Origin of the sequence: Halomicronema sp. CCY15110, from assembly GCF_016888165.1 — a bacterium.
Lineage (GTDB): Bacteria > Cyanobacteriota > Cyanobacteriia > Phormidesmidales > Phormidesmidaceae > Halomicronema.
In genome coordinates, this window is record NZ_JACSWC010000260.1 from 1 (window position 1) to 57,671 (window position 57,671).

Sequence of the window (57,671 nt, forward strand, 5' to 3'; positions counted from 1 at the left end):
TGCCGATCGCGCTTTGCCGACGACTCATCCGCCTATGTAGTTGTCGCGACACGCCTATGTACTTGACATTTAATAGCTTCCATCCGGTCACTGACCGAATAGAACTCATCCCCTACGGCTCCCATCAGATTTTCATCCAGGTAGACATCCTTTTGCTTTTTGCCCGTCTGGAGCAAGTAGCCCTCCGCATTGGGGGCCGCTTTCAGGGTGATTTGCTCATCGCTGGTTTTGACGATGCCCTGCCGGTCACTCACCTCCATGAATTGCCGGACGTTGCGAGCCGAGGGGAGAGCGACTGGCGACTCGGATACTTGTTGTTGCAGGTCATAGCCACGCGGTAGCAACAGCATGGGCTCGACTCCTCCGGTAGACATGGTGGCATTCACCACGTTGCCCTCTTTGCCGTACTTTTCCGAGGCCCGCAGCAGGTTGCCCCGCAGCACCTGTCGCACCTCTCGTTCCCCGGTCTGACGCTCATCAAACTGGCCCATGACGTCTTTGCCCATCATGGTTTTCTGGACGGGGGTCATATCCACTGCGCCCATGCGATCCGCGTTGATTTTGGAGAGAGGCAGGGGAATCTCACGGCTGGAGTCCGCCAGCGACACATTCACCAGCCATTTCGAGGGCGCGACTGGATTGGAATCCCCCAGCCGATTTTGAGTCTCGGAGTCGCCCGCCGCCGCCAAAATCTTATCCAAGGAGGTGCCCCGTTTACTGACGCCGGAAATCGCGCCGTAGAAGATCCGGCCATTTTCAGTTGAGAGTCGCACCGTTTGCCCTGGCTGGAACCGTCGCAACTGCGTCAGCTGCGTTTGTTGTTTATCCAAACGACGCGAGGCCCGGTTGAGGGCCGTTTGCTGTTTCTCAGGATCGGCAATCCGCTGCTCAATTTTGGCGGTTTGTTGAGCCAGATAGCGTTCTGCGGCTTGACCCGCTTTCCCGAGCAGATCCTCGGTGTAGGCTTGAGCCGCCTGCTCCACGCCCGCCGCATCATTCTCCTCCGGGGACGCCACCGGATCAAGGTCGAGGCCGGTGCGAATCTCGTTGATGACTTCTAGCTGCGTCTTGGGTTTGCTCTGGGCCTTGGCATCAATCACCTCGGCCTGAACACCGGAGCCAAAGGCGCTCTGCACCCCTGGCATGGCGGGAATCACCTCGGCCTGTGCCAGGGGCCGTGCATCCAGGTCAATGGCTTCGGCTTCGAGAATGTTGTTGCCCAGTGCCTTCTGCTGTTTGACGAAGGAGGTGTATTCGTCTTCCAGGATGCTGTAAAAGGCTTCCTGCTCTTCCACACTCAGTAGAGGCAATCGGCCTGTGACCTTCGCGATCGCTCCTTCAGTGGCATCATCCAGGCTGGCAATGCCGTCCGGGTTGACCGTGATGGGATAGTCCAGCTTGGCGTTGATTTCGGGATACTCGCTCAAGACCTGCTCGACTACCGCATCGCCGTACTGGTTAAAGAAATCGGGGATCTGGGAGGTATCAAACCCGGCATTCTTATCGGCAGTAGTATTGGCATTCAGGCTCGACATTTTGCGCTCTAGCAGTGCTGCCGGACGTTTTTCATCGGGAGTATCGCCCATCAGCAGCGAAATCCGGGGTGGCACCACCTGCCCGGTACGGTGGGCGCGGCCTAGCGTTTGCATGAAGTCGTTCACATTCCGCTCCGCCTGACCCACAATCATGTGGCGGCGACGCTGGTCGGCAAACTTCTCGGAAGCATGGAGGGAGATGCCCGTGGCCCCCGAGCGGTTGAGGAGCATCACATCGGTTTTGCCGTCGTTGAAGCGATCAGTGGCCCGGACTTTTCCGGCTTTACTGGTTTCGCGGGAGCTGCGCCGCTGATAGGTGGCGTGGCCGTCGCTGTCATATTCCAGGCGGGCTTTGCGGCCTGTGATTTCACCAAAGCGGTAGCCTGCCTGCTCAATGCGCTGCTTAATGGTATCGATGGGAGAGACCGGAAAATCTAAATCGGTATGGGCAATCAGCTCCTTGGCCTCTTCGTACTGCTGGACGGCTTCAGGCCCTAGTTCTTCATCGCTTAGCCGCCTGCGGGTCTGGGTGCCGTCGTAGTCTTTCTCCAGCACGTCGCGGCTGCGCTCCAGGTAGCGCCGCATGATGTCGCCAAAGCTGGCATCGAAGTCATCACCGGGGGCAATGCCGTTCTCATCGCTGTAGTGCTCAATGAAGCTGCCCATCGTGTTGGAAACCGTCAGGATCGGCTTTTCACCTCGCTCTAGGCTGGCGATCGCTTCATCCGCCATTTGCCCTGCCTTGCGGGAGAGCAACGACTGATCCATCACGTTGTGCATAATGGCCGTGAAGTTGGTGGAGTCCGCTCCGGCTCTGCCGACTGACGTATCGGTGCCGACTTTCTTAGCGTCGGCCTTGAGCTGGGTATCCAGATTTTTGAGGGCATCCTGCTTGGTGCGGTCAAACTCTAGAATCTTGCCCATGATCTGGCTGAGGCCATCGGTAGACTCGCGATCCACAGGGACACTCTGGATGCCGAAATCCACCCCGTCGTAATTGCGTTCACGGCGGTTGTAAAAGCCATCCTGGGCCAGCATGTTGGTAGACACCTGTTGCAGGGGCGTTCCGCCGATTTCCAGGGCTGACTGCAGTTCTTGAATGGAACCGGCTGCCTGCCGCATCCCGGATCGCCGCCCATAGAGATCCATGACATCGGGGCGCTTAATCGCCGTGGCCGAACTGAAGGTAACGCCATCGGCTTTATCCACCAGTTGACGGGCAAAGTCAGCCCGATTGGGGGGACCGGCTTGTTTCCAGGAATTTTCGGGCTCCGGGGAGCCGCCCGCCTCGTGGGCCTCATCAAACAGGATGAGCGACTGGGGAGCCATCATGTCGAGGAACTGACGCCGAGGGGTCTCCTGGCCTTTGACGGTCTGCATCTGACTGTAGGTCGTGAAGACGCCATCGTAGTCATCGGTGGCCGTAAAGCCCCCCTGCTGAATCAGACGATCCAGCTCCGCCGCATGACTGCCCCGCTTGGTCTCCAGCGTCCGACCATCGGGCAGCGGTACCTTTTCTTGACTATTTGTGATGAAGGGCTTGAAGCCCTGGGTGCCAATATCATCCAGGTCACGCACCATGTCCGAGTAGAGTCCGGCGTCACGGGTAACAAAGATCGGCGTCCGGTCGGTTTCCTGGGCGTAGCGAATCATCGCCGCCATCTGGCGTCCTTTACCCACCCCGGTTTGATCCCCGATGAGCGACCCATCACCATGCTCAATATTGTCGATGGAGAGCGCGACCCCATCCACCTGCTCTGCCGCCAGCACCTCATGCATCGCCTCCACGGAAGGATAGTTCAGCTTTTGCGCCACAAACTCATCCACATCACCGACGCGCCCTTCTAGATCATCGAGAGCACTCTGCACGGCTGAGGCCATATTGCGCGGTGTGAGCGTATCCAACCGAGGCCCATTGCTTCTGGGGATGTACGGCACCTGGCTCGCGAGCTGCCTTTGCTCCCGTGCTGCCTTCGTCGCCATTTGATCCTCCCTCAACTGCTCCTCTACCCTTGCTTCCCGAAGAACAGCAGCCACTCTTCCAGCGTCTGTTCCTCCACCGTAGCGATCGCGTCCTGGCGGTTCTCGCCCTGCGCCATTGCCAGCGGATAATCCTCCGGCTCCGGGGCTACCTCCAGCGTCCAGATCGTTGACATCCAGGGACTCTGAGCGAGCGCTTGACCCCAGCTCTCGGGGGTCGCCTGGTGTGGTGGCGGCATCGCGAAATCGGGCACCTGATCCTTCGTTAGCTGATGGCGAATCATCGAATCGACCGCTGCCATTGGCACCTGCTGATCCGCGCTCCACTGCTGCATCATCCAGGCGATCCGCGCTGCCAGGAGGGCTTGATAGTCCCCGTAGCTCGCGATCGCGCTCTGGTTCTGCGGAGCCAACACCGCGAAAAAGCTGTCCATCCGGGTCAAGGTCATCCCGGCGACGACTTCCTGGTTTGGCATCCATGCCTGGGGATTCTCGAAATAGGGCATTGCTCAAGACCTCTTTGAGTTCGTCATAACTGCGATACATCGGCGGCACATCGGCAGCAGGCAAGCGACGTTGAGATTGCCCCCGCCCCCGAATGCGAATGACATCGATGGGAAAGCCTGCCCCCTGACGGCTGTACAGCCCGCCATCAATGGTGAAGTGTTGATCAACGGTGTAGTTCTCATAGAGATTTTTGAAAAACCCACGATTCTGCTGTTCGTTGTATTTGTCCGAGCGACTGGCCTGTGAACCCCGCTCACTGCCAATTAACAGCACTGCTGTGCCGTCGTCCTTCATGGCATCGAGCGATCGCCAAGCAATGACGTGATCCAATTGGGAAGTACGAATCGGGGTCTGCTGCGCCCCGATCGTGAACTGCTCGGCTCGACCGTCCTGCCGTCTGCGACCAAAGGGCGGATTGCTGATCACCACATCCTGGCTGCGGGAATCCGGGCTAAACTCCGTGGCATCGTTCTGGGTGACAGTAAATCCCTGTCGCCTCAAATCTTCGGCTCGCTGATCGTCTAGTTCATTCACCGTGGTCGTTTGCGGATTCGCCCCCATAAGCAGAGCTCCATGCCCAGCAGTCGGTTCATAGACAGTGGTGGTGGCATCAATTTCCGCTAATTGCGAGGCCAGGTAAGCGATAGGGACAGGGGTGCTGTACTGCTGACGCTGGATGGAGGTGGAAGAGCGGGTGCCCAGTCGCGGCTGACGCTGATAGAGATCAACAAGCTGCTCAAAGGTTTCCAGGGACGACTGGTCTGAACGAATCGTCTCCTTTGCCGCCCCAACAATGCCCTGTTCGATGGATTCCTCCAGTTCCTTCGCCTCCCGACTACCGCTGGCAAAGGAACGCCCCACCAACTGCTGAGCAAACTTACGGGCATCGGCGATCGACTGGAAGGCTTGACCCTCCAGGAAAGCCTGCTCGAATCCTTCACGAATAGTGGTGCGCTCTTCAGCGTTCAGCATCACGCTCCATCAATAACCTGGACATAGACGGGATAGGGATCATCATCAAAATGCAAAGTCAACAGCCCGAATCCTGGGCAAACCTGGGCTTCCCACACCACTTGCCCCTGCTCAATCCGCAGAATTGGCTGACCATTCCAATAGGCCGATACGGTATCCGGCTGCCGCTGCTGGGCTTTTTGCAGAAACGAATGCTGCACCATTAATCCATCTCCATCCCTGCTGACTGTTGCGGTTCAGCCGCCTGCTGGGGTTGAGCCGCCTGTAATTGCTCCGGTGACACTTGGGCCAGCGTTTGGAAGCGAGCCTGATCTTGTTCGGTCAGACCGTCTGCGGCCAGTACATCGCCATTGCGGGCAGCTAAGGAACCACCCGTTTCCTGGTTCTCGACCACCGTGACTCCCGCCGTCCGGCTCATGGTGTACTTATTGCCCTGGGCCACGGTGGTGCCGCCCACGTTAGTGGTGACTCCGGCCTCATTCGCAACGTTCATAAACTGCTCGGCATTGGCCGCGATGTCAGTTTCCATCGGCGAGGCCAATCCATCGGCACTGGCGTAGACGGCTTGCAAAAATTCAGCATCCTCCGGCGAGTCAGGATTGCCGCCCGTTTGAGCTTCAATCCGCGCCGCTTTTGCCGCCATGTCGGCATCCACCCCGGCATCTTCGAGCCCCTGGGAAATCCGGCCTTCTTGATAGGCCATACCCACCCGGTCTTCGAGATACCGTTGCGCTTGCGCTCGCTTTAACTGACCTTCCGGGCTGCTCAAGTAGCGGTCCGCCTGCTCTACCCGCTGCTCCTGCGCCTCGGACAAATCTTTCTCAAACACATAGTCTTGAGCCTTGATATCCCCTGCGGCCTTGGCCACTGGGGCGGGAGCCCCCGACGTTTCGTAGTCTTGCCGGAGCTGGCGCGAGACTCCTTGCTGGCGCTGAATGTCAGCAGCCTGCAACAACCGGGCTTGCTTGTCACTCGGCGTGTTCTCATAAACCCGCTCACTGGCGCGAATCTGAGCGGCGGCATCCGTCAGCTTCGGATCACCCAGCCCGCCCAGATCATCCCGGTACTGCTCCTTCAGATCATTAATGGTGCGACCGTATTCTTTTCGCTTAGCCTCCACCAGTCCTTCGGCGGCCTCAATGGCGTCGGCCTCTTCGGTGGAAACCGACTCCCCTAAGAACTGATGGCGCTGCCCCAGCGCCGCTGTCCCAGCCGCCTCGGGTTCAACGCCTGCGTTCTCATAGGCTGTTTGATAGCCCTGCTGCACCTCAGCCGCCGATTGACCGACCAGATCGGCATACCCCTCAGCCGGGTCTTCGCCAAAGACCTTATGCTAAGCTTGGCACTTAAAATCTTTTTGACTTTTACGATACCTAGGTTATCGCTGCTTGAACTTCATCTAACCAAGACGATAATTCATCTTGAAACGCTAAAACCCTTTCAAGTATGGCTGTCTGCAAAAGGGCATACGGCTCTACAGTTTTATGTTCCTCAGAAGCAATTTCCTTCAATAGTTGAATTTCTTCTTGTAAAGCAGGCATTGATAATGTCTGACGTCTAAAGCGTTTACGCAACTCACGCTGAAACCTTTGTTTTTGGGGTGTGCACTCTTTTGACCACAACGTAGATAAACCTAATAAGGTATCCAGATTTTGTGCTCGAACAGCATCCAAAGTGTCTATTGATTCGAGTCTAGCAGAGGACGCAACTACCAAGATTCGCACTTTCCCTACAGCTTGTCGCTCATAGGGATGAAACCAGTTTGTAAATGGCTCAGCAGAATTTATGTCGAGAGGCGGAGTGGTACTTTTCTCAAGTGCATTGCAATCATGGCAAGAAGGAATTAGATTCCGAGGATGACAAGAAAGAGCTGGATATTTAGCTTTTCCTAGCCAATGTTCGACCTCAGCTCTTTTCATTGGGCTATCGCAAAGAGGACACACACGAGGAAAATTAGCTTCACCGTGTATGCGAACATAGTCATCGCGATCAAACTCACTCCCGTAATTTCCATCTTGATCAACAGGCAAACTTATTTCCCGTAAAGCTTTTTCATAAAAAGCTTCTAACAAACCTAAAACTGAGGCTGAAGCGGGGAAATCATTGATTTGTCTGATTGTTGGATGATTTGCTCCGTCCAAAAAAGCCGTTGAGAAGTTGAGGGTCTCGTGAAAGTAAGTAAGGATAGTTTGTTTATCGCTAGCGGACAGACCAGCGATAACTTTCATATGGTTAATAATTTTGTAAGTACGATGTTTGAGATTAACAAATCTTTCAACCCAGTCGGCAACGTCAGGTCTGAGGCTCCGTGCCCAAGAAATTGTCACATCCGTCGAACTCATGGATGAGTCACACAGTCCTTCCAAGATATCTTTCTGTAACTCAACAGCCCATGAAAGAGCGCCTTCACAACTAGGTCGTACTGGATGCAGCATTCTCTAATCTCTTCAGAATCAAACGGAGTTCGGTACGGTAGAAACCTGGCCCAATATTGTTGATGAGGTCTTCTAACTCAGAACGTCGGTCTGGTGTCCAGTAGTCTTCCTGGATACGTTCCTCAAGATATTCCATCGCTCTTTGACCTACACCATCCGGAACACCAAACAGTCGAATCATCACCTCACTTGGATCTGAGCCAAAGGTATTAGTGTTGATGTCTACATATACAGATTGCCCATCTTGCTTGTCGAAGAGAATAATCTCATCGCTAAAAACGTCAGTTAGGGCAATGCTGGAATGGGTAGCGATCAGAACATCGTTAGCCTTCTCCTTGAGCACATCGTCTATGATGTCTACGATTTCGCGCTTCCATTTGTCGTTGAAGTGGACCTCTGGCTCATCGAGGATCAGGAGAGCATCGCTTTCACCTGCCAGCAAGTGGAATAAGGCCATGCGCCCTAAGTAGACTTGCTCACCATCGGATAGTTCGTCAAAAAGTAAGAGATCATCTATGTCGGCCTTGCGGACGGCAATTTGAATATCCGTCAAGAGTCCTTCCTGATGGAGGTTTACCAGGCGATTGAAGCCTTCAAAAGGAGATGTCTCGGCTCTACTGATGAACTCCTGAAGCGCATCGCCCACATAGTCGAACTCATCACCCCCAAAAAACTGGTCGATTATGTCGGCATAGTCAGCTTGCCTGGAGTATTCATCTAGTTGACAAGTAGACTTGAGGTCGAAGAATAACCGTCGTTGAGTGCTGGGTTCAGGTTCGCGAACCACTTCGTTAGCCAGAATGTAAAGCGCCTTTAGTATGCTTCCCTTTTGTTGGCGCGCACTTTCGCTCCATGCCTCTAAATTAAAATCAATATGGAAGACAACACTTACTGGCCACAACCAACCAACTTGTGAAAGCAAACGTCGTAATCCGGTTTGCTCAGTATCGGCAATATCCTGGATGTTTTGTTTGAAGGTTTCAACATCTTCATCAGTAGTATATTGCCGATACTCCTGCATAGCTTGCGGAAGAGACACCGCTAGCAAGGCAAATTTGAGAAGTGTTGGAGTCAGTAACAAACACACATTCTGATCATGCTCACTTACACTGGCTTCTTCAGCTAATTCTTGGAGGTTTTGTACTACCTTAAGACTTTCTTCTGTTCCTTGAGAGGCTTGATAGTCTAGCTCCTGCCGCAAGCTCCAACCAATAGGACGTTCAAGGCTCATGTCATAGTCTTCTAGCTGAGAATCAACATCAGCAGAAGGAGGTTCATCAAACAGACGCTGCCAAGATTCCAGATTGCCAGTAGTGTAGGTAAGTACGGTCATCGGTAGACCAGTACCCTTACCAGGCCAATTACCTTCGTCAATCAACGGTCGCCATGCTTCATTACCAGATCGTAGTTCGGTGATGAGTTCATCCCAGTCTTCTTCGTTTGATATGTCGTCAATTAACAGGTCGCTTTGCCACCATGCTGCTTCTTGACCTTGACCTGGACTGTCAAAGATTAGGGTACGGCGACGTTCACCTTCGCCAAGTTCCCAGGCTAATGTAACGGGGAAGTGAGGCCGTTGCTGACGAGCTAAAGCTAGAAAGGTCTCAGCTATAGCTTGGAGCAGATGGGTTTTACCGCTGCCATTTATACCAACGACAAAGCGAATGGAGCACTCTCTATCTTTGAGAACAGGGGCGCGAAAGCAAAGGGCGATGTCTTCTATGGGGGAGTAGTTACGCAGGTGTAGGTAGCGCAGCCTCATATTAAGCGTTTGCCCCCAACCTTTTGAGGTCGTCGGCTTTGGTTAGTTCACCTTGCCGAATAGTGCGGTAACCAGCAACATATTCACCATTTTGATTAGGAAGGCTGACTTGTTTGATTAGTCCTAACCCTGCTAGTTGGTTAAGCGCCCGCCGTACTTGTTCCTGTGCATCTTCTACTTGATCATCAACCATCCATTCTTCTACAAAGCGATCTAGGTTTTCAGAGGCAATCAAAACTCCTTCCCAATTATCTAATGCACGGTATACCGCAGCTTGTGATTTGCTGAGTTGAGCAATTATCCAAGACCGACTTGAGTGGCCAAGTTTAGTTTCCTTCATCCGCTCAGTTTTCTTGGATAAAATCCGTGTTGACTTCTTAGGAAGATATCCACCGTTTTCTTTAAGCCATGCCTCTATTTCCTCTTGATGCTCCTCTCGCCAACCTTGAGTCAATTGACCAGTAAAAGCCGATGCTGTTAAAACATTGATTAGATCTTCAAGTTTTTGACTTTCTTGTTCTTGAAATACAGTAAGTTTTTTAATTTCATCAACAATTCCTGCAAACTTATCCTGCAACTCGCATGGTGGCGTAGGAACTGGTATTTTCTTAATAGTTGGTGCATTTAAATTGGCTTGCGTCATGCTTTGACTACCACCAGTCAACAGAGCTTGTCCATAAGCCGATAAAAGAAAGCTTGTGAGAAATTGATGATTTATGGCCTCAGACAAACCAAATTCAATTAAATAGGCTCCAGCTACACAGGGTTCCTCTGAGCCAGAGAAAAGTGCAACTGGTCCAATTGTCCCGCTGCGACTTATCAATAAAGTACCTGGTTGTAAGCAATGCTGTTCTAATTCATCTATACTCAACTCCATGGAAGGCGACTCCCACCAACGTAGTGAGCCATCTCCTTCCATATCCGTTGTCCTTAAGATTCTAGCCCCAATCTCTGAATATTCTCTGTCAGGAAACCGTGGTCCATACTTACTATAAGAAACGAAATCACCAAACTTCTTAGTCCCCCATCTTTCTGCATAATCTCGGGGATTACCAAACATCTCCCAAAATAATAAAGAGGGAATTTCTTTAAGTTCTTCAATTATTTTCAATCTTTGCAGACGCAAATCATGAGCTTTCTCAAGTATTTCAACTATATATCTTTGCTCGGGAATTGTAGGCAAGGGAAAAGGTGATCGAGCCAAGAAATCTGCTGGCACTCGCTGTTGTCCCGCTGACCCTACAAAAGATGATTTTGCTCGTGCTCTAAAAGATGCTTGACGAATAAAATAAAAAACGAACTCGGGAATCACTTGATCTGAACAACGGATCACATGAAATTCAGTTGAACCAAATCCGACTCCATCCGCTAAATCTCGTGCTATTGCGGCCTTTCCATTTTCCATAGATGGTGTTATTTTGGCAAATAGAACATCATTTACTTGGAAAGGAGTAAATCCTTTTTTGATTTCGCCATAAGCTCTTTCTTGTTTCTCTAAAATCTCTCCATGAATTTCATCAACAGAAGACATCGGAACAAATGAAACACGAGTTTCGTCTTCGAGAATTGTGGAGCTTGGTAGTCGTGGATTAATGTCACATACTTCGCCAAGACGAACATACTGATAATTAGAAAAAAAAGCCATGTAACTCAATCCACCATTCCCAAGAGGCGATCCAATCCTTCCATTAATTGGGCTTCTCGACTTTTAAGATTACGAAGTATTTCAGACACACTTTTGTCACTAATAATAGACTCAAAATTGAAAGGCTTATATTGACCTGAAGAAAGATTCCATGCACGAGATTCGATACAATCAGGGTCTAGTAAATCATCGTTAAGGTTTCCTTTCTTATCATAAAGATTGATATCGGCAAGATATTCAAGGCGAGGACTTCCTTGATCGTCGTGACTTCCCTTGATCTTGCCATCTTCACTTTCCCAATCTGGATCTTCAGCATATACTCGTACCAGAGCAACCCAATGCTTTGCTTCTTTTAACTTTGCCTGGTACTTAATGTATTGCAGACTTTGCAACATCGCGTCATAGCCATCCAACCGCGCATATTGCCGTGCAATCTCACCGATTTCTTCTACAACTTTAGTTTCATCAAAATCCTCAGCCTCAACCGATTCATTGGAGAGAAGCTGTTCCTTTAGGATCCTGGTAATGCTATCAGAAGCATTTCTATAAGCTTTTTGAAAGAGTTGATAGGCAACTTTCTCTTCCGTATCAAAAAGCTCCTTATGACTTTCACACATCCGGCGAAAACTAGCGGCAGCTTTCTTTAGAGCTTTATCAATAACAGTCTCAAAGTTAGACGATTTAGAAGACTTACTCTTATTAAGTTCTTCACTAACAACTTTACTGACTATAGCCTGGGCAAAAGCCTCAAGCTTCGGCTGCTGTTCATCGTGAATTTGCTCGTATGCCTCTTCAGGATCACGCGGCAATTCAGCAAATAGCTCATGAATAGCCGCCACTCGATCTTTCCAGTTCACTACCTCCTGATTATCTGAAAAGATCTTTAAGGTTTCGTCATCTACCATGCGCCAGCGCTCGGTCCAGTAATCAGGTTGAAAATAATCTAGTTCTTCGTATTCCGGATTATGCCGCTGCTGATATTTCTCAAGCATGTCCCATAGATCATTATCCTGACCCCTTCGTTCATTTCGCTTAGCATCTAGCGAATAAGCCTCCTCCTCTACTTCATAGAACCAAACCTTATCGGTGCGGGGCTGATCTAGAGGTTTCCATTGACGGCGCTCATCCTTTGGCGTCTCCTTTTGGAATACCAGAATAGAGGTTTTAACTCCTGTGTAGGGCTGGAAGACACCTGCCGGTAGAGAGATTACTGCTTCGACCCGATGTTCAGTTAACAACTCCCGACGCAGCCGTACATGTGCATCAGTATTACCAAATAGTACTCCTTCGGGAACAATGACTGCACAGCGGCCACCAACAGTTAATAAGTCCAACATCCGCCAGACAAACAAGAGTTCACTTTTATTCGTAATCGCTTGTTTAGCTTTTATCCCCTTATTCCCAGCTCTTGGAAAAAGGGTGATATCCAGGCTATTAGTATCAACTCTGCCAGTAAAAGGTGGATTGGCTAGGACCACATTATAACTTTCAGATTTCAAGAGTTTTTTGAGTGGATCTTGCTTCTGTTTTGCATTCTTTTCACCAGCATTCTCATTTTGATTGGTTCTTTCATTTTGATTGGTTCTTTCATTTTGAAGCTCATAAGTATCATTGTGAGCTTCACTATCATTGCTGTTTAAAGGTTTTCCCAGGCTATCTCGCTGGTAAATATAAGGACTTTCGACGCCATGTAGAATCATATTCATCCAGCCGATTCGCACCATAGTGCGATCATTATCAAGACCGACGTAGTACTGGCCATCAAAAACCGCTTCATAAGTTTCAGGTGTAGCAACCAACTGATCACCATCGGCTCGGTGAACGGTACCATCCCACTCAACCCTTAGCAACTCCGAGGTTGTGTGTCTGGCAAGAATATGAGTCAGACTAGAAAATAGAAAACCTGCTGTCCCTGCTGCCGGGTCAATAATACGCTCGCCCGGTTCTGGATCAAGCATTTGCACCATGCAGCGGATAATATGACGAGGAGTGCGAAACTGACCGTTTTTGCCTGCTGTAGCAATCTCCGATAGCAAGTACTCAAAGGTATCGCCCATAACATCGGTAGATGAACTCTGGTCATCCACATGGGCAAACAACTGGTTGATCAGGTCAATTGCCTGCTGGAGAATTGCTCCCTTATTAGGATCAAGCTGAAAGTAGGCGTCGCTCATGCGGTTGCCGATTACATTTATCCCGTCCTCAGGCGCTTCGCCAACATCCTGGGATAACTCAGCTTCTTTCTCAGAGGTTTGCCCAGCAGCCAGATGCTTCTCCAGATTCCGCAACCACGGAAACACCACATCAATAAGATGCTGGGGCGTCTTGTCTTGCTCAATGTAGCTCCAGCGACACTGGCTGTAGTCAACCTCGACTTCCTTCCCATCCTGTACCTCCGTACCTTTGTAGATGGAAGGACTACCCTTGCTGACCCGTTCATGATCAATGGCTTCTAGCCGTTTCAGAAACAGCAAGTAGGTGATCTGCTCGACAGCCACTAGAGGGTTGGTAATACCAGCGCTCCAGAACAGATTCCAAAGCTTGTCAACATTTCTCTTGATGTGCGGTGCGAGCATAGGTCACTTCTAAACGGTTAAGCAGCTTCATCCACTAAGCCATTGGCAAAGTTGATGATCTCATCAATGTCTTCAGAGGTAAATAGGTTTTCGACCTTACCCAGCCTCGAAAGCGGGGGACGGGTAAGCTGATTGCGGGTGAGCTTATGACGTTGGAGCACGGCAGTACGAATTGCTCGGAGGAAGTTAATTTGACTAGCGCTCATATAACCATGTTCAGCCACAAATCGATCAAACGCTTCTTGAATCTTTTCCTCTGGGCTCGGCAACTTGACGATATCTAGAATGTGCTGCAGGAAGTCCGGCAAAGTCGCGGAGGGCTGCCGATACAGGTTGCGTAAAATGTCTTCGGTAACAAATAGATCGGCCTGGTTAAGGGCTTTGGCGATTTCCTCACTATCTCTATCGTCTAAGGGCTCACCCCGCTTTAGCTTAATCAAAGCCGGGAGGTTGCCTGCTAGACCGCGTACCCAGGTTTCTACCTGTTCTCGGTAACTGTCAGCAAAAGCCCCTTCCCCTTTGGGGCCGTAGATGATCCAGCGACGGCTAGCAATTTGGTCTGGCAAGTTTATTTCAATAACCTGGCTACGTTCTCGCTGGCGGAAGCGCATCAGCGGAGCAAAGGTTTCTTGCAGCATATCGAGACGGTCGAGGTCGAGGTGCGTCCAAAATCCATCGCTAAGAACCCAGGCCCGTTGCGCAGCGACAGCTTTGACCTCTTCAATGTTGTTGGCCAAGCTGGCAACGGCTTCACATGCCTTTTCAGCTAGATCGTCAATTTCTGAATCATTACCCGCTAACCAGGCGACAGCGATACGCTCTACGGCAACGCGGAACTGAAGTTCAGAGAGTGATGCCGTCCAGGCGTAGCGCATCAGTGGGGCAATGGTTTGGTGTAACCCCTGTTCCACCTCAGGAGCCGGTTCCGGCCACTCTTGAACCAGATGGCTGATCTCTTCTCGATGGGGACGAACGTTGACATTGTCTAAAGGCAATTGGCTTAACATGCCCTGCAAGTGCCGAGTGACCCGTTTATCCTTGGGATCTCTAGCCCGCAATAAAGCCTGCTTCTCTAGCCGTAAGCGAAACAACCGCACAGGTAAAGGCTCAGTAGCGTGAACAGTTTCCCCTTCTGGGTTGAGCTGGAAATACTCAAAGTTGTTCCAACAGTCGATGATCAGAAAGTTTCTCTTCGGTTCATCAGTTTTAGGATCAGTGTAGAGACGAGTTCCCCGACCAATCATTTGCCAGAACTTCACCCGGCTGTAGACAGGCTTAGCAAACATCAAATTTTGAATTGCAGGGACATCAATACCGGTGTCCAACATATCTACAGAAATCGCGATGCGGGGCATATCCTTAAACTTGAAGTCTTCTAGGGTTTCTTCCGCCCGCTCCATGTGGCTATCGATAATTTCAGCTAATCCCCGGCGTTGATAATTAGGAAACAGCTTGTTAAAGCTCTGATAGAGACGCTTAGCGTGGTCATGGCTGATGGCGAAGATAATGCTTTTGACCGGTAGGCCCAACACATCTTTGCGGCACTTATCCATAAACTCGCGGACCAAGGCATCGGTTGTACCGACGTTCGTGACCTTCTTCTCAATATCTGTTCCTTCAAAATCAAGCTCTTCCAGGTCGATACCCTGCTCAACTAGCTTCTGCTGAAGCGCAGGAGGCAGTTGTTCACCATGAATACCACCAACTTGAAAGCTGGTTTGGGAATGAAGCACTCGATAGGGTACTAGATGCCTTTCTTCAACAGCTTGCTCGTAGGAGTAATAGAAGGTTGGAATACCATCCTCACAACCAAACAGCTCAAAAGTGTTGTGGTCAATAAAATCGGTTGGTGTTGCTGTCAACCCTAGATGCAGTGCATCGAAGTACTCAAAAATTTCCTTGTACCGGTTATAAATAGACCGGTGACTCTCATCGGCAATGATCAGGTCGTAGAACCCTGGAGACAAGGCGCGATAACTCCGAACCATGCTGGGGTAGGTCGCGACATGAATACGGGTGCCGATGGGTATCTCTCCCCCCTCGATTCGAGCTTGACTTTCATGGGGTAAGTGTTCCTTAATGGCACTCATTGCCTGGCGAACCAGTTCCCGACGGTCAGCCAAAAACAGAATGCGCTGCGCCCGCTTAGCACGTAGCAAGATATCCATAACCGAAATTACGGTACGAGTCTTACCCGTACCCGTCGCCATGACTAAAAGGAACTTACGGCGTGCATCCTCTATAGCCTCTGTAACTCGCCGGATGCCTTCAGTTTGGTAAAGGCGACCTCCACCTCCTGCAATTTCAGGATTTAGCTTTACTTGGGCAAGAGGGATGCCGTAGCGTTTTTGATGTAGAAGACGCTCTAAGTCCTCACGGGTAAAGAATCCGCTGATGGTACGCAAAGGGTAGCGGTCTCGGTCCCAAAATAGAATCTCTTGCCCATTCGTCAGGAAAATGAAGGGGGGATCAATATTTAAGTCCTGCTTAATTTGGTTAGCGTAGTCCTCTGCCTGTCGCTTCCCTACCAGGGGGTCTCGGTCAACCCGCTTGGCTTCTACAACGGCTATAGGGTTTCCGTCTTTGCCCAGTAAAACGTAGTCGGCAAAACCTATCTGGTTGGCGTAATCTGCCGGTTTTTCCTTGGTACTGCCTGATACTCCAACTCGAAACTCTGAAAGAGCTTTGCGATCATTGTTTCCCCAACCAGCGGCTGCAAGCTGGCTGTCAATATATTGCTTACGGGTTTGTGCTTCAGATAGCGCCATAGCTGGATATTTTCTTGCTCGCAATTGTAATCAATATGGAGCTGAGGTACTGCCTTTGACCCTATACAGGTCGCTATATCCAGGATGCCCTGAATGATGAAAATGAGAGGCAATCTCCAACTACGGTTTATCTAGCCTTTTCAAGCCAGCATTTTTGGAGAAACCGGATTCCTGGAGTGCTACCTTTCCAGGAATCTGGTTTCATTTTCTTAACCCAACTGCCGATCGCGCCTCAACAAGCTAAACACCTCACCCTGCTCTGGCGTAATCAAAATCCCCGACTCCGGAACCGTAATCATCTGGCTCCACGTCGCCTGCTCCGCATACTGGAGCTTGTGCAACGTATGGATGACAGACCGCACCCCCTCCGGTGAACCAATCACCAGATGCAACAACCGCTCCCGCTCCGGCTGAGACTGCGTATTCGCAAGCAACAGCGGACTCGCCGCCGCCCGTTGACGGGCCGACGACGCCAAAAATGGCAAACACAACATAATCGGGTTTCCTCCGAAGAAACGAATGGGCAAGGAAACCCAAAAATCTGGCCGCCCCAGACGTATCGCAGTTCGGGACGGCCTAGAATACCTCTAGCCTCCGAGACAGCTTATCCCTGTCTTAGGGGTTAGCCGCTGGTTGGAGGGCCTAATCTCCTTCCAGTGGCGCATGACCAAATTTTTGGGAAATCAAGCTGCCCGCAGACAGCTCTAAGTTTGAAATCTAACCCATCCTGATCGCTCAAGCAAGTCAAAATCGCTACAGAGTTGATCGCCGTCGTGAACCTTAACACTGCCAGCCAGTCAGCAAAGCAAACAGCCCTCACTCCTGAGTTGTCACCCGGCACAAGGCTGCATTCAACCACCACACCTTTGCTGTGTCGCCGCCCACCCTTCCTGTCAGTCGCCACACCTTTCGTGTCAGCCCGTGGTCCTTTGCTGCGATCGCACAACCCTTTGCGGTCATGGCTCAATGCTTGAGTGCGATCACGCCATCCTTTCCTGCAACTGCTCAACCCAAGCGATCGCGACGTTACACCTTTGCTGCAACTGCTCAATTGCTTCCTGCATCTATGCAACCCTTTCCTGCCATAGAGCAATCTCGACTCTACACCCGCCACACTTTGATCCGCTCAATACACACCGTTACTACCATTGCCATCACTTAATGATGTAACCCTGGCTTCAAACCTGCGAGTCCACCCTCACAGCCAACCCACCTAACATTCATCTCAACTTCATTCAAACCGTGGGTTTCTGGTCACACTCTTTGCAATTAAAGCAGCGATCGCCCTGCAACCCTGGGCAATCTGGCAATAGCCGAGACAAACAGACGCTTCACCCCTAATCGTCGTCTCATCCAGCCTGATCTGAATCCTTTCGTCACTCCCCCAAACTTTGCTATCGCTCCTGAACTTCATTCAGGCAGGCTTTTCGATCCTGTTCATTTATTCAATTACTCGCAGAGGTGTATCACCATGCCTGTTGTCAATATCACGCGCCGTTTGCCCGTTAAAACCATCAGTGCCGACATCGATTCCCTGAACGGCCTCGGCACCGTCAACAATTATCTCCCCGTCCGCAGCGATGCCGCTCCCGAAGCGCTCAGAACTAGCTTTACTACCATGCAAGCCATGCAGCAAAAAGAAACTGAACTACAAGCAATGCTAAAAGCCGCTGCCGATGCCGCCCGTCAAGCCGAATGGGACTTCCATAATGGCGTGTTGGGCATGAAAGAAGCCGTTCGCGCCCAGTTTGGCCCCGATAGCAACGAAGCCCAAGCGATCGGCTACAAGAAAAAGTCCGAATATAGGCGTCCTCGTCGGATGCCCAAAACAGCAGAAGCCATGTAAACCGTTTGGACAATTGAATTCTCAAGGCTCGTGAGCATCGCTGACGGGCCTTTTTTAATGGACACTTGCCCAGGCTCAAGGGTCAGCCCAGCAGTCCTGATGACCGCCACCGTCATGGGCTTGATCGCGATCGCCTTTGGCCTGCTCAACCGCAGTGCTCAATCCGTTGCCGGATTTGGGTTGCCCATCCAGGGCTGGCACCTGGCCAGTGTGGTGATTGCCGTTTCAGCAGTGGCGGGGATGGGAGCCATTGATCCGGTTTCTGCCCAGATGTTTAACAACCTGGAAACCGCCGTGAATGATGCCATCAACAACACGGGCGGCACCACGATCGCGCCGGAGACCATCACCACGATTTTCAATATCTTCCGCATCCTGATCGTCCTGGCCTTCCTGATTGGGGTAGTGATTGTCTTCACCCAGGCGACGCGGGGCGGCGACTGGCAGCCGATTGCCAACCTGCTCGCCATTGGCGTAGCTTTCGTCATCGGCGTTGAGGTGATCTCCACGCTGATTATTGGCGGCGGTGGTGGAGCCGGTGCCGGTGGTTAATGACGCCCTGTTGATTTGCAGTTGAACCTATGACCCTTGACGTAGACAGAGACCCGATCCGCGTCAACAAGCTGCTGGGGGAACGGGCCAGCATTGGCCCGATTCCCGCTGAGCAACTGTTGCCCTGGGTCGCCATCGGTGGGGTGAGCTTCTTTGTGTTCAAGATGCTCCTGGCCGTCTCCTTTATGGCCTGGTTACTGATCTGGTTCTGGCTGAATGGCACCTGGTGGCTTCTCACCGGGCAGAAGACCTATCAGTTCATCAAAAGCTGGGTGCAGCCTCCGGGCTGGGATTGGACCAACGGCGAAACCCTCTTTTTTCGTGCTCACGAAGATGCAGCCATGTGGCAAAAATTTCGTAACTTCCTCAAACGGAACAAATCTATTAAGCGAGAAACCCAGGCGGGCGAGAAACAGTTCGCGCCCTTCCAGGATCTGACTCACCTGCACTCCATTGTTGAGGTGGAATTGGGCGGGCATCGCTTTGCCTGCTTACTGCTCTACAACGCCGCTAAGGATCAGTGGTCAGCCGAAATTCCCTTCAAGCTGCAAGGGCTGCACCCGCAGCTCTATCGCTCGGAAGTGGAAGCGGCGATCGCCTCGATTCAGCAGGGTATGTCAGAAATCTTGGAAGGGGAACGGCTGCGGTTTCACACCGAATGCCGATCATCCATTCAGGCGCGTAAGTCAGAGCTACGCACCCTCTCGCGGATCACCAAAATGCCCTCCGTGGCGGTGATGCTGCTGGATGAAGAAGTGCGGACCCGTGAGCTGACCGAAAAAGGAGCCCGACAGGTCTGGTCACAAACGGTTTGGGCCACCTGGTCTACCGCCCATGCCCACGAGCAGGGCACCGATGCCATCGGCAAAGGGGTGCTACAGGTCAAGAAACTGATCGATCAGCGGATTCGGAAAGTGGCCGGGACAGAAGACATGCACTTTCAACGGTTCTACCTGAAGCTGATTCGCCAAATCCACGACAGCGGCTATGTCAACTGGCGCAACATTCTCGAAACCAAGGCACGACTGAATGTCGAGCCCATGACCGCCCAGGAACTTTGGGAATCGCTCTGGTATCGCTTTAATCGGCGGCAGGCTCCTCAACTGACTCAGTACATTCGGGTGCAGTCTACCGACGATGGCATCCGCCAGCGGATTCCCCCTTCGGGTCAAAAAGACCTGGTGACGCTGCTCTTGCAGGGCGATCGCGGTCGGTCTTCTTGCCCCAAGCACAAGCGACAGCACGGCTACGTGTACGTCAATGGCCTGGTAGGCAAAGTGGCGGTGATTGAAGCGCCCCCCGAGCTGTGGCGCAATACCCGGCAGCAGCTCAAGTGGATCTGGGATCGGCTCGCCCAAGCCTGGATCAGGGACACCGAATGTGTAGTGGAAGTGACCCACAAGGAAGCCTGGTCTACTCAGGATGAACTGGAGAAAATGAACCGTCAGAGCCACTTTGAGGCGCAGCGAGCGGCCCTTTATGGCACCGGGCAAGATGTCTCCGCCAGCCTGCAGCGGCAGCAAGCCGAACAGGCCCTGATGAAAATCTATGAGGGGCAAAGGCCGCTGCTGGTGGCCTGCACGTTCACCGTCTGGCGCGAAAGCGAACGCGCCTGTGACGAGGCGATCGCTCAGCTCTGTAACTCTTTTGGCGCGGCTGAAGCGGTCGTGGAAAACGATGTCTGCTGGCGGGTCTGGCTGGAGTCATTGCCGCTCAATACTTTCCCACTATTGACCCGCTATAACGCCTTTTCCGAACGGCGCATTGTGCTAGATACCGAAACCGTCGCAGGCTTTCTGCCGCTGACCTGTCCCCGTGACATTCATCAGCGGGGGGTAGAGTTTTTGACTGAGGAAGGGGGCAAGCCGCTCTATGTGGATCTCTTCAGCGGTACGGGGCGGGTACTGATCACCGGCACCACGGGATCTGGGAAATCGGTGCTGGGCTGGCGCTTTATTGAAGATGCCCTGGCGCAAAATATTCCGGTAGTGGGCATCGACCTCAGTAGCGGCGGCGATTCCACCTTTCAAACCGCTGTGCAGTCCCTGGGGAAGTATGGGGCCTACGTCGATATTCTGCATGAACGGCTGAATCTGCTGGAACCGCCTAACTTATTGAACCTGGAGCCGGAGGATCAACTGCAACGCTTCAAGCGCTGGAAGGATTTTGTCCGGCAGGCCATCGTCGCGATCGCGATGGGGCAGATTAACGACCAGCAGTTGCTAGAGCGGGTGAACAGCATTGTGCTGCGGACGCTGGATGTCTTCTTTGGTGATGCCGAAATCACCGAGCGCTATAACGAGGCAATCGCCCACGGGTGGCAGTCCGAGGCTTGGCAGAAGATGCCCACTCTCCATGACTTTCTCAAGTTTTGCTCACGGGAGCAGCTGGACCTGAAAAGCTATGAGGACATGGACGCTCGCGCCATTAACCAGATTGTGGCGCAGGTGGGGGCCAAGCTGGTTGATCCAAATATCGGCGATGCCATTGGTCGGCCCAGTTCGGTCAACCCTGAACCGATGATCACCTTCTATGCCCTCTCCGGGCTGACCAATGAAAGCAATTCCTACATCATGGCGCTTTCAGCGCAAATGGCGGCGCTGCGTAATGCCCTGGCCCATGACCGCTCGCTGTTTGTCGGCGATGAGCTATCGGTGCTGCTGGGCAAGCGGGGATTTGCCGACCTGGTGGGGGAGACCTTTGCCACCGGGCGGAAAGAAGGGATTTCAGCGGTGATTCTGGCCCAAGACCTGGACGCGATCGTCGAGTGTTCCGCCAGCGCCAAGATTCTGACCAACATCAGCACCACGATTACCGGGCGCACCACCCATGCGGGCTGCACGGCCTACATGCAGGCCCTGGACTATCCCGCTGAGGTGATTAAGTACAACGCCACTGAGCGATTTAAGGGCAGCAAAGCCGATTTGTTTACCCGCTGGCTGGTAGAAGAACAGGGCCGCTTCTGGCGCACGCGCTACTACGCCAACCCGCTGATGCTCGCAGCCTTGGCCAACGGCGAAGCCGAACAGCTCGCCCGTCGTCGGGTGATGGCGGTCTATCCCGCCACCACTCGCGGCTATCTGGAAGGGCTGAAAGACTTCACTGCCCAATATGTGCAGGCGATGCGCGGCGCTATCCCGTTTGAAGCCATCACCGCATCGCCCCAGGCCCGTCGCCGTCAACTCACGCCAGGCGAAGCGGGCAAGGCCAATCATCTGGTAGAGACGAGGAGCACTTAATGCGACACCGAACCCGAAAACGGACACTGACGCTGATGCTGACGGCAGTTTCCCTGTTCAGTGTCAGCACCGGCAGGGCCGTCTATGCCCAGGCTACACCGCCGATTAATCCCAATGCCGATAGTCCCGTCGATGACCTGGATCTCAGCGATGTTGATCTGGGCGATGGCGGGCTGGAGGACATTGAAGGTGCCGCCGAAGATATCGAAACAATCACCGATGACGTGGATGCCGCCATCCAGGATCAGCTCAGCGATATCGGCGGCACCATCGAAGACGCGACCGGCGACATCTTAGATGGCAATGACACCATCGGGCAAGTGCAGGATGCCTTCGATGCCGTGGAGTCGGTGCAGGATGCCTTTGCCTCGCTGCAAGAGACTTTCAGTTCCATCTTCGATATCAATCGGCTCTTTGACCTGTTCAATTTAGACCTGTTCGACATCTTTGAAGATCCCCTGGGCGGGCTGTCTACGTCGGGTGAAGGCGGTGCCGGAGGCAATACCGTCGAGATTTCAACCGGCGCATTGGGCCTCCCCGATCCGAAACAGATTGAGCAGGAAATTGAGAATGCCCAACCGTCCGCGTTTGAGGAGGTTGCCGCCACGAAAACAGGGGGTAGTGGCTCGCCCGTCATTAAGCGGGATCTGGTTACCCAGTTTGAGCGCGAGATGACCGATGAAGTGGCCGACCAAACCGCCCTGACTGAGGAAGGGCAGCAAAAGCTGCGGGAGAATGCCGAAGCCGCCAAGACGGCGCTGGAAACTTCCCAGGAACTGGCAGCCGATTCCGAAGGGCAGGACGTTTCTCAAAACATCCTGCGGAATTTGAGCGCCCAAATCGCCGCCCAGCAGCAAACCAGCACCCTGGACACCGTGGGGCAACAACTGCGAGCCCGTGACGATGCCCTGCGCAATAAGATGCTCGTCGATGCAGTGAGGGAGCTACAAGGCGATCGCATTCAAGATCGGCGAGAAACGGCAGCGGCTTACTCCGACAGCATCGTGCAGGGCGGGCAGATCATCATGCCGGGAGTCGGCATTAATCCGGGAGGGGTGTAACCGATGGTTGATTTGACCCAAACCCTCATCCTGGCCCAACAGGGATCCGAAGCCGCAGCGGATGTCATTCAGGGAGCCCTGCAGCTCAGCGAGGACACTATTGCCTCCTGGAATGAAACCTGGGTTGATCTGATCCGGGCAGATTCTCCTTTCTGGCAGACCATTGTGCAGTTCTCTAGAGGCATTCTGGCCCTTTGCTTTCTATATATGTTCGTGCGCTTCGGCAACGAGATTATGAAGTCGCGCTATCTGGGCACGGTGGTGGAACTGTTTACCTTTCCCCTGGTGGTGCTGCTGTTTCTGGGCAGTAACGGCAGGCTGCTATCGGAATCCATCCTGGCGCTGCGGGCCGTGGGGTATCGGCTCACGTCGGGGCTGCTCTCTCAGCAGATTGTGGGCTACACCCTGCAAGATGCTGTCACTCAATTCGGCCTGAATAACCTGGGCGTGCAGCGCATCAAGCAGGTCTACAGCGAATGTGAGGGGCTAACCGGCGATCCGTTTCTGGAGTGCTGGGACAGTAAGGCCGACGAGGTGCGGGCCATCTATCAGAATCTGGAAGCCCAGAACGGCAATATCAGCTTTGGGCCGCTGGAAGCTTTCGCCGAATCCGCGATTAATCGCACCGGCATCGCGGCCATTGGCGATCTGGTGGAGGTGGGCTCCGGGGCACTGCAAGGGGACTTCAGCGGTGCTTTTGCCAGCGTGCTGCAAGACCGACTGCTGCCAATCATCCAAACCATTCTCTACGGACTCCAGTGGGCCTTCGTCAACATTGTCGAAGCCGCTCTGTTAATTGCGGCAGTAGTGGCCCCGATCGCCCTGGCGCTTTCCATTTTGCCCGTGGCAGGGCGACCCATCTGGGCCTGGTTATCGGGCTTTGTCGGGCTGATTGGTCTCCAGATTGGCTACAACCTGCTCGTGGGTATCGTGGCGGCGGTGCTGGCCAACACCCAGGGTGGGGCTTTAGAAGTTTCCCAGAATCTCGGCTTCTTGCTCTTTATTTCGGTGTTTGCGCCGGGTCTAGTGACCGCGCTGGCTACCTGGAGCGCCACGTCTTTGTTCTCCGCCATTAGTCGGCGGGCCAACAGCATTGCCAGCACCGTGACGGGCGGGCTATCTACCGCCGCCAAATTTGCCGTTCTCAAATCAAGATGATGCAGCAGCTCAAAGGATTCTTTCACTCGCAACCGGACGATGATCAATTCACCACCGCCCAGGCCGGGGCGGCGGAGACGGCCCGGAATGATGCGGAGATAGAGGGCGCAGAGACAGATCAAACTGTTTACCTGCCCATCAAGAGCGAGAACTCGCTGATTATCCTCATGGGGATTCTGGGGGTAGGGCTGCTGGTAAGCCTGTTTGCCAATGTCTTTTTGCTCTTCAACAACCGCGCCCTGGCCCAACGGGAGAGCATCTACGTGCAGCAGCCCGATGGCACCACTGCCAAGGCCGCTGCGTTCGACGTGACCCACCGCGAAGCGGAGGTCATCAAGAACACTGCCGTGCGCTGGATGCAGCTCACCTTTGAATGGGATAACCAGATCCCCGGCTCCAATGCCGAAGACCAGGGCTACACCGTCGAGGGCACCACCCAAAAAGTGCCGACTGAGGTGTATCTGGCTTCTTATCTGATGGACACCGGCTTTCGGCAGGAATTTCTGCGCCTGATGGGTACCGAGAAAATCTCTCCGGGCGTCTTGCAGGGCCGCATCAAATCTTCCGTGCGCTTCTTTGCCATTTCCGATCCCCGCCAGGTCGGTGAGGGCCTGTGGGAAGTGGATATTGTCGCCACGCGCATTGAGCGCGATCGCAATCGGGAAGTCGCCGAAGTACCGATGAATCGCACCATCACCCTCAAGGCGATTCCGCCCGTTGAACCTGTGTTTGAAGAGCTAGAGCCGCTCGCGTGGCGGCAGCAAATGTATGACCTATTGGCCAATGGCCTGGTCATTGTCAAAGTTGAACCCCTGGAGGTGGATTAATGAACGGAATGCAGCCAGACCATCAACCCCGGCCCTTTCCAGGGGATGAGGCCAACTTTAAGGGCAGTCGCATTGAGACGGCTCCCGTTGAGGCCGACACCGAGGCCAATGGTCACGCCACCAACGGCCAGGGGGATGATGAGATCCCTTACGAAGAACGGGCACAGTTTGCGGGCGTGGAAGCCGATGACGATGATCAACTCGTCACCACCGATGAGCTGATTGAGGCTCCCAGCAGTGCCGCCGATCGCGGGGTGGAAAATTCGCCCCTGACGCGACTCGCTTTTGTGGGGAGTGCCTTGGGGGCGATCGCCTTAATTATCTGGATATTCTCTGGCTTCTTTACCGGGGGCAATCAACAGGCGCAAGAGTCCGAAGCGGAGAGCCCCCTTCCAGCGGAGTCAGCGAGTACCTTTGGCGAAGATGATCGGATGCGGGCGGAGCTGGCCCTGATTGAGCAGGCGCGATCGCAACCGGAACAGCGGTTAGCGGAAACGCCGCAGCGACCGACATCTGAGACCGAGGAGGAAACCCCGGCAGACACAGCACCGCCCACCACCACTCCGACGCGGGTTTCACGTCCGACGCCAGCACCGACACCGGCGAGGCCAGCAGCGACACCACCTCCAGAACCTGCCGCCTCACGTACGGTTAGACCGTCATCGGTAGCGGCAGAAGCAGAAGCAGAAGCGGTTGATCCGCTAGAGCAGTGGTCGCGGTTGTCAGAAGCAGGGGCGGCAGGCGCAGAGGTGGCGCTGGTGCCTGAACCGGAGATTGATGCGCCGATTGAAGCAGAGGCGCAAACTGCAAGGGCAACCCCGATTTCTGATCGTCTAGAGAGTGGCAGCGACTCAGAGGCTTTGCCGTTTCCATCCGCCACCGTGGGCGATGATCCGGTGCCGTTACCCGATGAGGGCGGCATCAGCAATAAGGAAGCCGCGCCCGTCGCTCAGCGGAATTCCAATGCTGAGGTGCAGCTAGCCTCTTCCTCACCGGGAGCGGCAGGCATCATCCAGCAGCGCCCGGTCACTGCCAGCGAGGCCGCAGAGACGGCTCAGCTTCAGCAAGTCGCCATTGGTGAATCCGCTCCGGGCACCGTCATCGTGCCGGTGGTTTATGCCGGAGGGGAGGTCTCAGCGCGGGGACGCTTCGCGATCGAGCTGACTGAACCGCTGCGGGACATTAACGGTGAGGTAGCACTAGCGGCAGGCACGGTGCTGATTACCCAGCTCACCGAAATTCTCGATGCCAATATTCTCCGGCAGCAGGTGGTGGCGATCGTCTACCGGGATGACCAGGGCCAGGTCAGGCAGGAAGCCCTGGAACCAGGCGTACTGATGGTGCGCGGGGAAGATAATCGGCCTCTGGTAGCCCAGGTCCGAAATGACGATAGCGGTAGTGACTTCGGTGACGATGTGCTGGTCGGTGCCCTCTCCGCTCTGGGCAATATCGGAGCGGTGTTAAATGCCCCGGATGCGGTGACCACGGCTACCTCGGAAGCCGCAGGCGGCACTTCTTCCACTAGCACGACGACGACCGTCACCAGCGGTCAGGATGATGATGTGGTGGCCGCCGCCTTAGAAGGCTTCTTCACGCCGGTTAGTGAGCGCGTGGCCGAGCGCTTTGAGCAGCAGAGCCAAAACACGTCCGATCCCTATCTGTTTGTTCCGGAAGGACAGGCGGTTTCCGTGTTCGTCAATGGTGTGTTGGAGGTGGCGCAATGAGACCGATCCGCTCATGGTTTTCTGGATTAATGCTCAGCAGCGTAGTGCTGGTCGCCACGGGCAGCAAGGCCCAGGCGCAGTCGTCAGCCGCGCTGCCGGAGGTGCCGATTCCCGCTGCCAGTCAGGCGATTCCGGCGACCAGCATCGTCTCCCAAGAGCGGGCCAGACAGTATGCGTCGCCCGTGCGGCTCTTTCCCGGTCGCAGCAGCGTGATTGACTTCTCCAGTACGGGCGAAGTCATTACCTACGTGCAGCTCAGCGACCTTTCGCGCATTGTCTACAACACCAATGCGCCCATCGACAGCGGGGCCGCTCGCACCATTATCTTGCGGCCCATTCAGGCGCTACACATTGAGGGCACCTACACCGCTGCGGTGCCCAACCTGGTGGTGACGACTGTCGATAGGGACGGGAACACCTACACCTATCTGTTTGACCTTTACCGCAGTGCCGAGGGCTTTCCCGAACAAAGTGAATCCAGCGGCATTACCATCGCCCCGGCCAGTGAGGTGAGAGCTACGCGGCTAGAGAATACCGGCTCGCTGCGGCCCAATGTGCTCAGCACCGAGGCTGGGGAGGCCACCCTGAGTGACATTGAGCGGGGGCTGGCGATCGCCATTGAGGCCGACTATACGCCCCCTGATGATCCGGTGGTGTTGGCGGTGCGCGAGGCGATCGCCCTGGCCCGCAATGGCACGCCCCTACGGAATGCGGCACGTCAGCTGCAGCTCGATTTAGCGGTGCTGACCTCGTTAGGCGAGCTGGGCATTGAGGCGGGCATTGAAGAGGCGGTGGAGGAGCTGCCGGAATCGCCGCCCCTGGAGCGGCAGACGGAAATTGAGGAGCTGATCTAATGCTGTTGGCGAACGCTTTTACCGAGCCGTTTATTGAAGCGTGGCAGGTCATTAAAGACATTCTCTGGACGCCACGGGGATTGCTGATGATTGGTCTGGTGGTGGGGGTCTATCTGCTTAGCGCGATCGCGCCCAAAAAAGCCAATCTCACGTCAGGACGCTTTGCCGGACGGGGCGATAAGTTGAAGGCGAGCAATAAAGCTTACCAGCAGCTTCAGAGCGGCGAGGCTGATGATGTGGTGCTCTGGTGTGGTTCACCGCCCAAGTGGCAGCACAATGGGGTGATGGCTGGACTCACCACGGCCTGCATCGGGGAGCCACCTACGGTCTATGTGCCGGAGGCCAATCGTAGCTCGGTGGTGATTGGCAAGGCGGGATCGGGTAAAACCTTTTCGGTAATTGATCCGCTGGTGGCTTCTGCCGTGGAGCAGGGGCATCCGATTTTGCTGTACGACTACAAAGCCGATGCCTACGGCAAAGGGGGGCAGCTCAGCTACCTGGCAACGCTGGCCGCGCGACATAAGTACAACGTCCAGGTGTTTGCGCCGGGTCGGCCCTATAGCTGCATTATCAATCCGCTGGATTTTCTGGCCGATGCCAACGACAGCACCACTGCCGGGGTATTGGCGGAGGTATTTCACCGCAATCTCACCCGTGGCGGCGGCAAGGCCGATGCCTTCTTTGGGCCTGCCGGACAGCGGTTGATTCAAGCCTTATTGCAATTCGCCAAGTCCACCCAATACCCGGATCTGGCAATGGCGTTCTGTGTGGTGCAGTTGCCTAATCTGGTGAAGCGACTCTCCCATGCGGCCAAAGAGGAACGATTGCCCTATTTTGTTCAGGTCAACTTTGCCCAGTTCATGAGTACCGGAGCCAGTGAGAAAACGGCTTCGGGGATTCTGGCGACCGCCAGTGATGTGCTGACGCGGTTTATGGCTCCCGATCTCTTGCGATCGCTGTTGGGTAGCACCAATGTTGCGGCCATTTTGGAGCGGCGGGAGCTATTGGTGTTTCAATCCGACATCTTCCGGCAGGATGTGATTAATCCGCTGCTAGCGGCGATTATCAACGTGGTGGTGAATCTGAACTGTTCGGTGCAGCGGGAAGCGCCGCTGATCTTCAGTGCTGATGAGTTTCCGACGATCTACATGCCCCAAGCTCCTAGTTGGCCCAACCAGCATCGCTCTAAGGGGTTTACGGGCATCTTTGGCTTCCAGTCGTTTCCGCAAATCGTGGAGACCTACGGGCAGGAGCAGGCGAAGGCATTGCTATCGGCCTGTAGCACCCGCTTCTGGTTTAATCCGGGCGATGTGCAGACGGCCCAGCGCTACAGTGATGAGTTGGGGGAAACCGAAGTCACCTTCCGCACCCACTCCTACAGCCGCAGCCGGGGCGATGACTGGGGCCGCAATCGCTCCACTTCGGAGCAGGTACGCACCAAGAAGTTGATGACGCCCGATGAGGTGATGCGCTTTGGGGTCGGGGAATGCCTGTACATCAATCCGGCCTACAACCAGTGGCCCATTCACTTTGACCGCATCCCGATTCCTAAGCGGGATATCAAGCTCAAGCAAGAGTGTGAGGGCATGTGGGAGACCATTCGCGATCGCATGATTCGGCGGGAACACAACCGTAGGCCCGACCTCGACATGGAAGAGCAGATCCGGATACGGCTCAAAGAGGCGGATCGGTTGCTGCCTCTACCTTCAGAGGAAGAGGAGGCTGACGGCAGTAATGCTGGTCCACATGGAAAGCAGACCACGGGCGTCATCAACCTACCGGATGGGCAAGAGTTTTAGCGTCAACTGGCCTCTTTAAAAACCGATAAAACGTTTTATCGATCGCGGATCTCATTCCCCAGCACCCAAAATCGGTAAAACGTTTTATCGGTTTTGGGTAAAACATCTTGGAAGCGCTGGTACAGTAAACGTGTACTTTGATCGGCGCTTCTATGATCATTACTACAGCATCAGACAAGGGAGGCGTTGGGAAGTCTACGTTATCTTTTCATCTGGCTGCCGCAATCGCAGAGATAGACCATGCCAAGGTTCTGCTCATTGATGGTGATGCCAACCGCTCTGTACTGAGCTGGTCAGAACGAGTAGACCCCAGCCAGCTTCCCTTCACCGTTGTGGGCGAAAAGCACGCCTCCAAATGGTTTCAGAAAGGGAATCAAGCAGATCACATTATCGTAGATACCCAAGCAAGACCCAGCGACGAAGATCTCAAAGATCTGATGGAGGATACGGACCTATTATTAGTGCCAACGACCGCGCAGGCTCTCAGCCTCGATACCCTGCCTCAATTTATGCAGCGACTATCGGCGCTAGGGGGAAATGTCCCCTATACTTTCTGCTTAACGATCGTGGATACCCGCACCAAAGACGAGCAGGATGCCCGTGACTTTTTGAAAGCCCATGAGCAACCTGTCCTGGACGGCTGCATGCGGGCCTTTTCTGCTTACACCAAAGCATCGGCTCAAGGAGTTGTAGTCAGGGATGCTCGTACGGACAGCGGCAGAAAGGATAACAATGCGGGGATCGCCTGGAATGACTGTATTGCGATCGCCAAGGAGATTTTGGAGGGCATGTCGTGAGCAAGTTTAAGAATATCGGGTCTTGGAATAGTGCAACCAAGACCGCCAAGCCGGAGGAGGCAACCGTTGCTCAAAACGGGCAGTCGCCGCATGGTGGCAAAAAGTTGGTGGAGGAGAATCTGGAGCGGATTCGCCGAGGCAGGAAGCAGTACCGCACTACCACCGAAGAAGAGCATATTCTACAACTCATGGCGAGCATCCGGGAGCATGGGTTTACGGGTAGCTTGCCGGTGATTGCCATTGAAGATGCCAACTACGACTATGAGTATCTGGGGGGGCACACTACGGGAGAAGCGCTCAAGCGTCTGGGATATACCAAAGCGCTGCTCTCTGTCGAGGAAGTTGAAAATCCGCTGGCGCTGGCTGAATTCTCCTATCAGCTCAATGGGGCTAATCGTCCGCTCAATGCCCTAGATGACACGTTCGCTATCCTCGACATTCTGGCAGAGGCCCTTACATTGCAGGTTGGCAAGGTTGAGCCGGATGAAATTCCGACGTTGATCAGGCAAATTGCGCGAGATACGGCGAAGGTGGATACGGCGAAGGTGGATTGCATCAAGGACACCTGGGAGCGCAACCAGTTTGCCATCTCGATTAAAAGTTTTGCGGCCAGTCGCTTACCGTTGCTGCAACTGCCGGAGGATTTGAAGAGTGCTATCCAGCAAGGGGTATCTCCGGCCAGCGCGCTTGAGCTGAACAAAATTGAGGATGCCGCTACCCGAGCAGACTTGATTGAGCAGGCTATGGAAATGTCGGTAGCGGACATCAAGCAGGCCGTTCGCGAAGTGGCTAAGGCTGAGACGCAGACTCGTTCGGCTCAGAAAAAGGAATGGGAACCGCTCAAGATTTTCCGGGCTGTCAGCACTAAAGCCAAGAAAATCAACTTTGACTCGATTCCTGCCACTAAAAAGAAAGAACTGACGAAAGCGATTCAGCGGGTACAGGAGCTAGTTGAAGAGATTGAGAGTGCTTCCTAAAGCGGTGACTCTAAAACTCAGTTCACGGCAATCTATCCTTAACTAGCGGTCTAAGGGACTTCTTACACCACGCCCACCTCGATTAAGCACATGGGTATAGATCATGGTTGTCTTCACATCTTTATGGCCAAGCAATTCCTGAATGGTGCGAATGTCATAGCCATTTTCCAACAGGTGGGTGGCAAAACTATGGCGAAACGTGTGGCAACCGACTCTTTTCTGGATACCCGCCTGTCGTACAGCTCGCTTTACTGCCTTTTGTAGTCCACTTTCATGCAAGTGGAAACGCACAATCGCGCCACTACGAGGATCTTTACATCGCGTCGAAGCCGGGAAGACAAACTGCCAAACCCACTGGCGGTTGGCATTCGGGTATTTGCGAGCCAACGCAAAAGGTAATGTAACCGCTCCATAGCCCAGGTTTAAATCTTGCTGATGAGTGTGCTTGACCTGCTGCAAGTGTTCCTTAAGCGGCATCTGCACACTGTTAGGCAACATTGTGAGTCGGCTTTCTTGGCCCTTGGCATCACGCACCACAATCTGAGACTGGGGAAAATCCAAATCTTTAATGCGGAGTTGCATCGCCTCCCGCAGCCGCAAGCCACTGCCATAAAGCAATTGCACAATCAATCGATGTACTCCTGACATGTGCTGGATCACGGCCCGGACTTCTTCCGAAGTCAAAACCGTGGGCAGCTTACGGGAAGACTTTGCTCGAATGGCATCAATCCGCTCATCCAGCGGTAACTGCAAAACGTGTCGATACAAGAAGAGCAGGGCACTCAATGCCTGATTCTGAGTAGAGGCTGCCACATGCTCTTGCACTGCCAGGTGGGTGAGGAAGGCTTCTATCTCAGGAACCCCCATCTCTTGAGGATGGCGCTTGTTATGAAAGAGGATGAAGCGGCGAATCCATTGCACGTAGGTTTGCTCTGTGCGGTAGGAATAATGCTTTAAGCGAACCGCGTCCCGAACCTGATCGAGTAGTTTCTTCGGACGAGGTTCTGCTTGCATGGGTAGACGGCCTGGAAAGAGATGATAAATAAACTCTAAACAGGTTCAACCTGGAATCGGAGGGCTGATTATACTGAATCATTCCACCTATTTACCCGTATAGGGATCTTAGGTAGACGTAATTCCACCTATCTGCCCTAAACAGGATCTTAGGTGGAAATATTTCCGCCTATTTACCCGTACGGGGATCTTAGGTGGAAACTTTCCCTCTACAAAAGAGTTAAATCGGCGGCGGATTTAAACGTTATTTGTGAGGCAAATATATCAGTTATCTGTTAGTGCTTGGGCACCCTAAAAGAGCGATCTCCGCCACGACTTAACTCAATCTTAGGTGCCTTGCCATCCCCCCTTGTTATTTGTCAACTTTGTTCTACTCCTAAGTGAGAAAAATGTAAAATGTTATGTGATTGAGAGACTTGCTACCATTCATTGACATAGCCTGATGAGGAAAATGTCTACAGCGGTTGAACGCGATATCCTTAAGCTGATGTTTCCAGAGAATTCAACGGAAGCTATCCGTTATGTGGGGCATCAAATTAACGTTGTTGACAATATGGGGCAAGGGCTGATGTCTTTAGGTGGCATTTTGCTAGCCATTACTGCTTCCCTACTCCCTACTTTGAAGTCTCTTGCCAGTGGCGCACGTTTCTTCATCGTGATTGGGTCATCTTTTGTTCTTGCCTCAATCCTTTGCAATGCCCTATTTGTTTTCCGCGTTCGATGGGTTACACAAATGGAGAATTGCCCATCAGACCATAGCAAAGTTATGGATGTGGCGTTGAAAATTCGCTCGAACAAGACACGGGCATATCACATTGCTTTGACAATCATGGTTATTGGCTTGCTATGTTACTTGCTCTCAGTGTATGTGCTTGCCTTTTCCTGAGCATCTCTGAAGAGCAGCACCTAACAATTCGGGTGCAGCGGATCGACCGATGCCGCTTGCGTGGGGTGCAAAGATGTCGGCAACCGCTGACCCGAAACGTTAGCAAGACAAGAAAAATGTTGAACTACTTGACTTGTCCCACGTAGAGTAAGTTTTTGTGTAACTCTCCCTAAGGAATAGCTTAGTCGCTTTTAATTACACTAAAAATTACACGACGAGTTCAAATCGCTTGCCATTAAACGATTCACTTGGGCATAACTCCTTCATTACACAACAAAAGCATGATCACTCAGCGATGATCGCAGACCTGAACCTTTCATAACAGGCATTACAACCTTTGTCGTTTGACTTGCGATCAATCAAACGACAAAAACATCAGTCCGCTAAAAGCAGAACGCCCGCATCCTTGAGGCTTGCCTCCATAGCTACAATACATGTATCTCGCAGCAGCCCCAACGCGGTAACTCGCATGGTCCAAACGCCTGTAGAAAGCACAACGCTCTACCCCGATTCAGACGGTAAGCCGATGGCCGACAACACCCTCCAGTATCGGTGGATTGTTCGCCTGGTCACAAATCTGAAGCAGCTTCTACAAGAGCAAATCGCTTTTGTTGCCGGAGATCTGCTGTGGTATCCCGTACAGGTCGAGGAGCCTCCCGTCCCAGCCCAGGCACCCGATACGATGGTGGTCTTGGGACGACCCGATCGCGACCGTGGCAGCTACAAACAATGGGAAGAGGACAACGTCGCGCCTCAAGTAGTCTTTGAAATTCTCTCCCCCAGCAACAGCGCTCGGGAAATGCTGGCGAAGCAAGCGTTCTACGGCAAGTATGGCGTCTTGGAAATGTTTTTCTATGACCCAGACTCCTACGACTTTTGGGGCTTAATCAGATCCGCCCCCGACGAAGACCTGACCCCCATCATGCAGATGGATTTTCCGTGGACATCGCCCACGCTCGGTATTCGGTTTGAAATGTTTGAGGACGGTCTCGCGGTCTTCCACCCCAACGGTGAACGCTTCAAAGACCCTGGTGAGTTCATTGATGAACGAGACCGCGCCTTTTCCAAGCTTCGCGAACTCGGCTTTGACCCCACCGATCTATAAGCTGAGCGATCGCCCTCCCCGTGAGCGTGGAATTTTTCTTTGTCGTTTGGTTTTTAGTTAATCAAACGACAAAAAGATAAAATTGTCGTGTTGAAATAGTTCAACCAAACGACATGAACGCCTTACACCAAGCCCTCAAAGAGCTGCGTGCCCATCGCCAGCGCATTGAAGCCAGCGGCCCGATCTCACCAGCAGGCGTTTGGATTGAGGTGTATCGTCCCGGTGGCCGCGATGTAGACTATGCCCGACTCAAGGCCGAAAAGGCCATGTGGGGCAAGTCTCGCATGAAGGGCCTGAAACGGGTCGGGTCGGCTGAGCACCGAGATTGGCAGAACCGCATCAAGCGACGGGATGCACTGCTGGAGATTGAGCGGCGATCGCTGGCTATTCAAGCCATGCTCGATACCCCCATCTGGGAGCCGTGAGAGAGGAGGGCGATCGCTCACTTATGCTGAAGCTGCTGCCATCTCAGGCTTGCCTACCCGGATCGGGGCACACCAGCAAACTCGAACGTGGTCATAGTAGGGAGTTGCTAGACCAGCATTGGAGAACTCTTGGACAGTCGTGATTTGACATGGTCATATCATCCCAGCATTTCAGCGGCTGTCGCGCTCCAGTGCTCAAGTAGCTGCGAGTGAACCGTTTGCTCGCCTGCGAACTCTCCCATGAGGCTGTAGACCTCTCCGTCTAGTGCATAGACAGAGACCGTCTCGGTCATGGGATTGACGATCCAATACTCAAGCACTTTGGCCTCGGCATATTCTGCTATCAATTCCTGTGTATCTTTTTCGACGCTGTTCGGGCTGACAATTTCAATAGTCAGTAGAGGGGGGTTATCGCTGAGGAATTCGGCCTTGGTCTGGGCTCTCACAATTTGCCATTGCGCTTTTGTACAGATCAGCAGATCAGGGTTACGGCTGTTATTTTGGTTTGGAATTTTGATCTCAGCACCAGACCTGACTAGCCAGTCTGGTTGATGGGCGCGAAGGTAGGCTTTGAGCAAGTCCCCCAGGTCTGAAACGATATCTAGATGTCGTCCCGTGGGTGGAGCCACTTCAATAATCTCCCCATTTACGAATTCTGTCCGTCGCCCGTCATAGGGAGTAAGTAGATATTGCTCAAAAGTAAGCTTTTGTTTTAGCTCTGGTGGCATAAGCTGATCATCCTGAGTACTGCCGACTACTAGGTGTTTTCTTATTATTGTCAGCTCATCGCTCTGAGTTCGGCAATAGTCGCCAGTTGCTCGGCGTTGGTGTGAGTGTCGGTCGCGATCGCCTCCATGCGGCCATTGATGGACTCCAGTAAGGAGACTACAGACTGAAGCAATTATCGATACTCTCTAGTCGTGGCGATACGGCAAGCAGGACGTCATCGGCGTTCGTCATTTTCTCCCTTCTCCTGCTTAGCCTGCTTAACGTCTTCAAATGAGGGCGCGATCCCATCTGCGATCGCCTGTCTTATGCCTTGTTCCAGCAGATTGGTGGCGATCGTGGTGGGCTTGCTGCCTTCTTTAGCAGCCCACAGGTCTAGCACTTCAGCGAGGCCATCTGCAACTCGGCAGTGATAAGACTTGCTCATTTGCGAATCGTGATCTTTACCCAGCAATGATATCCCCTCCTATGACCAATTGCTAACCAATCAGTTGACAACCTTGAAGCTAGTGGATATGCTCTCAGATGTCAATCAAATGACAACCAATTAGCAACTAATTGACAGCCAGTTGATAAAGGTTTCGACACATGACGACCCTCGCAGATATCGCCCGCAATCATGGCGTCACGCCCCAAGCTGTCGGCAAATGGCGCGATGCCGCCCTCACCAAATATGGAAAACTGCCTTATGAGCAGGTGGGCAAGCGCAAGCAGTACACTCCCGACGCTGTTGCCAAAATCCTAGAATTTGCGCCCTCTCGGCCCATCCGCCACGACTTCCCAACTGGGATGACAACGCCAGAGCCTCCTGCTGTTAAAGTTCCGGTCGAAATTTACGAAGGCAACGGCTCAAATGCTCTCGACCTTCCTGAACTACCAGAAGCTGTCGATTTGGAGCAATTTCGCCGCGAGGGCTCTGTCGAGATTGATCTTTCAACGGCCCAGGCCGCGATCGCACTCACCCAACAGCTCGGCACCGCCATGGAAGCCGACATCGCCCAGCGCTGGCAACAGCTCCAGGCCACCCAGAAAGCCGCCAAAGACCTGGCAAAAGCCACTCAGGAACTGGATCGGCAAGCCATGGCCTATCGCATTGAAAGCGGCATTCTGGCTAAGTTCCAGGCCAACGAATCTGAATCGGTTCAAGAACTTTTAGCCAAGGTCCAAGCCCTGGGAAAGGGACAGGCCGACCCGCAGCCCAACAACGGGGCATAGCCTTCGCGGTCGCAGTCGTGGCGATCGCGGCGCTGACCTCACTTGTCCTGATCCTCCGCTTCACTCAGAAACATCATGACCCCAGCATCTACCCAGACCAACCCGTTCCAGCTCACCCCGAATCCTTCTGACCTGGATGTACACCTTCAAGCTCTCGTCGAGACCCACGGCATCGGCGCAGTGGGCGCATCGTTGGCCCATCAATACGGCAAAACTCGCGTCATCGCCGCCACCCTGGGCCAGCGACCGGATACGATTTCCTGCATTTCCATCCAGCATCCACCGCAGAGTCCACCACTCAAGCCGATAGAGATACCCCAACCCTGGTATCAAGACGTGCTGGGCGAAATCACTGAACAGCTCGCCGCGATGAGCGATAGCCTGGAGCGCCAAATCACCCATCAGTGTTTAGCTTCGACCAAGACGGTCTTGCTCAACAGCACCCTGGCTGCACTGGGGGTCGCAATTAACTGCATCCGGCTCTACCAGCAAGACCGCGATGGCGCAGCGCCACTCTGAGGAGTATCGCCCACTCCACCGCCTCTGACATCCCAAACCACCAACCCAACCAATCTTTGCTTGACCCAAGGAGATCCCATGCCTCGCAGTATTCGTGACATCAAAGGTGCCACTGACCGAGCCGCCAAGCGATCGCCCGGTATCGCCAAAGCCGTCCAAACCGGAGCCAAACCCACCGCCCAGGAAAGTGTGGCCCAAACCCTGGTGCAAAGCGCAGCCCTGGTGCGGGATGAGCATTCCAAGCCGCCCATCCAAAACCTGGAAAACGTCTCTAGCCTCTCACCCACGGACTATACCCAGGTCTCCGGCAACGCGCCAGAGATTGCGGATCCTGAATTCAATCGGATGCTGGCTGCCATTCGCCGCAAGATTAACGGGGTCAAAATCATGCGCGAGAACGCCATCCTCGGCAATGAGGTCGAGGGCCTGCGCGGTGATCTCGCCAAGATGCTGACCTCCCGCGTTAAAGCCGCTACGGGGCTGGAGGGCGTCAGCTCCGAAGTGGCCCGCCATGAAGCTCAAATCGAGACCACCCGCCTAGAGCGCGAGAAAACCCTCCACAAAGCGCTGGAAGCGGAGGGGCTGGAGGGCCTGCGGGAGCTGGTGACGCAAAAGTCCCAGCAGGAACATGCGTTCCGCTCGGCCCAGATTGCTCGGTTGGAACGCAAGACGGCCAAGCTGCTGGATGAGGACATCAATACCGACAGCACTGAGCCCCTCCCGATTGGGGCGGATTACTAGCAACATCAAACCGTAGACAACGCTGTACACAGAAGCAGGCAAGAACATGCAATACCGTCGGCGATGCTCCTCCGGAGCGGTTTCACCAACGCCGCGACTCTGGCTCTGGGCTCTCGTCGCCGTTAGCGGCTTTATGGCCGGTGCCCACTTGGTGGCTCGCATTCAGGGAAACAACGCGCGAGCAGGCTTCACCACCGGCTTGCTCACCGGCTCCGGGCTGGTCGGGACGATCGCGACGCTGCAGGGCTATCAGGCCCACAAAGATCACTGCAACGAAGCAAAAGACCTGCGATCGCGGCTCAATGCCCTCAGCTATGAGCTGACCCATACCCAGCGCCTGAAAGACGGGCTGGAGACCCGACAGCAGGCGCTCCAGAGCCAACTGACAGAGACGACGCAGCAGGCCCAGAGCGCGACAGCAGCCCTGGAACCGATGCAGCAGCGGGTCGTCGTGGCCGAAGCGGCGGTGGCCGCTTTGAATGCCTCGGAGAAATCCTTGATCGATAAACTCCGTAAAGCCGAAGCGCGGGTGCAGTCCCTCCAAAGCGTAGCCACGGTTAACCGCGAAGAAGACTTTAAGCGGGGTCGCACCTATGAGCGTCGTGCCGCTGAGCAGCAGATAGGCAAAGCCCAGCGGGAGAAGTCGCGGGCGATCGCGGCTTTGGAACAGCACATGGCCCAAACGGTGGCCGCGCTGGAGACGGAATTGGCAGCAGCACGGGAAGAGATTCAGGAGTGGGAAAGCGAGTTTGAAACCCAGATCCAACGCCTTGCCGATGAACAAGAGCAGGCGATCCTGGCGCGAGTGGTGGCCGAGGTCAGGCAAGACTATGAGGCCCGTCTCAAACAGGTCAGCCAAGCCATTCCCCAAGCCGTGCGCAAGCGCTGTGACAAGTACCGGGAAAAGTGGCTGGCGGAGCTGCGAGCGGAACTGGAGGCCGTTACCGCCGAGCGCGATCGCGCCTGCCAGCGGTTGGAACACTACGAGCGCGAATTTGTCGGCCTTGCCGCCGATGTGGAACAGCTCAATGACACCGACCTGCATCAGGCCCTGCAGGCCCAGGTGGAATCCCTTCAGGGAGCCCTGGAGCAGAAGAACCGCACCCTTGAGGACTACCAGGCGGCGATCGCCGATCTGGAAGCGCCCCGGTTGTTTCCGGGCGGGTATGAGCACCACCGGGGCAACCTGCTGATTCGTCATGCCCACGGCCAGGGCATCATCCTGGATGCCCTGCACCGCAGCCGCCATACCGAAGCAGGGCAAGAAACCTATTACTTTGCCGCTCGCCGTCCAGAACCACCCCGCGAGGTCTTAGCCAAGCTCAACGGGCAGGCCCTGAAGCTCCAGCACGAGCTAGATTCCAAGAAGACCGTGCAGTTTGAGTACGATTCGGAATCGCTCACCTATCGCTGTGCCATTCAGATCTTCCAGAAGCGTCTGACGCGGGATGAGATTGACCGCAAGTGGCTCAAGGCATCCAAGTTCAAAGCCCTGGTCAAAGATGCCTGTGCCTTCCGCGTATCGGCCAATAAAGGCGGCTCCAAATCCCCCACCGTGCGCAATATTCTGGGGGCGAAGCTGCTGGAAGGCGAGAAGTTCAAGCTGCGGCGATACGACCCCAGTGCCGGAAGCCGCAAGGACTACTGGCGCATTGCGCCCACCTGGCGCTCTTACCACGATGCCCTGAAGATGGCGGCGGAAATCGAGAGCCTGATCCTGCGGCGACAGCGGGAGAAGAGTGCTCGCAACGGCGCGGAGTTTGACTGGGTGTTCTACGTCATCGATGAGTTGGACAACACCATGTCTACTCTGGCCGGGGAGAAGGTAGTCGAAGGAGAAGAGGAGATCTCGGCGGCGAAGGTGGTCATCAATGCGATCGCGAAAGCCGTCAAGGAGGGGGAGCACCTGCAAATCGGCATCATCATCTGCACCCAGACGCCCAACGTCATGCAGCTGCGCAAATCCGAGGTGATCGACAAAGCCTTCTTCAACAACCTGGCGCAGATCGTCGTGGAAGCCAACGTGTTTGACTACCTGGCCGCCTCTACCGATCAGACCAAGAGTGCCCGTCTGGCCAGCGACTACCGAGCCGTTTACGACTGGTGCGATAAGGAGAACGAAAGCATTACGGACGAGGCCCGCAAGTATCGTCCGGCCCTATTCGTGAACAAGGGCAAGCGGGAGGTGATTGAGCTGCCACCACTGGGTGAATTTGGCTTTGACAAGTTGGAGCCCGGTCAGCCCTATGACTTTGAGGAATTCAACGCTTATGAGTATGCCGGGGCCAGAAGCCTTGATCAGGCGCTGCTGATGGCCTCCAAAGAGCAGGTGGAGCGCACCAGTCTGCTGCCAACGCGATCGCCAAACACCGCCCAAACTGCCGTCAACAATGGTTTGGCCAGAGGCACGATCCAAACTCACCAAAGTAACGGGAATGTGGCTGTCGCCGTCGATCCAAAGGTTTTGCCTAAAACTGAAGGAGCACCAATTTGCCCGATTTGCGGGGATACGCTTAAGCCCAACGGAAAGGGGCGGGGCAAGTACACTGGCATGAAGCAGTTCGCCTGCCGCAGTCAGGACCACACTTCCCAGATGGGTAGCAAGACTTTCTATCAAAGTCGCTAGGCAAGGCTTAGTTTTGGACTACATCGTTCAAAAATTATTGTTTGAAGCGCCAATTCGTCGTTCGCCCAATTCTGATGAATCCTTGCTGTGCTTGGAGAGTGGTTGCTGCTAATGGGGGGCAACTATTCTGTCATTTTTAACGATGGAATGCAGCGGCAGTAGGCAACCTTGAAGTCCACACCAGTAACTCTCGCCCGTCCGCTGCCACGCAGTGTTTGGGCGACTGACAACAACCTAAAACTTTACTTGACCTATCAAGACTTAAGAGGTAATAACTCACCCTTTTTACTACAGGCGAATTTACCATTTAAACTTGTAAATGCTGATGTTGGATCTAAGGAATCTAAATTCAACTGTTCAAAATCTTGCTTTGAAATCTTGATGTGGAGGGAAGTAATATTTTCAGGGTGTCCGTTAGCTGGATTTACTTGTTCAGTTAAGCCATGAAGTTCTGCTGTATCTACAGAGTAAATAACCCTGAATGTCTCATGAATCAGGCGCAGAGTTAAACCAGTACAAATGTCAGAATATAATTTGAACCTGTCTTTCTGAGCCATTTTTCTGGAAGACAACTTACCAGTTTTAGTTAAACTCATTTTCTCTTCAGGAACTACGTCTAGCTCTGGCAGCTCCATGAAAATACAAACCGAGTTAACGTCTACGAACTCAATATCAAAGACAAGAGGAATCGGTAAATCTTCGTTAGAAAGCTCGACTTCGAGCAGTTCTGCAAGTGGCTCTGGATCTTTTGAATTTACAGCGTTTCTTAACCGTCCTCGATATTGTTCTTCGCTATTCCAAATTCGCTTCCTTTCCTCCTGGGAATTTTGATGTTCTACCTTCTCTAGCTCAATTTTAGCCAAGTAATCTTTATAAGCTCGTTGCTTGCTACGATTAAACTTGTCATTTTCTTCCTTCAGCCTAGCTTGCAATCGTTGATCACATAATTTATCTAATCGGTTTCGTTCAAAAGCATAACTTGCTGCTGCTAAAACTAACACCGAAAGCGAAGCCCAAAAGCTTTGGAACAGAAGGATAAAACCTAGTCCTATCAAGAAATATGTGATATAAAATCTGGAGCTTTTGCTTCTTATTTCCTGCTTCAGTGTTTCTTTCGAGAAAGTTTTTTCTGGCTCTGCAAAACTCGAAGGCTCATAAATTTCAGGTTGGTATTCTCCTCTTGGAGCAGTTAAGCTCTCCCAATCAAAAAGCTGCTTCTCTCTATTTTTTAATATATTTGCTAATGAATCAATTTTTGCTTGAAAAAGTTTATAGCCTTCCTCTGCTTCTTGTAATAGTCTCTGCTTCTCCTCCTCCTTCTGTTGCCTCAGCAATTCTTTATAAGCCGACCTGTTGCTTGAATGAGAAGAGCTAGACCTTGTGTTTCTACCCGAAGAGGTTTGTGTAACATAACTGATTCCTGTGCCGGGGATACTGTATGTGGAACGAACCCCTCTACTGCTTACGTTAACTGTTGCTCCCCGACCTCCAAGAGATAGACTGCCTCCGCTCTTACTCAGATTGATCTTGACACCTGGAGCTATTTTTACCGATTTTCTAAATCTGAATCCCATATAGCCACCATTTGGAATAACTCAGTCTTAGTTTGCCCAAAACATACTGAAGAACCTACTTGAAGTACTATCTCGATCAATAGCTCTAATTTCGGGTCACTGCAATAATTTTCACGATAACTTGACCTAGATTCTTACAGATAACCTCTAAACCGCTGCCCTCACTATCAAGCTGAAGCCACCCAACGTTCCTGTTGAGCGGTCAAACATAACTCCTGTAGCTGATGACACTTTTGCTTAATCCGCTCCAACAGAATTGTTATGCGGCTTGTTTATCCCTCTTCAGGAACAATGATTGAGAAAATCCTCCTATGATGCTCATCTATAGTCGAAAGTAATCCTCTGTCTTCTGGATCCCAAGTAAGCACACGTAACTCAGGTTTACAAACTCGATACAATTCCTCAAATCTTCGTTTATTACTGTGTGGAGAAGATGACAGCACGTGAGCGGCAGTATAAGCAATTAGATCTGCTACTTCAAGCAGAGCAGGCTTTGCATTATCTGGAAAAGATTCTGGAATTAATGTTTTTTGAGTTTTTGGATCTTTACTCTGGTAGTTACGATGAGCTTGAACTCGCTTGCCAAACCAAGGAATCTTAGTGCGGTCTGGGTCAACCCAAACTCGTACATTATCCACACCTAATCTTTCAAATAGTGGCATTGCAACCCCCTGGAAGAGAATTCCTGCGAGTTGCTTCGTCTCCATTACACATCCAGAAAAATCAGCACTATCCGAAAATTCAGTAGGGTACTCATTTCTGTTGACGGCACAAACACAATACATAGGACGGCAAGTACGCAGTTCTCTCAGCAGGATTTTCAAGAAAATGAAAACCTCTTCGTTTGACCACTCCCGCCAAGCTGATTTGGCTCTGGCATGGTCGTTAAAAAGAACTCGGCAGTGCAATATATCGGAAGGTGATAATCCATGCTCTTTCTTTAACTCTGTGAGTAAATTTTCTGCTGCTCTCCAATCATGCTTATGAAGAACAAGCAGCCCATAAACCACAACTTCCTTAAACGAACTTTCATCTCCAAAAGCATGAAATAGCTGCTCATTTACCTGCTGGAAGTGTAAAGGAACAATCATCTCAGAACCACAACCTAAACACACTACCCGTAGAACCCTTTCACCTGGTTGCGGAAATACCTGAACTGGCGTTTGTAAGCCACAACCACCAGCCCGAAGATCATGAAGCACGTTAATTGTTAATGGGATCAACATTAGAGTCAGTTCACAAACTTATGATTATCCTAATAAAGATTTGAGCGTACTTAAGTTATCACCAATCAATGAATACCACTATTTCCTGGTTGGAATTGTGCTGCATAAGTAGGTACGGATAATTAATTCGAGGTAGAGATAACGGCAGCTCAAGGGTTCCAGTCGTTTCCACCTCGGTTTATTTACCCCAAGCTACTTAACTCTTATTAGAGGGAAACTTTCCACCTAAAATGATGGACTCTCAAAGTCATTAGAACACCTCAGCCATAAGGCTTTCTATGGCTTTCAAACCCATCTTACAGTAGATAATTATGTGGAATGGTATCACCCTCCTCAGCGAGAACACATACTCGATTGGTTGCCCTGCACCGCAAACATTCAAGCCTTAACGACCAGAATATTTCCGTTGCTAAAACTAAGTCAGCAATGATGGTTACGAGCGAAAATTCCAGCAGGCGAAATCCTCCGACTCCTTTACGCTACGGCAGGCTGAATAGCTTCTCGTTGCCGAACCTGCAAAATGCCCTTCGCGGTCTCTTCAGCCGCTGTCTGGGCTAGCGCTTGCCAGTCATCCTCAGTGAGCATTTGTGCCAGCATCGCGATCGCCTGCGATCGCACCGTCTTCTGCTCAGGGACAATCTTCTGGGCATCTTCTGCCAGTAGAGCCTCCAGCCAGGTAGCTTGTTCGGGTGTGGGCTGCTGAAGATGCTCAAACAGTCGCCGTTGCGCTTCGATGTAGACAGCCTCGAAGCTCAGCCCCAATTCCCAGGACTGCAGCCACGCTTTCAGCTCTGGCAACAAAATCGAGAGCAGCTGCACCTGGCGGCGCCGCTGGCGAAAGGCAGCTGGGGTCACGGTGGCTAATTGCTCAACATAGCCTTTTAAGCCCAGACCGGCTTCAACCTGCCCGCCGCACTCGGCTTCAATGGCCTCCGTTTCGCGCACCCAGGCGTCATCGTTGAGCAAATCCAGTAAGTTGCCCGTTTTTTTGAGCTGCTGAGCCAAAATCTCGTCATTCATGGAAGCTGCCTAACGTTGTAATGCCGGGTACTCGAAGTATACCAATCCGTCTTTATCCGGGTCGGGGCCATAGTCGGCCATATTGTTGAGGTGATAAAAGGTTTCAGTTCTGGGGAGTGAGTGCAGGCCGACGCGCCCCCCATAGCCAAGTTCTACGCTGCGCTGACGAGCCAGCAAAAGGAGCGATCGCCCCACGCCTGCCAGGTAGGGGGGATCTTCAATGGGCCGACGATTCCACGGGGCCGAAGCCAGGTACTCCACGTAGACCAGGAGCGATCGCGCTGGCAACCAGGATCGGTGCCACTGGGTTTCTAGCAGCATGACGCCCTGCACCAACTCCTCCCACTCAATGGCGTAGGCTTCGTAGCGGCTATCGTTCACGGCTAAGCGCAGTTTGTAGGCCCAGTCCCAACTGATATCAGGTTCCTGAGCGGCTTGAAGGATGGCTCGCCAGAAAGTATCAATTTGCTCCACATGCGCCAGCGTGAGGGGACAGAAGGTGGCGGTGACAGTTTCGTTAGGCGGCTTTTGGAGCAAAACGGGGCGGCGGGTCATAAAATCCCTGATTCAGACTTCAAGGTGGGGAAACTTAATAAAGGAATAGACAGTTTTCCCTACAGAGCAGGAAAAATATTGATAAATCTCATACCCTGGGAATTTTACGTAACCTCTATCTGGCTAGCTCAGTAGAGTCATCAGTTATACCCTTTGGGGCCAACCTTAGAGGAAAGCATAAAGCGATCGCCATGCTGAAAACAGTCAAAGATGCCTGCAAGGTTCATCCCTCAACACTGGACTACCAAGTTGCTGGAGGGGTTGAGAGCCTAGCTCAGATGATTGATGCGAGCGATGAGGGACAAGCCTTCTTTGCGAAAAGCTATCTCACCCGTGGCATGGAAGAACTGCTCCGAGAGGGATTGCTGCGATTATCAGGGCAAACCGATCAGGCCCTGTTTGAACTGGCTCAGGCGATGGGGGGTGGTAAAACTCACCTGATGTGCGCCCTTGGGCTGCTGGCTAAATATCCGTCGCAGCGATCGCACGTCTTACCCAGCGATGTCATTGCTCGTCTGGACAATCAGCCTGCCCGTGTCGCGGTGTTCGATGGTCGCGATAGTCCCGATCATTATTTGTGGGGCGAAATTGCTAAGCAGCTTGGCGCAGAAGAGCAGATGCGCCAATTCTGGAAAGATGGGCCGAAGGCTCCGGGTAAAGAGCACTGGAAAGAAATTATTGGCGATCGCCCCACCTTAATCCTGTTCGACGAGCTGCCCCCCTACTTTCTGGAAGCGCGAACGGTGCCGGTCGGTCGGGGCTCGATGGTAGACGTCCTGACCCGAGCGTTATCGAACTTGTTTGTGGCCGCGCTGGAGCTGCCCCGCTGCTGCGTTGTGCTAGCCAACTTATCGGACAGCTACCGCGAACAAGTGAAGGAGGTCAAGAAACTCGTTGCGGATGTGCAGCGAGAAGCCTCGCGACAGGCCAATAAAATTACCCCGGTTTCTCTAGAGGGGAGCGAAATCTACTCGATTTTGCGGAAGCGATTATTCTCAGAGCTGCCGACTGACGAAGAAATTGATGAGGTGGCAGAAGCCTACGCCGCCCAGGTGAAGCTGGCCGAAGACAGCGGCTATTTGACCGCTCGCAGCTTAGAGCAAATTGCCGACGAAATTCGGGCCACCTATCCCTTTCATCCGGCATTTAAGCATCTGGTCGCGCTGTTTAAGGACAACCCGGATTTTCGTGAAACCCGTGGCCTGTTGCAGTTTGCGGCGCGGGTCATTCGCTCGGCCTGGAATCGTGATCAGAATGATGTCTTTCTGATTGGCACTCAACACCTCAACCTGAACGACAGCCAGGTCATGAACGAGGTGACGGACATTAACCGGGCGCTGCGTCCGGCCATCACGATGGACATTGCCGACAATGGCAACGCCCATGCCGAAGAAATTGATGCCAATCTCAACAGTGATGCCGCCTCTCAGGTCGCGGCCATGATTCTTTCCGCCTCGTTATCCCTAGCGGTGAAAGGGCACATGGGGCTGCGCCGAGAGGAAGTGATTGAGTACCTGGCTGCACCCAACCGCAAACCCGAGGAGTTTGCCCAGGCATTTGAACGGCTGCGGAAAACGGCCTGGTATCTCCATGCAGACGGCGAGCTGTTCTATTTCAAAGATACGGAGAACCTGACCAAGCGCATTCAGCGAGAGGCCCAGGGATTGCCCAAGGCCAAGGTTGATAAAGTGCTGCGCACCCGTTTAGAGGGGGAACTGGAGGCGGTGTCCAAGCGGGCTTATCAAGAAGTGCTGGTGATGCCAGAGATCGACGAGATTCGGTTGAGCACCCATCGCATTTTGGTGGTGGTGCCGCCGGACAACAGTGTGCCGCCAGAAGACATCCATCGGTTTTACCGGTCGGTGTCAGAAAAGAACAACCTGCTGGTGTTGTCGGGTAACGACACCCACATGGCTAGTCGGGTTGAAGAGTCCCTGCGAGAGCTGTACGCAATTGAGAACATCGCTAAAAGCATCAATTCCAGCGATACCCTCTATGCCCAGGCTCAAGATGCGCAGGAAGAGGCTGAGGGGGCATTTCTGCAGTCCCTTCAGGGCACCTATAACCGTGTGTTTTACCCTGCCGAAGATGGCCTTCAGCAAGCCACCATTGAGAATGGCCTGAAGTTTGGACACACCAGCGAGGACAGTGTCGAAACCCAGCTTGAAAAGATGCTGGAAAGTATGCGCTGCGACAACAAGCTGGCGACGGATGCTGAGCAAGACCCACTGCCCTACTTCGCGATGGCCGAAGAAGAACTATGGCCTCAGAACGATCGCCGCACCCCCTGGCGTGATGTGCTGATGCGTGCCAAGAGTAACCCCGCTTGGCCGTGGCTACCGGGCATAAAGGGGCTGGATCAGCTCAAGGTCAAGGCGCTGTCTCAGGGACGCTGGCGCGAGGGAAATGACGGTTGGATTGAGAAAGGCCCATTTCCAAAAGAGAAAACATCGGTCAATATCGTCAGCCAGAACCAAGACACGCAGACTGGGGAGACGGATTTCACGCTCACGCCTTTACATGCCGGACCCAGCCCGAAGGTTCACTACAGCACGGTTGCTCAGGTCAACCAAAACGATCCGGTGGTGGAGGACTTGGATGCCTTTCGGACGAAAGAGCCGACACTCTATTTTCTGGCAATCGACACGACGAGTAACCATGCAACGGGTGAGCCGAAGCGGTGGGTGGCCAAGCTTAAAATCCGCTATCAAGTGCACGATCGCCCCGATCATCGAGAGGTAGAACTCGCTGTAACGCCTAATGCCGTGCTGCGCTACACCGTTGATGCCACCAATCCTCGGGAGGGTCGGATCTATGAAGATCCCGTACCGATTTCTGATAGTCAAATCTTGCTTCAGGTTTATGCCAGTGCGGGTGAAGCCTCGGCAACGGAAACCTTCACCATCGCCGAGAAGGGCACCAAGCGGGTGGAACTCGATGAAACTCAACCGGCCAAAATTGTCCGGGTTAAACCTCGCTTTGACACCACTGGCGCGGTCTATGGTGTCATCGCCCACTTCAAAGATCGCCAGGGCGTCATTTTCCACGGAGTCACCCTCAATGTGGGTGAGGGAGAACAAGCCGTCCAGGTCAGGTTCAATGACCGACCTGTCACCCCGGCCATTTTGGAAAAGGTTATTGAGGCCCTGCGAGACAATCTGGGTGAGCCAGATGCTTTGGTACAGTTAACTATTCGGGATGGGGCTGCTTTTAATACTGGGTTTGATCTAAAAACCTTCGCAGAACTTGCAGGCATTGAGTTAACCCCCAACACGGTGGAGCAGTAACATGGTTTTAGTACAAAGGTACTCAGCTCCTATGGTCAACGAACCAAAAAAAACACGCAGACAGGCCAACCAACCCGCCCACGCCACTCAAGGTTTTGGGGTACCCCTCACCGCTGCGCCTCACCATTTCGTGGTGATCATTCCTCGGGGCAACAAGCAGCCGGTGCAGATTGTGGAAGACTTGGGCATGCACACCGTGGGTGATGACAGTGAACTGCTCGATCGCGTCGTTTTACCTCGCTCAGCCTGGACAGAAATTGCCAATCCGGTGAAGCGGATGTTTAATGAGCGCCTGAAAGCCCATGAGCTGAAACCAGGGCAGTGGAAGGTGGGGGAAAACCGCGTCGATCGCTTGCTGGGTAAAGAACTTTGTGTGTTGGCCTGGGCGATCGAAGACCTGGAAGAGGAAAAGGTCGGCACGGCCCTACGGAACTGGTTAGCCTTACGCCCGGAGGAGCGCTGGTGGCTGTTTGGTATGACGGCAACCACGGTGGGTGGCCCTGGCGATGCGGGGCGAGGGTGGCGCATGGCGCTGAAATATGCCCTGGGCGATACCCCGCAGCCCACGATTCGGGAACCTCGGAAAGCGGGAAAGCCTGATGCTGATGAAAATATCTATGAAACCTTGCCCCTCTTTCAAAATTAATGTTGGATTCTAAGATTTAGAGCAAGTCTATGGGAGTCCCCTGATGAATTACCTGGCGACAGACTATAAGCATATTCAGCTGGATGAGCACCAAGTGCCAGTGATTGAAGGCAGCACTATGAAGGTGGTGGAGCTGATTACTTCGCATCTCACCTATGGCTGGAGTCCAGAAGAACTCCACTTTCAATATCCTCACATCGGCCTGGGCAAAATTTACTCAGCCCTGGCCTACTACTGGGATCACCAAGCCACGCTGGAAAACGACATGAAACAGCGCCTTGCCAAAGTGCAGACCCTACAGCAGCAGGCTCCCCCGTCGCGTATTGCCCAACAACTGAGGGAGCGAGGGGTCATCTCTTGAGCATCGCTTTCTACATGGATGAAAACGTGCCACGACAAATTACGGTGGGCTTGCGACTCCGCGATATTGATGTCCTGACCGTGCAAGCAGATGACCGGGCGGGTATGGCTGACCCAGAAGTCATCGCGCGAGCCACCGAACTGCAAAGAGTCTTGTTTTCGAGAGATGACGATCTCTTAGCCCTGGCCCATCAGCGCCAACGGGAGGACATCGCTTTTTCTGGCGTGGTGTACGCCCATCCCCAACGGATCAGCATCGGTGATTGCGTGAAGGATTTAGAGCTGATTGCCAAGTTCACCACCTTAGAAGACGCGCTGAACCAAGTTCAATATCTACCGCTCTAGCCCCACTCCTGTTGTTGCCGATGCTGACACCGATGAAAATATCTATGAAACTCTGCCGCTCTTTCAAAACTAGCTTTTAGTCTAAGGATGAAAGGGCACCCACGATCGCAATTCATACCACGGTGAGGCCAATGGATCAGACTCATTCCTTAGATATGCTTGAACGACATCCAGACAAGGTCAGCGGTGCTTGGGTGTTTAAGGGCACGCGGGTGCCGGTGGCCGCGCTGTTTGAAAACCTCAAAGACGGGGCTTCCATCGACCAATTTCTAGAATGGTTTCCCGGCGTCTCCCGCGCCCAGGTCGAGGCCCTGCTGGACTATGAACTGACCATGCTGGAGCAAATGGCGAGTTAATGAAAATTCTGTTCGATCAAGGAACGCCGGTGCCGCTGCGCCGCTTTCTGTCAGGACACACCGTTGATACCGCTTATGAACGGGGATGGTCAGAGATATCAAACGGTAATTTGCTCAGCAAAGCAGAACAAGAGGGTTACGAGCTGTTAATCACCACCGATCGCAACCTGCGCTATGAGCAAAATTTAACGGATCGCCAAATTGCGATCGCGGTCTTGATGACCACCTCTTGGCCGCGCATCAAGCCGCACACTGATCGCATTCAAGCGATTATCGATGCCATTCAACCCGGCACCTACCAAGAAATTCCCATTGAGTAACGCCCCCTCTAGTCCCCTCTCCCCAGGGAGAGGGCTAGGGTGAGGTTTTTCGACCACACCAAAGCCAACGTGACCACCATGCCGACCCTCACGCCCCTTTCCCTGAAAGACGCACCCTCGCTGATTGAGCGGGTGTTTCCGGCGCAGAAGATTTCGGCGGAGGCGCAGAAGGAGCGGAAAGCCGGAGCAGGACAAACCCTGACGGCGTTGGGGTCTTATTGGAAGGGGCGCAAGCCGCTGATTATGGTGCGGGCGATCGTGCTGGGCTGTCTGTTGCCGGTGACCGATGACCTGGAAGCGGATCTGCACATCTTTGAGAAATTGATGGGCATGGATGACGAGGCGTTTGGGCGGCGGGAGCCGAAGCTGAAGGTCTCGGAGATTGCCGAGCGCATCACCCTGGCGAATCCCTGGGATTATTTTGACTACACCAACAAGGTCTACGACCCGGATGACATCGAAGCGCTGCAATTTCCGCTAGATGCGGGGCAGTATCCCAAGCTGAAGGTGCGCTGGCAGCGGGGCTTAGCGGACGAGAAAAAGTATCCGCTGCTGGCGCAAGCGCTAGAGGGCTTGTCCTATGAGGAGAAGGTGGGGCTGTGTCGGCGACCGGAGGAGATTGATCCGGCGGTGCTCTATGGCCCGATTTGGGATGAGGTGAACGCGCACCTGGGGGCGTTGGGCGTTGAGGCGTATTCCCACGAAGAACTGGTGGAGCAGTTGGGGATATTGCGCTATGGGCATCGGCCCAGGGTGGGGGATACGTTTTGTGGGGGCGGGTCGATTCCGTTTGAGGCGGCGCGGTTGGGGTGTGATGTGTATGCGTCGGATCTGAACCCGGTGGCCTGCATGTTGACCTGGGGAGCATTTAATATCATCGGCGCGAATTCAGAACAACGAGCAAAAATTGAGAAAGCCCAGAATGAAGTAGCAGAGGCTGTAGATCAAGAAATCACCAAATTAAGTATTGAGCATAACGAGCGAGGAGATCGAGTTAAGGCATTTCTGTATTGCCTCGAAACTCGCTGTCCAGAAACAGGATGGCTGGTCCCCATGCTACCGTCGCGAGTGGTTGGTACCTTGCAAAGAACCATTGCAAAATTAGTCCCCAACCATGAGGAAAAGCGATTTGAAATCGAGATAGTTTCTGGTGTGTCGAAAGAAGAACTAGAAGAAGCTAAAGCAGGGACAATAGATGACATCTACTTGAATTATGAATTAGACGGAAAATCTTATAAGACTCCAATTAGAACAATTCGCGGTGATAGAAAGTCTTCTGGGGAGAACACAGAGAACAATCTAAGATCTTGGAGGAAGAGTGATTTTCTTCCTGATAAAGATGACATTTTTCGAGAACGCCTATATTGCATCTATTGGGTTACACGAGAAACAGTAGAAGAGGCTCGTCAAGATACATATTTCGCCTCTGTTACTGAGGCTGATCTAGATAAAGAGCATAAAGTTGAAGAGATCGTTGCAAGCAATATCCAGGCTTGGCAAGAGGATGGACTCGTACCGGATATGCCCATTGAAGGTGGGGCTGAAACAACGCGACTACATCGAGAAAGAGGATGGCATTATTGGAACCATCTTTTTAGTGCTAGGCAGCTACATTATCTAGCTCTTACAAAATCAAAAATATCAGATCCCTCCCTGTATATCTCCCTGGCTAAGACATTAAATAGGACGTCCAAGTTATGCACCGTTGATCCAAGAAACGAGGCTGCAAAACGTGAAATTACAATTCAGGGGGTTTTTTACAATCAAGCATTAAACACCCTTTATACCTATGGTGTGCGTCCTTGGTTCATGGCACACCCTCAATTCGTTGAAGATACAAAGCAATTCAGGATAGCTGAGGTCGATACAAAGATTGATTGCATACCAGCGAATAAATTAGAGAAAGAATCAGATATTTTCGTCACAGATCCGCCATATGCTGATGCCATCAATTATCACGAAATAACGGAGTACTTTATATCTTGGCTCCGTAAAAATCCACCTGCCCCTTTTGACCAGTGGACTTGGGATTCTCGCCGTGCTCTAGCAATTAAAGGTGATGGTAAAGATTTCAAGCAGGGCATGGTTGATGCTTATCGCGCCATGACCCACCACATGCCCGACAACGGCCTGCAATGCGTCATGTTCACCCATCAAGACACCGGGGTTTGGGCGGATATGGTGTCGATCTTTTGGGCAGCGGGGCTGCAAGTCGTCAGCGCCTGGTACATCGCCACCGAAACCACCTCCGAACTCAAGCAGGGCGGCTACGTACAGGGCACCGTCACCCTATTGCTCCGCAAGCGCCTCGATACCGCCTCCACCTTCAAGCAACGCCTCCTGCCCAAAATCCGCCAAGAGGTGCAGGCCCAAATCGAAGCCATGCTCAACCTCAACGATGCCGCCCAGACCCACGGCGAAACCGTCTTCAACGACTCCGACCTGCAAATGGCCGGTTATGCCGCTGCCCTCAAAGTGCTGACCCGCTACACCGAAGTCGATGGCCGCGATGTCACCACCCTGGCGCTCCAACCCCGCCAAAAAGGCGAGACCACCGTCGTTGATGCGATCGTGGAGTATGCCTCCGAGGTCGCCAACAACCTGCTGATTCCCGATCGCCTCAAAGCCCTCAACCCCGACACCTGGCGTGAGATTTCTGGCGTCGAGCGGTTCTACCTGCGCATGGCCGCCATTGAAAAAACCGGAGCCGCCAAACTCGACAACTATCAGAACTTCTCCAAAGCCTTCCACGTCGAGTACCAGCCGCTCATGGCTTCCCTCAAGCCCAACCAGGCGCGCCTCAAAGGTGCCAAGCAGTTTAAGCCCCGCGAACTCACCAGCGGCGACCTGGCCGGTACCCTCCTCAGCGAACTGCTCATGGCCATTCAGGAACTCCTCAACGACAAGGATCCCAAAGTCGTTCTGGGCCAAATTCGCACCAGCCTCGACGACACCTACTTCCAAAAGCGTCTGCACCTGATGGCGATGGCCCACTACCTCAGCGATATGTGGGATGGGGCACGCCCCGAAGAAGCCCAGAAAGCCGAGATTATCGGCGATCGCATCCGCAACGAAGGGATCTAGTAAGAAGCCGTTGGCAAACTCCCGATTTAGGCCCCCAACTACTGAGTTCAAGAACTTACGAGCAAATCTTGTATACCATCCATGCCACACATATCATCAAAGCAGGAAGCAATCTCCAGCGGTTCATCAGGGCTCGTACAAACTCTCAGCACCTGATTCTTGCAATTCCCAATTGCCCGAATGAGCAAGGTTATCTTTGTGAGCGTATCTGAGAAATGGGCGTCAGCTTTACTTACCAAGGCACTTTCCAGCATGTTGGAAACTGCTGAAAATCGATTGATGGCTTCAGCTTCTAAAGCTTTCGCCGTTTCGACTTGCTTGGCCAAATAGTGAACGATGTCCAGGTCTTGTCCTGTACGCTCAGTAAAGCCCCTCTGTACGCCTTGTAAAACAGCGATCGCTTCCCTGAAGCGCGAAAGGGCGGCTTCGATATCCGATAGCCTATCGTCCTTCAGATAGTCTTTAATAGATTCTTCTTGATCCGAGGACAAGTATTTTCCATCACGGTAAGATCCATTGAAATAGATGGAATCTGCCTTTAAGGCTCCCTCTAACGCATCATTGGACAGATCACAATAGAGCATTTTGATCTGATACAAAGAAGCCCCTCGTAGATTCACATCCTGCAATTGATTACTGACGAACGTCGAGTAATCTAATTTTGCATTCGTAAAGTTGGCTGATCTGGTGTCTGCTCCATCTAAGCGAGAGTTTCTCAAGTCGGCTCCCACTAAGACAGCCTGGTTTAAGCAAGCATCCGTTAACTGGGAGTTACGCAAGTTCGCTCCCGACAGATCGGCATTTCTGAGGTTAGCCGCAGAGAGATTGACTCTAAATAGTTGAGCACCTATCAGGTTGGTTTCACTGAGGTCAATATCGCTCAAATCACAATTTGAAAAACCAGACTCTCGAATCCTAACGTTTTCCATCAAAGTGGCCGAGAGATTGGAACGACTGAAATTAGTTTTCATCAAGAAGACATTTTTCAGCCGTGTACCGCATAGATTGGCCTGCTCAAAGCATGACTTCTTGATGGCGGTATCTTCAAACCTGGCATACTTGAGGTCAGCCCCGCCGAATATTGACTGGTTGATTTCAGTATTGAAAAAGCGAGCACGCTTTAGTCCTGCTCTTGTGAATTGAGATTCACTGATAGAGGCTCTTCGGAAGGTGGCTCCTTTAAAGAAAGCTCCTTGAAAAGCTGACCTTAGAATGGTGACATCTGACAAATTGGCCTTTTTGAGATTTGAGCCTTGTAAAATAGCGTCCTCGAATTTGGCACCACTCAAATCAGCATCAACAAAAATAGCACCTTTGAGCCAGGTGCAAATGAAACTGGCCCGTTGAAGATTAGCCCGTTCAAAACTAGCATTTTCTAGTCGGCAATCATCAAAACAAACTTCCTCTAGATTGGCATCGTCAAAGTTGGCCCGCGTACAGCGACTCTCGCTAAGGTTTGCTTTTGCCAGGTTGACACCACCTAAATAAGTGCCCTGCAACAAAGAAAAACTGAGATTGGCTAAAGAGAGATTGGCCTTTTTCAAAGAGGCCCCCCTTAAGTCTGCACCATGTAAGTCAGCCTCCTCCAAATTGGCCGAGTTAAGCAGACTTCCCCCCAGCAATGCCCCTCGCAAATTAGCTCGCTTGAGATCAGCGAGGAGGAAGCTCGTATTCAGTAAAATGGCTGCTGATAAATTTGCTCCCTCGAGCTTGGCATCGCTGAAGTTGCTCCGTCTAGCCAATACCTTAGACAGATTGGCATTTCGCAAGGAAGCCCGAGATAGCTTGACGCAAACGAGACTAGTGACCCTTCTGGGTTTATCTGATCGAGGCGAAAAATCAGCATGATCTAGAATCGCCCCTTTCATCACGGCATTATTCAAAACTGCACCATCAAAAATAGCGCCGGTCAAGTCTGCCTCTGTGAGATTGGCTCGAATCAGTTGAGTGTTGGTGAATTCTGCTGAGACTAACTTCGCCTTTTGTAATTTGGCCCCTCTAAACGTACTTCCTGATAGATCAGCCTCGGATAAGTCAGCTTCCAGCAGATTAGCGCCTCTTAACCTAGAGTCGATAATCAAGCACTTCCTCAAGTCAGCCTTTTGGAGCGTCGCCGCACCCAGATTTGCATTGCAGATGCTGGCGCAGAATAAATCAGCCTCGGTTAAATCTGCTTGTCTAAAGCAAGTGCGATCTAGGTTTGCATTCCGAAACTTGGCTCCCTGAAGATTAGCCCCCACGAAGGATGCATTTTCAAGGTTCGTATCCTCAAAGTTGGCTCCTGCTAGATCTTTGCGATCGAAGTTGATTCCACTTAGATTCTTGCCTCTAAAGTCTTTGCAGAAAGCCCCATACTCATCAAAGGGAGAGCGCTCCTCGATGAATTCGAGTAACTGCGAAGCCTGATCTTGATAGTTCTTGTTGTTCGCTGCATCCAAGAAGCCAAGCCGTTGACATATCTGCGAGTCAATCTCATGGAAAGCTGCGCTCAACTTGAGATGTTGTTGCGTTTCAGCATCGCCTGTTTCTGAATGCTCTGTAACGGTGGAACTTGGCTGGCGAGAGCGGACTTTTCTAGAAGGGTGATCACCAGACACGTCTTTTGCCTGTTGTCTGTCAAGCTTCTGATCTTGGCAGGCTGTCAGGTTTGAATCTTTCTCAATAGATGAACCTTTAATATGTATGCTCTCTACGATTTGGTAGAGCTGCCCGCTTTCTCTTTCAGACAGGTCATTGCGAATAGAAAGTTCAATATATCTTTTGACTAGTTCAGGATGCTGATCGTTTATCTCGTAAGAGGTCAGTATCTTTATTGCATCAGCAAAAAGCTGATTCAAGGTGTTCTGATCAGTCTGTCTGAGTTGGCCCATTTCCGCACTCACAAAGTTCTCAACCACACCACTTTCAACCAGATGTTCTTCCATTTCTCCCTCACTATCAGATACTGTAACGCTTCAATGTGTTCATTGACTACAAGGCATCTGTTCACTCTCTAGGTTTAGGAATCTTTTTTAGAGCTCGATAAAATCGTCGTTTGATCATGTCGATGAATTGCTTTGATAATTCGCTATTGAAGTCGCCGTCATTGATCAGCGTTTGACAGACTTCATCCCAAGTCTTCTCGTGCAATACTCTAAGGCAAAGGATCTTGTAATTCAACTCATTATTGATTATTCTTTTTATGGATTCAATGCTATATCTTGGCAATTCCTCATCGCCAGATGTGTATTCTTCATCAAGGCAAGCTGACATAGATGCCTTTATCTTTCTTTGTTTAAGCTCTATTCTGCTATATTCTCTCACTATATTGAGAGAGGTTATTTTATACCATCCACGTAGATTTGGAATCTCTTCTCCCTTTCTGATTTTTTTAACTGCTCGACTATATGATTCGCCGACAATCTCAAGGGCTTGATACTTGGGGTAAAGGTTAAATTGCCACAGTGACTTATTAACATATGCAAAAAAATCGTTCGGATTTTCTTGGGCGAGTAGTTTTGTCATCTCATGTAATTCAGCCTCCGAGGTACACTGAAGTGTTTCTAGATGGATGCCATGAGATCTGCCTGGCAGATTATTTTCTGGTGCGACACCAATTTTTTTGTCAGACCTTGAGTCTGATCCTCCTTGATGAAACTTGTTCATGTGTTCTCCAGAACTAGCATCAGGGGAAGACATATAAACACCCAAATTTGTGACCACTCAATTTGTTGCTGCTGCTATTAGTAAGTCAAAACCACATCATCTCCTGATGGCTCAAAGCCCCCGAGCCTCGGGGATATTGGATTTATAGACTCGCAAGGATGTGGCTTCGGTATAACGTCCTTTGTAGCTCCTGTAATTCCTTATGAGAGTGAGCCGCAGTCTGTGACAGGTTTCTTGTTGCGAAATGTAAATCCTGCCTCATGCTGTCCGTAGTCCATGGCGCGTCGGAAGCTTACAGATTAGTGCAAGTCGCTGAAGGAGTTAGCTTCAGCTAGTTTGTATTCTGTTGTTCCGATGTTTTGGATATCGGCTGCTTCAATGTTGTGCTGCTCTATCTGCTGAGTGGTTTGAATAAACGCAACTTCCGTTCTGATGGTGTCTAGTCTTAGGTTGGCTGCATCCAGTCTGTCTTTAGCGTCTTTGGCCATCTGAGAGAAACACAGGCCAGACGCGATACCCCCTGCCGTGGTTGCAGTGCCTTCGGATACTCGCTCCGTGAGTAATAGACCGACGCCGCCTAAACTGATAAGTCCGCTGGCCGCTGTCATCATGAAAACCAGCTTAAAGCTCTGTTTTGATAGGTTAAAGCTTTCTTGGGCTTGACGTAGTCCTTCTTGTGCAATGTCTACTTTCAGTTGAGTAATGGGATCGAGCTTCTGTCTGTGTTCAAAATCAAAAGTTAGTTTTGGAGGCATGTTGGTCTCCTAAAGTAGTAGAGAAGTGGAAATCTCTATAGCCTGATGATTTCAAGGCTAAAATCTTTATTTTTACAGAAGAGCTATGAGGAGAATGATTCCTCCTGCCATGGCAATTACAGCTACCGGTCCGCCATTTCTTTGAGATATATCTTTCCTAAATCCGCACCAGATACACTCAAAGATGCCCGCTTCTGTCTGGTTTAGAGTTTGTTTGTCACATTTGG

General features: G+C 52.5%; 45 protein-coding genes. 25 read left to right on the plus strand and 20 right to left on the minus strand.

The window, feature by feature from the left end:
- Positions 1-32: 32 nt before the first annotated feature.
- The 9 genes from JUK32_RS10305 to JUK32_RS10345 all read right to left on the minus strand — a co-directional run bounded on the left by JUK32_RS10305 (position 33) and on the right by JUK32_RS10345 (position 16,674).
- Positions 33-4,994: a strawberry notch C-terminal domain-containing protein gene (locus JUK32_RS10305; protein WP_204138767.1), complete on the minus strand. Its 4,962-nt coding sequence runs from the start codon at positions 4,992-4,994 to the stop codon at positions 33-35.
- Positions 4,994-5,197: a hypothetical protein gene (locus tag JUK32_RS10310; RefSeq protein WP_204138768.1), complete on the minus strand. Its 204-nt coding sequence runs from the start codon at positions 5,195-5,197 to the stop codon at positions 4,994-4,996. Before JUK32_RS10310 ends, JUK32_RS10305 begins: the two co-directional genes overlap by 1 nt.
- Positions 5,197-6,261 carry a hypothetical protein gene (locus tag JUK32_RS10315; RefSeq protein WP_204138769.1) on the minus strand — a complete coding sequence of 355 codons (1,065 nt, stop codon included), beginning with the start codon at positions 6,259-6,261 and terminating at the stop codon, positions 5,197-5,199. The genes JUK32_RS10310 and JUK32_RS10315 overlap by 1 nt, the downstream gene beginning before the upstream one ends.
- A gap of 106 nt (positions 6,262-6,367) precedes the next feature.
- The gene (locus JUK32_RS10320; RefSeq protein ID WP_204138809.1) at positions 6,368-7,429 is read right to left on the minus strand and encodes a hypothetical protein; all 1,062 of its coding nucleotides are present in this window, start codon (positions 7,427-7,429) and stop codon (positions 6,368-6,370) included.
- Positions 7,407-9,191 carry an AAA family ATPase gene (locus JUK32_RS10325; protein ID WP_204138770.1) on the minus strand — a complete coding sequence of 595 codons (1,785 nt, stop codon included), beginning with the start codon at positions 9,189-9,191 and terminating at the stop codon, positions 7,407-7,409. Before JUK32_RS10325 ends, JUK32_RS10320 begins: the two co-directional genes overlap by 23 nt.
- Before the next feature lies 1 nt (position 9,192).
- Entirely contained in the window at positions 9,193-10,836 is a 1,644-nt protein-coding gene (locus JUK32_RS10330; RefSeq protein WP_204138771.1) for a restriction endonuclease subunit S, read from the minus strand.
- Positions 10,837-10,841: 5 nt separating this feature from the next.
- On the minus strand, positions 10,842-13,412 hold the full coding sequence (locus JUK32_RS10335; protein ID WP_204138772.1) for a type I restriction-modification system subunit M: 2,571 nt from the start codon (positions 13,410-13,412) through the stop codon (positions 10,842-10,844).
- A 17-nt stretch (positions 13,413-13,429) separates the two neighbouring features.
- Complete coding sequence (locus tag JUK32_RS10340; RefSeq protein WP_204138773.1) at positions 13,430-16,180, minus strand: DEAD/DEAH box helicase family protein; 2,751 nt, start codon at positions 16,178-16,180, stop codon at positions 13,430-13,432.
- Between the two features lie 209 nt (positions 16,181-16,389).
- Complete coding sequence (locus JUK32_RS10345) at positions 16,390-16,674, minus strand: hypothetical protein (protein WP_204138774.1); 285 nt, start codon at positions 16,672-16,674, stop codon at positions 16,390-16,392.
- Positions 16,675-17,651: 977 nt separating this feature from the next.
- Here JUK32_RS10345 and JUK32_RS10350 point away from each other — a divergent pair.
- The 11 genes from JUK32_RS10350 (at position 17,652) to JUK32_RS10400 (ending at position 31,014) form a co-directional block, all read left to right on the plus strand.
- Complete coding sequence (locus JUK32_RS10350; protein ID WP_204138775.1) at positions 17,652-18,026, plus strand: hypothetical protein; 375 nt, start codon at positions 17,652-17,654, stop codon at positions 18,024-18,026.
- Positions 18,027-18,125: 99 nt separating this feature from the next.
- Positions 18,126-18,578, plus strand: coding sequence for a hypothetical protein (locus JUK32_RS10355; RefSeq protein WP_204138776.1), 453 nt, complete (start codon positions 18,126-18,128; stop codon positions 18,576-18,578).
- Between the two features lie 29 nt (positions 18,579-18,607).
- A complete protein-coding gene (locus tag JUK32_RS10360) occupies positions 18,608-21,817 on the plus strand; it encodes a hypothetical protein (protein WP_204138777.1) in 3,210 nt (1,069 codons plus the stop codon).
- A complete protein-coding gene (locus JUK32_RS10365; protein ID WP_204138778.1) occupies positions 21,817-22,878 on the plus strand; it encodes a hypothetical protein in 1,062 nt (353 codons plus the stop codon). Before JUK32_RS10360 ends, JUK32_RS10365 begins: the two co-directional genes overlap by 1 nt.
- A 3-nt stretch (positions 22,879-22,881) precedes the next feature.
- On the plus strand, positions 22,882-24,036 hold the full coding sequence (locus JUK32_RS10370) for a hypothetical protein (protein ID WP_204138779.1): 1,155 nt from the start codon (positions 22,882-22,884) through the stop codon (positions 24,034-24,036).
- Entirely contained in the window at positions 24,036-24,863 is an 828-nt protein-coding gene (locus JUK32_RS10375) for a hypothetical protein (RefSeq protein WP_204138780.1), read from the plus strand. The genes JUK32_RS10370 and JUK32_RS10375 overlap by 1 nt, the downstream gene beginning before the upstream one ends.
- Complete coding sequence (locus JUK32_RS10380) at positions 24,863-26,587, plus strand: hypothetical protein (protein WP_204138781.1); 1,725 nt, start codon at positions 24,863-24,865, stop codon at positions 26,585-26,587. The genes JUK32_RS10375 and JUK32_RS10380 overlap by 1 nt, the downstream gene beginning before the upstream one ends.
- Positions 26,584-27,441 (plus strand): hypothetical protein, encoded by an 858-nt coding sequence (locus JUK32_RS10385; RefSeq protein ID WP_204138782.1) that lies wholly within the window; start codon positions 26,584-26,586, stop codon positions 27,439-27,441. The genes JUK32_RS10380 and JUK32_RS10385 overlap by 4 nt, the downstream gene beginning before the upstream one ends.
- On the plus strand, positions 27,441-29,240 hold the full coding sequence (locus tag JUK32_RS10390; RefSeq protein WP_204138783.1) for a type IV secretory system conjugative DNA transfer family protein: 1,800 nt from the start codon (positions 27,441-27,443) through the stop codon (positions 29,238-29,240). The genes JUK32_RS10385 and JUK32_RS10390 overlap by 1 nt, the downstream gene beginning before the upstream one ends.
- Before the next feature lie 137 nt (positions 29,241-29,377).
- Positions 29,378-30,037, plus strand: coding sequence for a ParA family protein (locus tag JUK32_RS10395; protein ID WP_204138784.1), 660 nt, complete (start codon positions 29,378-29,380; stop codon positions 30,035-30,037).
- The gene (locus JUK32_RS10400) at positions 30,034-31,014 is read left to right on the plus strand and encodes a ParB/RepB/Spo0J family partition protein (protein WP_204138785.1); all 981 of its coding nucleotides are present in this window, start codon (positions 30,034-30,036) and stop codon (positions 31,012-31,014) included. The genes JUK32_RS10395 and JUK32_RS10400 overlap by 4 nt, the downstream gene beginning before the upstream one ends.
- A 42-nt stretch (positions 31,015-31,056) precedes the next feature.
- Here JUK32_RS10400 and JUK32_RS10405 read toward each other — a convergent pair whose 3' ends face one another.
- The gene (locus tag JUK32_RS10405; RefSeq protein ID WP_204138786.1) at positions 31,057-32,028 is read right to left on the minus strand and encodes an integron integrase; all 972 of its coding nucleotides are present in this window, start codon (positions 32,026-32,028) and stop codon (positions 31,057-31,059) included.
- A gap of 451 nt (positions 32,029-32,479) precedes the next feature.
- Between JUK32_RS10405 and JUK32_RS10410 the strand changes: the two genes are divergently transcribed.
- The 3 genes from JUK32_RS10410 (at position 32,480) to JUK32_RS10420 (ending at position 34,444) form a co-directional block, all read left to right on the plus strand.
- Positions 32,480-32,914 carry a hypothetical protein gene (locus JUK32_RS10410; RefSeq protein ID WP_204138787.1) on the plus strand — a complete coding sequence of 145 codons (435 nt, stop codon included), beginning with the start codon at positions 32,480-32,482 and terminating at the stop codon, positions 32,912-32,914.
- Positions 32,915-33,383: 469 nt separating this feature from the next.
- Positions 33,384-34,019 (plus strand): Uma2 family endonuclease, encoded by a 636-nt coding sequence (locus JUK32_RS10415; protein WP_204138788.1) that lies wholly within the window; start codon positions 33,384-33,386, stop codon positions 34,017-34,019.
- A 113-nt stretch (positions 34,020-34,132) separates the two neighbouring features.
- Positions 34,133-34,444: a hypothetical protein gene (locus tag JUK32_RS10420; protein WP_204138789.1), complete on the plus strand. Its 312-nt coding sequence runs from the start codon at positions 34,133-34,135 to the stop codon at positions 34,442-34,444.
- A 158-nt stretch (positions 34,445-34,602) separates the two neighbouring features.
- Here JUK32_RS10420 and JUK32_RS10425 read toward each other — a convergent pair whose 3' ends face one another.
- Genes JUK32_RS10425 through JUK32_RS10430 form a run of 3 tightly spaced genes read right to left on the minus strand, consistent with a single transcriptional unit; the run spans position 34,603 to position 35,597 of the window.
- A complete protein-coding gene (locus JUK32_RS10425) occupies positions 34,603-35,172 on the minus strand; it encodes a Uma2 family endonuclease (protein WP_204138790.1) in 570 nt (189 codons plus the stop codon).
- Between the two features lie 50 nt (positions 35,173-35,222).
- Complete coding sequence (locus JUK32_RS28020; RefSeq protein WP_255538205.1) at positions 35,223-35,345, minus strand: hypothetical protein; 123 nt, start codon at positions 35,343-35,345, stop codon at positions 35,223-35,225.
- 42 nt (positions 35,346-35,387) lie between these two features.
- The gene (locus JUK32_RS10430; protein ID WP_204138791.1) at positions 35,388-35,597 is read right to left on the minus strand and encodes a hypothetical protein; all 210 of its coding nucleotides are present in this window, start codon (positions 35,595-35,597) and stop codon (positions 35,388-35,390) included.
- 161 nt (positions 35,598-35,758) lie between these two features.
- On the opposite strand from JUK32_RS10430, the gene JUK32_RS10435 reads away from it, so the two are divergent.
- The 4 genes from JUK32_RS10435 (at position 35,759) to JUK32_RS10450 (ending at position 40,271) form a co-directional block, all read left to right on the plus strand.
- Complete coding sequence (locus JUK32_RS10435; protein ID WP_204138792.1) at positions 35,759-36,385, plus strand: hypothetical protein; 627 nt, start codon at positions 35,759-35,761, stop codon at positions 36,383-36,385.
- Between the two features lie 75 nt (positions 36,386-36,460).
- Positions 36,461-36,904, plus strand: a complete 444-nt coding sequence (locus JUK32_RS10440) for a hypothetical protein (RefSeq protein WP_204138793.1) — start codon at positions 36,461-36,463, stop codon at positions 36,902-36,904.
- Positions 36,905-36,982: 78 nt separating this feature from the next.
- A complete protein-coding gene (locus tag JUK32_RS10445) occupies positions 36,983-37,645 on the plus strand; it encodes a hypothetical protein (protein ID WP_204138794.1) in 663 nt (220 codons plus the stop codon).
- Positions 37,646-37,691: 46 nt separating this feature from the next.
- Positions 37,692-40,271 carry a hypothetical protein gene (locus JUK32_RS10450; RefSeq protein WP_204138795.1) on the plus strand — a complete coding sequence of 860 codons (2,580 nt, stop codon included), beginning with the start codon at positions 37,692-37,694 and terminating at the stop codon, positions 40,269-40,271.
- A gap of 254 nt (positions 40,272-40,525) precedes the next feature.
- Here JUK32_RS10450 and JUK32_RS10455 read toward each other — a convergent pair whose 3' ends face one another.
- The 4 genes from JUK32_RS10455 to JUK32_RS10470 all read right to left on the minus strand — a co-directional run bounded on the left by JUK32_RS10455 (position 40,526) and on the right by JUK32_RS10470 (position 44,646).
- The gene (locus JUK32_RS10455; protein WP_204138796.1) at positions 40,526-41,845 is read right to left on the minus strand and encodes a DUF4236 domain-containing protein; all 1,320 of its coding nucleotides are present in this window, start codon (positions 41,843-41,845) and stop codon (positions 40,526-40,528) included.
- A 272-nt stretch (positions 41,846-42,117) separates the two neighbouring features.
- Complete coding sequence (locus tag JUK32_RS10460) at positions 42,118-43,071, minus strand: hypothetical protein (protein ID WP_204138797.1); 954 nt, start codon at positions 43,069-43,071, stop codon at positions 42,118-42,120.
- A gap of 474 nt (positions 43,072-43,545) precedes the next feature.
- The gene (locus JUK32_RS10465; protein ID WP_239112530.1) at positions 43,546-44,091 is read right to left on the minus strand and encodes a hypothetical protein; all 546 of its coding nucleotides are present in this window, start codon (positions 44,089-44,091) and stop codon (positions 43,546-43,548) included.
- A 9-nt stretch (positions 44,092-44,100) separates the two neighbouring features.
- Positions 44,101-44,646 carry a hypothetical protein gene (locus JUK32_RS10470; protein ID WP_239112531.1) on the minus strand — a complete coding sequence of 182 codons (546 nt, stop codon included), beginning with the start codon at positions 44,644-44,646 and terminating at the stop codon, positions 44,101-44,103.
- A 191-nt stretch (positions 44,647-44,837) separates the two neighbouring features.
- Here JUK32_RS10470 and JUK32_RS10475 point away from each other — a divergent pair, with 191 nt between their 5' ends.
- From JUK32_RS10475 to JUK32_RS27480, 7 genes are all read left to right on the plus strand, one after another.
- Positions 44,838-47,933 carry an anti-phage-associated DUF499 domain-containing protein gene (locus JUK32_RS10475; RefSeq protein WP_239112532.1) on the plus strand — a complete coding sequence of 1,032 codons (3,096 nt, stop codon included), beginning with the start codon at positions 44,838-44,840 and terminating at the stop codon, positions 47,931-47,933.
- Between the two features lie 31 nt (positions 47,934-47,964).
- Entirely contained in the window at positions 47,965-48,579 is a 615-nt protein-coding gene (locus JUK32_RS10480; protein ID WP_204138798.1) for an anti-phage-associated DUF3780 domain-containing protein, read from the plus strand.
- 43 nt (positions 48,580-48,622) lie between these two features.
- Positions 48,623-48,940 (plus strand): DUF433 domain-containing protein, encoded by a 318-nt coding sequence (locus JUK32_RS10485; protein WP_204138799.1) that lies wholly within the window; start codon positions 48,623-48,625, stop codon positions 48,938-48,940.
- 14 nt (positions 48,941-48,954) lie between these two features.
- Entirely contained in the window at positions 48,955-49,284 is a 330-nt protein-coding gene (locus tag JUK32_RS10490; RefSeq protein ID WP_204138808.1) for a DUF5615 family PIN-like protein, read from the plus strand.
- A 131-nt stretch (positions 49,285-49,415) separates the two neighbouring features.
- Positions 49,416-49,640, plus strand: a complete 225-nt coding sequence (locus JUK32_RS10495; protein WP_204138800.1) for a DUF433 domain-containing protein — start codon at positions 49,416-49,418, stop codon at positions 49,638-49,640.
- Positions 49,640-49,960, plus strand: coding sequence for a hypothetical protein (locus JUK32_RS10500; RefSeq protein WP_204138801.1), 321 nt, complete (start codon positions 49,640-49,642; stop codon positions 49,958-49,960). Before JUK32_RS10495 ends, JUK32_RS10500 begins: the two co-directional genes overlap by 1 nt.
- Before the next feature lie 78 nt (positions 49,961-50,038).
- Positions 50,039-53,044: an anti-phage-associated DUF1156 domain-containing protein gene (locus JUK32_RS27480; protein ID WP_239112534.1), complete on the plus strand. Its 3,006-nt coding sequence runs from the start codon at positions 50,039-50,041 to the stop codon at positions 53,042-53,044.
- Positions 53,045-53,091: 47 nt separating this feature from the next.
- On the opposite strand, the gene JUK32_RS10510 is transcribed toward JUK32_RS27480, so the two are convergent.
- The 3 genes from JUK32_RS10510 to JUK32_RS10520 all read right to left on the minus strand — a co-directional run bounded on the left by JUK32_RS10510 (position 53,092) and on the right by JUK32_RS10520 (position 57,444).
- Positions 53,092-55,968 carry a pentapeptide repeat-containing protein gene (locus JUK32_RS10510; RefSeq protein WP_204138802.1) on the minus strand — a complete coding sequence of 959 codons (2,877 nt, stop codon included), beginning with the start codon at positions 55,966-55,968 and terminating at the stop codon, positions 53,092-53,094.
- A gap of 61 nt (positions 55,969-56,029) precedes the next feature.
- On the minus strand, positions 56,030-56,689 hold the full coding sequence (locus JUK32_RS10515; RefSeq protein ID WP_204138803.1) for a sigma-70 family RNA polymerase sigma factor: 660 nt from the start codon (positions 56,687-56,689) through the stop codon (positions 56,030-56,032).
- A 299-nt stretch (positions 56,690-56,988) separates the two neighbouring features.
- Positions 56,989-57,444, minus strand: coding sequence for a hypothetical protein (locus tag JUK32_RS10520; protein ID WP_204138804.1), 456 nt, complete (start codon positions 57,442-57,444; stop codon positions 56,989-56,991).
- Positions 57,445-57,671 lie beyond the last annotated feature (227 nt).

Coding starts and splice junctions, on each gene's coding strand:
- JUK32_RS10305 (WP_204138767.1), bottom strand. CDS start 4,994: ATGCTGAACGCTGAAGAGCGCACCACTATTCGTGAAGGATTCGAGCAG.
- JUK32_RS10310 (WP_204138768.1), bottom strand. CDS start 5,197: ATGGTGCAGCATTCGTTTCTGCAAAAAGCCCAGCAGCGGCAGCCGGAT.
- JUK32_RS10320 (WP_204138809.1), bottom strand. CDS start 7,429: ATGCTGCATCCAGTACGACCTAGTTGTGAAGGCGCTCTTTCATGGGCT.
- JUK32_RS10325 (WP_204138770.1), bottom strand. CDS start 9,191: ATGAGGCTGCGCTACCTACACCTGCGTAACTACTCCCCCATAGAAGAC.
- JUK32_RS10330 (WP_204138771.1), bottom strand. CDS start 10,836: ATGGCTTTTTTTTCTAATTATCAGTATGTTCGTCTTGGCGAAGTATGT.
- JUK32_RS10335 (WP_204138772.1), bottom strand. CDS start 13,412: ATGCTCGCACCGCACATCAAGAGAAATGTTGACAAGCTTTGGAATCTG.
- JUK32_RS10340 (WP_204138773.1), bottom strand. CDS start 16,180: ATGGCGCTATCTGAAGCACAAACCCGTAAGCAATATATTGACAGCCAG.
- JUK32_RS10345 (WP_204138774.1), bottom strand. CDS start 16,674: ATGTTGTGTTTGCCATTTTTGGCGTCGTCGGCCCGTCAACGGGCGGCG.
- JUK32_RS10350 (WP_204138775.1), top strand. CDS start 17,652: ATGCCTGTTGTCAATATCACGCGCCGTTTGCCCGTTAAAACCATCAGT.
- JUK32_RS10355 (WP_204138776.1), top strand. CDS start 18,126: ATGACCGCCACCGTCATGGGCTTGATCGCGATCGCCTTTGGCCTGCTC.
- JUK32_RS10360 (WP_204138777.1), top strand. CDS start 18,608: ATGACCCTTGACGTAGACAGAGACCCGATCCGCGTCAACAAGCTGCTG.
- JUK32_RS10365 (WP_204138778.1), top strand. CDS start 21,817: ATGCGACACCGAACCCGAAAACGGACACTGACGCTGATGCTGACGGCA.
- JUK32_RS10370 (WP_204138779.1), top strand. CDS start 22,882: ATGGTTGATTTGACCCAAACCCTCATCCTGGCCCAACAGGGATCCGAA.
- JUK32_RS10375 (WP_204138780.1), top strand. CDS start 24,036: ATGCAGCAGCTCAAAGGATTCTTTCACTCGCAACCGGACGATGATCAA.
- JUK32_RS10380 (WP_204138781.1), top strand. CDS start 24,863: ATGAACGGAATGCAGCCAGACCATCAACCCCGGCCCTTTCCAGGGGAT.
- JUK32_RS10385 (WP_204138782.1), top strand. CDS start 26,584: ATGAGACCGATCCGCTCATGGTTTTCTGGATTAATGCTCAGCAGCGTA.
- JUK32_RS10390 (WP_204138783.1), top strand. CDS start 27,441: ATGCTGTTGGCGAACGCTTTTACCGAGCCGTTTATTGAAGCGTGGCAG.
- JUK32_RS10405 (WP_204138786.1), bottom strand. CDS start 32,028: ATGCAAGCAGAACCTCGTCCGAAGAAACTACTCGATCAGGTTCGGGAC.
- JUK32_RS10410 (WP_204138787.1), top strand. CDS start 32,480: ATGTCTACAGCGGTTGAACGCGATATCCTTAAGCTGATGTTTCCAGAG.
- JUK32_RS10415 (WP_204138788.1), top strand. CDS start 33,384: ATGGTCCAAACGCCTGTAGAAAGCACAACGCTCTACCCCGATTCAGAC.
- JUK32_RS10420 (WP_204138789.1), top strand. CDS start 34,133: ATGAACGCCTTACACCAAGCCCTCAAAGAGCTGCGTGCCCATCGCCAG.
- JUK32_RS10425 (WP_204138790.1), bottom strand. CDS start 35,172: ATGCCACCAGAGCTAAAACAAAAGCTTACTTTTGAGCAATATCTACTT.
- JUK32_RS10430 (WP_204138791.1), bottom strand. CDS start 35,597: ATGAGCAAGTCTTATCACTGCCGAGTTGCAGATGGCCTCGCTGAAGTG.
- JUK32_RS10435 (WP_204138792.1), top strand. CDS start 35,759: ATGACGACCCTCGCAGATATCGCCCGCAATCATGGCGTCACGCCCCAA.
- JUK32_RS10440 (WP_204138793.1), top strand. CDS start 36,461: ATGACCCCAGCATCTACCCAGACCAACCCGTTCCAGCTCACCCCGAAT.
- JUK32_RS10445 (WP_204138794.1), top strand. CDS start 36,983: ATGCCTCGCAGTATTCGTGACATCAAAGGTGCCACTGACCGAGCCGCC.
- JUK32_RS10450 (WP_204138795.1), top strand. CDS start 37,692: ATGCAATACCGTCGGCGATGCTCCTCCGGAGCGGTTTCACCAACGCCG.
- JUK32_RS10455 (WP_204138796.1), bottom strand. CDS start 41,845: ATGGGATTCAGATTTAGAAAATCGGTAAAAATAGCTCCAGGTGTCAAG.
- JUK32_RS10460 (WP_204138797.1), bottom strand. CDS start 43,071: ATGTTGATCCCATTAACAATTAACGTGCTTCATGATCTTCGGGCTGGT.
- JUK32_RS10465 (WP_239112530.1), bottom strand. CDS start 44,091: ATGAATGACGAGATTTTGGCTCAGCAGCTCAAAAAAACGGGCAACTTA.
- JUK32_RS10470 (WP_239112531.1), bottom strand. CDS start 44,646: ATGACCCGCCGCCCCGTTTTGCTCCAAAAGCCGCCTAACGAAACTGTC.
- JUK32_RS10475 (WP_239112532.1), top strand. CDS start 44,838: ATGCTGAAAACAGTCAAAGATGCCTGCAAGGTTCATCCCTCAACACTG.
- JUK32_RS10480 (WP_204138798.1), top strand. CDS start 47,965: ATGGTCAACGAACCAAAAAAAACACGCAGACAGGCCAACCAACCCGCC.
- JUK32_RS10485 (WP_204138799.1), top strand. CDS start 48,623: ATGAATTACCTGGCGACAGACTATAAGCATATTCAGCTGGATGAGCAC.
- JUK32_RS10490 (WP_204138808.1), top strand. CDS start 48,955: ATGGATGAAAACGTGCCACGACAAATTACGGTGGGCTTGCGACTCCGC.
- JUK32_RS10495 (WP_204138800.1), top strand. CDS start 49,416: ATGGATCAGACTCATTCCTTAGATATGCTTGAACGACATCCAGACAAG.
- JUK32_RS10500 (WP_204138801.1), top strand. CDS start 49,640: ATGAAAATTCTGTTCGATCAAGGAACGCCGGTGCCGCTGCGCCGCTTT.
- JUK32_RS27480 (WP_239112534.1), top strand. CDS start 50,039: ATGCCGACCCTCACGCCCCTTTCCCTGAAAGACGCACCCTCGCTGATT.
- JUK32_RS10510 (WP_204138802.1), bottom strand. CDS start 55,968: ATGGAAGAACATCTGGTTGAAAGTGGTGTGGTTGAGAACTTTGTGAGT.
- JUK32_RS10515 (WP_204138803.1), bottom strand. CDS start 56,689: ATGAACAAGTTTCATCAAGGAGGATCAGACTCAAGGTCTGACAAAAAA.
- JUK32_RS10520 (WP_204138804.1), bottom strand. CDS start 57,444: ATGCCTCCAAAACTAACTTTTGATTTTGAACACAGACAGAAGCTCGAT.